Source organism: Arthrobacter sp. AFG20 (assembly GCF_002892795.1).
Lineage (GTDB): Bacteria > Actinomycetota > Actinomycetes > Actinomycetales > Micrococcaceae > Arthrobacter.
In genome coordinates this window covers 1-57671 of record NZ_PJMC01000011.1, presented here as the reverse complement: position 1 = coordinate 57671, position 57671 = coordinate 1, and the positions used below count along the sequence as shown (strand labels likewise).

The 57671-nt window shown below is 65.2% G+C and carries 48 protein-coding genes, 1 tRNA gene, 3 pseudogenes and 1 riboswitch (1 of these 53 running past the window's edge); of the genes and pseudogenes, 27 read left to right on the top strand and 25 right to left on the bottom strand.

Going from position 1 to position 57671, the window contains the following annotated elements; translation table 11 throughout:
• From CXZ05_RS14040 to CXZ05_RS14030, 3 genes are all read right to left on the bottom strand, one after another.
• On the bottom strand, positions 1-496 hold the 5' portion of the coding sequence (locus tag CXZ05_RS14040) for a threonine/serine exporter ThrE family protein (RefSeq protein WP_102973167.1). 1001 nt of this gene lie to the left of the window's left edge; only the first 496 of its 1497 coding nucleotides appear in the window; the start codon lies at positions 494-496; its stop codon lies beyond the left edge, outside the window.
• Positions 497-572: 76 nt separating this feature from the next.
• Complete coding sequence (locus tag CXZ05_RS14035; RefSeq protein ID WP_102973166.1) at positions 573-1646, bottom strand: peptidoglycan bridge formation glycyltransferase FemA/FemB family protein; 1074 nt, start codon at positions 1644-1646, stop codon at positions 573-575.
• A gap of 108 nt (positions 1647-1754) precedes the next feature.
• Entirely contained in the window at positions 1755-2585 is an 831-nt protein-coding gene (locus CXZ05_RS14030; protein WP_308411004.1) for a DNA/RNA non-specific endonuclease, read from the bottom strand.
• A 72-nt stretch (positions 2586-2657) separates the two neighbouring features.
• Between CXZ05_RS14030 and CXZ05_RS14025 the strand changes: the two genes are divergently transcribed.
• Positions 2658-3230: a TspO/MBR family protein gene (locus CXZ05_RS14025; protein WP_102973165.1), complete on the top strand. Its 573-nt coding sequence runs from the start codon at positions 2658-2660 to the stop codon at positions 3228-3230.
• 15 nt (positions 3231-3245) lie between these two features.
• Here CXZ05_RS14025 and CXZ05_RS14020 read toward each other — a convergent pair whose 3' ends face one another.
• From CXZ05_RS14020 to CXZ05_RS13995, 6 genes are all read right to left on the bottom strand, one after another.
• Positions 3246-4673, bottom strand: a complete 1428-nt coding sequence (locus CXZ05_RS14020; RefSeq protein ID WP_102973164.1) for an L-serine ammonia-lyase — start codon at positions 4671-4673, stop codon at positions 3246-3248.
• Between the two features lie 180 nt (positions 4674-4853).
• Complete coding sequence (gene glyA, locus CXZ05_RS14015) at positions 4854-6179, bottom strand: serine hydroxymethyltransferase (RefSeq protein ID WP_102973163.1); 1326 nt, start codon at positions 6177-6179, stop codon at positions 4854-4856.
• Positions 6176-6559, bottom strand: a complete 384-nt coding sequence (gene gcvH / locus CXZ05_RS14010; protein ID WP_102973162.1) for a glycine cleavage system protein GcvH — start codon at positions 6557-6559, stop codon at positions 6176-6178. The genes glyA and gcvH overlap by 4 nt, the downstream gene beginning before the upstream one ends.
• Before the next feature lie 341 nt (positions 6560-6900).
• Positions 6901-8049, bottom strand: a complete 1149-nt coding sequence (gcvT, locus tag CXZ05_RS14005) for a glycine cleavage system aminomethyltransferase GcvT (protein WP_102973161.1) — start codon at positions 8047-8049, stop codon at positions 6901-6903.
• 12 nt (positions 8050-8061) lie between these two features.
• On the bottom strand, positions 8062-10941 hold the full coding sequence (gcvP, locus tag CXZ05_RS14000) for an aminomethyl-transferring glycine dehydrogenase (RefSeq protein ID WP_374754661.1): 2880 nt from the start codon (positions 10939-10941) through the stop codon (positions 8062-8064).
• Positions 10942-11130: 189 nt separating this feature from the next.
• A riboswitch (glycine riboswitch) is annotated at positions 11131-11229 on the bottom strand.
• A gap of 123 nt (positions 11230-11352) precedes the next feature.
• Positions 11353-11892 carry a TetR/AcrR family transcriptional regulator gene (locus CXZ05_RS13995; protein WP_076803542.1) on the bottom strand — a complete coding sequence of 180 codons (540 nt, stop codon included), beginning with the start codon at positions 11890-11892 and terminating at the stop codon, positions 11353-11355.
• A 72-nt stretch (positions 11893-11964) separates the two neighbouring features.
• Here CXZ05_RS13995 and CXZ05_RS13990 point away from each other — a divergent pair, with 72 nt between their 5' ends.
• A complete protein-coding gene (locus tag CXZ05_RS13990; RefSeq protein WP_180987393.1) occupies positions 11965-13512 on the top strand; it encodes an MFS transporter in 1548 nt (515 codons plus the stop codon).
• A 112-nt stretch (positions 13513-13624) separates the two neighbouring features.
• On the opposite strand, the gene CXZ05_RS13985 is transcribed toward CXZ05_RS13990, so the two are convergent.
• Positions 13625-14104 carry a Dps family protein gene (locus tag CXZ05_RS13985; RefSeq protein WP_102973158.1) on the bottom strand — a complete coding sequence of 160 codons (480 nt, stop codon included), beginning with the start codon at positions 14102-14104 and terminating at the stop codon, positions 13625-13627.
• A gap of 229 nt (positions 14105-14333) precedes the next feature.
• Between CXZ05_RS13985 and CXZ05_RS13980 the strand changes: the two genes are divergently transcribed.
• From CXZ05_RS13980 to CXZ05_RS13970, 3 genes are read left to right on the top strand one after another with little or no spacing between them, the layout of a single operon-like run.
• Complete coding sequence (locus CXZ05_RS13980; RefSeq protein WP_102973157.1) at positions 14334-15404, top strand: nitrilase-related carbon-nitrogen hydrolase; 1071 nt, start codon at positions 14334-14336, stop codon at positions 15402-15404.
• Positions 15401-16426 (top strand): agmatine/peptidylarginine deiminase, encoded by a 1026-nt coding sequence (locus CXZ05_RS13975; RefSeq protein WP_102973156.1) that lies wholly within the window; start codon positions 15401-15403, stop codon positions 16424-16426. Before CXZ05_RS13980 ends, CXZ05_RS13975 begins: the two co-directional genes overlap by 4 nt.
• A gap of 12 nt (positions 16427-16438) precedes the next feature.
• The gene (locus tag CXZ05_RS13970) at positions 16439-17995 is read left to right on the top strand and encodes an APC family permease (RefSeq protein WP_102973155.1); all 1557 of its coding nucleotides are present in this window, start codon (positions 16439-16441) and stop codon (positions 17993-17995) included.
• Between the two features lie 136 nt (positions 17996-18131).
• On the opposite strand, the gene CXZ05_RS13965 is transcribed toward CXZ05_RS13970, so the two are convergent.
• The 3 genes from CXZ05_RS13965 to CXZ05_RS13955 form a co-directional block, all read right to left on the bottom strand.
• Positions 18132-18680: a hypothetical protein gene (locus CXZ05_RS13965; RefSeq protein ID WP_102973154.1), complete on the bottom strand. Its 549-nt coding sequence runs from the start codon at positions 18678-18680 to the stop codon at positions 18132-18134.
• Positions 18681-19010: 330 nt separating this feature from the next.
• Positions 19011-19313, bottom strand: coding sequence for a DUF4193 domain-containing protein (locus tag CXZ05_RS13960; protein WP_102973153.1), 303 nt, complete (start codon positions 19311-19313; stop codon positions 19011-19013).
• 61 nt (positions 19314-19374) lie between these two features.
• A complete protein-coding gene (locus tag CXZ05_RS13955; protein ID WP_102973152.1) occupies positions 19375-19644 on the bottom strand; it encodes a hypothetical protein in 270 nt (89 codons plus the stop codon).
• 181 nt (positions 19645-19825) lie between these two features.
• Here CXZ05_RS13955 and CXZ05_RS13950 point away from each other — a divergent pair, with 181 nt between their 5' ends.
• From CXZ05_RS13950 to CXZ05_RS13935, 4 genes and pseudogenes are all read left to right on the top strand, one after another.
• A complete protein-coding gene (locus tag CXZ05_RS13950) occupies positions 19826-20173 on the top strand; it encodes a hypothetical protein (RefSeq protein ID WP_102973151.1) in 348 nt (115 codons plus the stop codon).
• A gap of 421 nt (positions 20174-20594) precedes the next feature.
• Positions 20595-21656, top strand: coding sequence for an IS110 family transposase (locus CXZ05_RS13945; protein WP_102973150.1), 1062 nt, complete (start codon positions 20595-20597; stop codon positions 21654-21656).
• A 20-nt stretch (positions 21657-21676) separates the two neighbouring features.
• Positions 21677-22384 (top strand): annotated as a pseudogene (locus tag CXZ05_RS13940) (integrase core domain-containing protein).
• A 34-nt stretch (positions 22385-22418) separates the two neighbouring features.
• Positions 22419-22589 (top strand): annotated as a pseudogene (locus tag CXZ05_RS13935) (IS3 family transposase); the annotation flags it as partial.
• A gap of 174 nt (positions 22590-22763) precedes the next feature.
• Here the strand turns inward: CXZ05_RS13935 and CXZ05_RS13930 are convergent.
• Positions 22764-23825 carry a LacI family DNA-binding transcriptional regulator gene (locus CXZ05_RS13930; protein ID WP_374754660.1) on the bottom strand — a complete coding sequence of 354 codons (1062 nt, stop codon included), beginning with the start codon at positions 23823-23825 and terminating at the stop codon, positions 22764-22766.
• 20 nt (positions 23826-23845) lie between these two features.
• Positions 23846-25078, bottom strand: coding sequence for a Gfo/Idh/MocA family protein (locus CXZ05_RS13925; RefSeq protein WP_102973148.1), 1233 nt, complete (start codon positions 25076-25078; stop codon positions 23846-23848).
• A gap of 153 nt (positions 25079-25231) precedes the next feature.
• On the opposite strand from CXZ05_RS13925, the gene CXZ05_RS13920 reads away from it, so the two are divergent.
• The 8 genes and pseudogenes from CXZ05_RS13920 to galE all read left to right on the top strand — a co-directional run bounded on the left by CXZ05_RS13920 (position 25232) and on the right by galE (position 35405).
• Positions 25232-26185 carry a carbohydrate ABC transporter permease gene (locus tag CXZ05_RS13920; RefSeq protein WP_102973147.1) on the top strand — a complete coding sequence of 318 codons (954 nt, stop codon included), beginning with the start codon at positions 25232-25234 and terminating at the stop codon, positions 26183-26185.
• Between the two features lie 12 nt (positions 26186-26197).
• The gene (locus CXZ05_RS13915; RefSeq protein WP_102973146.1) at positions 26198-27097 is read left to right on the top strand and encodes a carbohydrate ABC transporter permease; all 900 of its coding nucleotides are present in this window, start codon (positions 26198-26200) and stop codon (positions 27095-27097) included.
• A 73-nt stretch (positions 27098-27170) separates the two neighbouring features.
• Positions 27171-28517 carry a sugar ABC transporter substrate-binding protein gene (locus CXZ05_RS13910; protein ID WP_102973145.1) on the top strand — a complete coding sequence of 449 codons (1347 nt, stop codon included), beginning with the start codon at positions 27171-27173 and terminating at the stop codon, positions 28515-28517.
• An 85-nt stretch (positions 28518-28602) separates the two neighbouring features.
• Positions 28603-28824: a hypothetical protein gene (locus CXZ05_RS13905; RefSeq protein ID WP_102973144.1), complete on the top strand. Its 222-nt coding sequence runs from the start codon at positions 28603-28605 to the stop codon at positions 28822-28824.
• A gap of 102 nt (positions 28825-28926) precedes the next feature.
• Complete coding sequence (locus CXZ05_RS13900; RefSeq protein ID WP_102973143.1) at positions 28927-30717, top strand: hypothetical protein; 1791 nt, start codon at positions 28927-28929, stop codon at positions 30715-30717.
• Positions 30718-30970: 253 nt separating this feature from the next.
• A complete protein-coding gene (gene mgrA, locus CXZ05_RS13895; protein WP_102973142.1) occupies positions 30971-32026 on the top strand; it encodes an L-glyceraldehyde 3-phosphate reductase in 1056 nt (351 codons plus the stop codon).
• Between the two features lie 88 nt (positions 32027-32114).
• Entirely contained in the window at positions 32115-34325 is a 2211-nt protein-coding gene (locus tag CXZ05_RS13890; protein ID WP_102973141.1) for an alpha-galactosidase, read from the top strand.
• An 83-nt stretch (positions 34326-34408) separates the two neighbouring features.
• Positions 34409-35405, top strand: a pseudogene (gene galE / locus CXZ05_RS13885) (UDP-glucose 4-epimerase GalE).
• Positions 35406-35953: 548 nt separating this feature from the next.
• On the opposite strand, the gene CXZ05_RS13880 reads toward galE, so the two are convergent.
• Together CXZ05_RS13880 and CXZ05_RS13875 are read right to left on the bottom strand one after the other, a co-directional pair.
• A complete protein-coding gene (locus CXZ05_RS13880; RefSeq protein WP_219726556.1) occupies positions 35954-36094 on the bottom strand; it encodes a hypothetical protein in 141 nt (46 codons plus the stop codon).
• A gap of 291 nt (positions 36095-36385) precedes the next feature.
• Entirely contained in the window at positions 36386-36985 is a 600-nt protein-coding gene (locus CXZ05_RS13875; RefSeq protein WP_102973140.1) for a TetR/AcrR family transcriptional regulator, read from the bottom strand.
• Between the two features lie 126 nt (positions 36986-37111).
• Here CXZ05_RS13875 and CXZ05_RS13870 point away from each other — a divergent pair, with 126 nt between their 5' ends.
• Positions 37112-37846: an SDR family NAD(P)-dependent oxidoreductase gene (locus tag CXZ05_RS13870; RefSeq protein WP_102973139.1), complete on the top strand. Its 735-nt coding sequence runs from the start codon at positions 37112-37114 to the stop codon at positions 37844-37846.
• Positions 37847-37957: 111 nt separating this feature from the next.
• The gene (locus CXZ05_RS13865) at positions 37958-38581 is read left to right on the top strand and encodes an NADPH-dependent F420 reductase (protein ID WP_102973138.1); all 624 of its coding nucleotides are present in this window, start codon (positions 37958-37960) and stop codon (positions 38579-38581) included.
• A gap of 792 nt (positions 38582-39373) precedes the next feature.
• On the opposite strand, the gene CXZ05_RS13860 is transcribed toward CXZ05_RS13865, so the two are convergent.
• The 3 genes from CXZ05_RS13860 to CXZ05_RS13850 are packed head-to-tail and all read right to left on the bottom strand — an operon-like array spanning position 39374 to position 42242.
• A complete protein-coding gene (locus tag CXZ05_RS13860) occupies positions 39374-40759 on the bottom strand; it encodes an MFS transporter (protein WP_102973137.1) in 1386 nt (461 codons plus the stop codon).
• Between the two features lie 57 nt (positions 40760-40816).
• Positions 40817-41287 carry an RpiB/LacA/LacB family sugar-phosphate isomerase gene (locus CXZ05_RS13855; protein ID WP_102973136.1) on the bottom strand — a complete coding sequence of 157 codons (471 nt, stop codon included), beginning with the start codon at positions 41285-41287 and terminating at the stop codon, positions 40817-40819.
• A gap of 7 nt (positions 41288-41294) precedes the next feature.
• Positions 41295-42242 carry a ribokinase gene (locus tag CXZ05_RS13850; protein WP_102973135.1) on the bottom strand — a complete coding sequence of 316 codons (948 nt, stop codon included), beginning with the start codon at positions 42240-42242 and terminating at the stop codon, positions 41295-41297.
• Positions 42243-42484: 242 nt separating this feature from the next.
• Here CXZ05_RS13850 and CXZ05_RS13845 point away from each other — a divergent pair, with 242 nt between their 5' ends.
• Entirely contained in the window at positions 42485-43534 is a 1050-nt protein-coding gene (locus CXZ05_RS13845; RefSeq protein ID WP_102973134.1) for a LacI family DNA-binding transcriptional regulator, read from the top strand.
• 345 nt (positions 43535-43879) lie between these two features.
• Here CXZ05_RS13845 and CXZ05_RS13840 read toward each other — a convergent pair.
• A tRNA-Thr gene (locus CXZ05_RS13840) sits at positions 43880-43953 on the bottom strand.
• Between the two features lie 159 nt (positions 43954-44112).
• Positions 44113-45003 (bottom strand): DsbA family protein, encoded by an 891-nt coding sequence (locus tag CXZ05_RS13835; RefSeq protein ID WP_102973133.1) that lies wholly within the window; start codon positions 45001-45003, stop codon positions 44113-44115.
• Between the two features lie 292 nt (positions 45004-45295).
• Here CXZ05_RS13835 and CXZ05_RS13830 point away from each other — a divergent pair, with 292 nt between their 5' ends.
• From CXZ05_RS13830 to CXZ05_RS13810, 5 genes are all read left to right on the top strand, one after another.
• Positions 45296-46708 (top strand): trehalose-6-phosphate synthase, encoded by a 1413-nt coding sequence (locus tag CXZ05_RS13830; protein ID WP_258006592.1) that lies wholly within the window; start codon positions 45296-45298, stop codon positions 46706-46708.
• Entirely contained in the window at positions 46698-47525 is an 828-nt protein-coding gene (gene otsB / locus CXZ05_RS13825) for a trehalose-phosphatase (RefSeq protein ID WP_102973131.1), read from the top strand. The genes CXZ05_RS13830 and otsB overlap by 11 nt, the downstream gene beginning before the upstream one ends.
• 231 nt (positions 47526-47756) lie before the next feature.
• Positions 47757-48839: an ABC transporter ATP-binding protein gene (locus CXZ05_RS13820; protein WP_102973130.1), complete on the top strand. Its 1083-nt coding sequence runs from the start codon at positions 47757-47759 to the stop codon at positions 48837-48839.
• 179 nt (positions 48840-49018) lie between these two features.
• Entirely contained in the window at positions 49019-50437 is a 1419-nt protein-coding gene (locus CXZ05_RS13815) for a DUF4032 domain-containing protein (protein ID WP_102973129.1), read from the top strand.
• 9 nt (positions 50438-50446) lie between these two features.
• Entirely contained in the window at positions 50447-51658 is a 1212-nt protein-coding gene (locus tag CXZ05_RS13810) for an amidohydrolase (RefSeq protein WP_102973128.1), read from the top strand.
• A 35-nt stretch (positions 51659-51693) separates the two neighbouring features.
• Here the strand turns inward: CXZ05_RS13810 and CXZ05_RS13805 are convergent, their stop codons facing one another.
• Entirely contained in the window at positions 51694-53064 is a 1371-nt protein-coding gene (locus tag CXZ05_RS13805; protein WP_102973127.1) for an FAD-binding oxidoreductase, read from the bottom strand.
• Between the two features lie 224 nt (positions 53065-53288).
• On the opposite strand from CXZ05_RS13805, the gene CXZ05_RS13800 reads away from it, so the two are divergent.
• Positions 53289-55040, top strand: coding sequence for a glycoside hydrolase family 13 protein (locus CXZ05_RS13800; protein ID WP_102973126.1), 1752 nt, complete (start codon positions 53289-53291; stop codon positions 55038-55040).
• A 3-nt stretch (positions 55041-55043) separates the two neighbouring features.
• Positions 55044-56057, top strand: a complete 1014-nt coding sequence (locus tag CXZ05_RS13795; RefSeq protein WP_102973125.1) for a LacI family DNA-binding transcriptional regulator — start codon at positions 55044-55046, stop codon at positions 56055-56057.
• 7 nt (positions 56058-56064) lie between these two features.
• Here CXZ05_RS13795 and CXZ05_RS13790 read toward each other — a convergent pair whose 3' ends face one another.
• Positions 56065-56553, bottom strand: coding sequence for a hypothetical protein (locus tag CXZ05_RS13790; RefSeq protein WP_102973124.1), 489 nt, complete (start codon positions 56551-56553; stop codon positions 56065-56067).
• Between the two features lie 242 nt (positions 56554-56795).
• Entirely contained in the window at positions 56796-57437 is a 642-nt protein-coding gene (locus CXZ05_RS13785; protein ID WP_102973123.1) for a LysE family translocator, read from the bottom strand.
• Positions 57438-57671: the final 234 nt, after the last annotated feature.

Genomic DNA, 57671 nt, shown 5'->3' with positions numbered 1-57671 from the left:
CGGCAACGATATCGGTGACCAGCTGGTGGACCTGGGCAAGCCCCGCATAGTTGTTCGTCCAGGAACGGACCACCCGCAGGAGGGTGATGGGCGTCTGGTCCTTGGCCGCGTAATTGATGCCCACCGACTGGTTGGTGATGTCCACCTCGATGTTTTTCAACCCCAGCGCAGCCGTCACGGCAATGATGCTTGTTTCGACCTCGAGGGCGCCGGCACCGTACCGGAACATGGACTCGGCAAGGTGCAGCGCAAAGTCCATCGTCTTGCGGGCGGACTCATCGATCCCGCTCACCTGGATCATGGGGTTGGCGTAGGGGCTCCCGGCGAGCCGGTCCACGATGCTCAGTGGCGCCGTCGGCGGATTTTCCCCCTGCACCAGGCGTCGCAGCATGCGCTTGGCCGCCGCGTTCTGGTGCAGCTGCGAGGCGGTGAGCGGCTCCGTCTTGGGCAGCCCTTCGGTGGGCGGCCGGTTGGAGCCACGGGGTGGTTTGGTCATCAGGGCTCCCCCTTCTGTCAGTGCCTTAGGAATTCAGTGCCTTGGCCTTGGCCTTGGCCTTGGCCTTGGCCTTGGCTCAGTAAAACTGCTGCCCGGTGCGGCGTGTGTACAGCTGCCGGGCGACGCGTTCGCCGGCGGCAATCCACGCCTTGTACTTCAGCGGGCTGATGACCTGGTCATAGCAACCCACAAAGTCCGTGACCGTCTTGCTGAAGCTCGTCTTGAAAAGCCCCAGCCCGTGGAAGGGGTTCGACGTGTCCTTTAGCTTGTCGCTGGGCGGGGTTCCGCAGAAGTCGTATTCCGTGCAGCCCAGCTCCTTGAGCTGGTTGATCGCGGTCCACTGCACCAGGTGCGAATCGCCGTACTGGCCGCGCTTCTGCAGGGATCCGCCGTCCTTGTAGGTGCCCTTCCGGCCGTAGTTGATGACAAAGGCCCCCACGGAGGGAACGCCGTTCTCGTACACAAACATGAGCCGGCCCTGTCCGCGCTTGATGAAGTTCGTCCAGAACTGGCGGTAGTAGTCGTATTCGCGGACGCGGACCTGCGACTTCGCCTGGACCGTGTCGGTCATCAGCGCGTACATGGACTTGAAGTTTTCCTCGCTGGGCTCCACGTTGTGCACCTCGACGCCCTCGCGGATGGCGCGGCGGACGGCGTTCCGTCCCCGCGAGTGGAGGTTGCGCAGCAGCTGGTTCTCTTCGGGGGAAATATCCAGCAGGGCCGTGGAATCGTTGGGTTGCAGGTTGTGCGTCTTGACCAGCCCCGCCCCCTCGATGACTTCGCGGGCGGCGTCGCTAAGGATGATGTCGGGCTCGATCTTGATGGCGAAGACGCCCAGCCGTGCGCGCTTGACGAACTCTGCGTTTGCCGCGGCAATCCCCGGGATGTCCTCGACGCCAGCCACATCCGGCCCCTTGATGAGGTACCAGAGCTTGCCCAGCAGCGGGAAGCTCTTTTCCAGCACCAGGTTGTAGCTCGTATAGTCGGCTGTTTCGTAGACGAGGTGCAGAGGCTTCCAGCCAAAGTGCTGCTTGACCTCGGCGAAGGCTTCCGACTGCAGCAGGTTTCCGCCGTTCGGATTCGCGGTGACGTGGGAGTCCCAGTTGGCGACCTCTTCGGAGGTGGCAAAGCGGGCAGTGAATTCTCGCAAGTGTGCCGTATCCAATCTTCGCTTACGTTTCGTGCAGGTGCCGGAGAAGCAGCCTCAAGTCTATCCGTCCGGCCTCCCGCGCCGCTTGCCGCGGGGACGTGATCCTGGTCAGAGCCGCACCTGCCGAAGGTCAGTGAGGGCTATCGCTGCCGCGCCAGGCCCGCCTTCCGGAGTGTCGGCGGTGAACCGGTCGGCGCCGGCCAGGCGTGTCAGCGCCATGCCGGTCAGGGCAGCAATCTGCGGGATGGGGACCTGGAAGGTCCGGTAGGGCCCCAGCGGCGGCGGCTCGTCTGCCAGCAGGCGTTCCCGGACAACCCGGGCCAGTTCCTCCGGGCCCAGCAGCGGGGATTGGTCCAGCAGGAAGCCGGCTGCGGCGAGCCGTCCATCCATGGTCCAGGCCGCGATCTTCCAGAATTTACGGGGTATCTGGATTCCCCGGTACGGCAGGTCGCTGGCGTCGAGGACGGGCCCGGTGAAGACGCTGATCCTGGCGTCGTATTGGGTGGCATGGGTCAGCACGTGGTCCTCCAGACCGGCCCAGAGTTCCTTGCCCTGGTTGAAGGCAGCTGCCTGCGGTGCCGCATTCGGGTATGCGAAGGTGTCCTGGTTTGCGGTCAGCGCGGTGCTGTCATCACCCCAGACGGGGTCCAGGCGGCGGACGAGGTGGCCACGGTCGAGGTCGTTGTGCTGGTAGACATCCGGTCCGGCCTGGAGCCCCCGCGGCACCCGGGGGTCGTAGTGCCAGGTTCCCTCGCGCCCAAGGGGCACCAGTGCTTGTCCGTTGATGTTGACGCCGGTCACGGCCGCGAGCCGGCGGGCCGGCACCAGCCGCACAGAGAAGTGGGTGTAGTCGAGGAGAATGGTGGGCGCGTCCGGGCCCGGCAGGTCAAGGGCCTCGCGCAGGAAGCCGGGATCGTAGCCTTCGCCCATGGTTCCCATGGTGGCACGCCGGCCCTGACAATTCGGCGTGCCCGCCTTGACTCCGGCTGCGCCCTTGGCAACTGTAGAGCAATGGAAAGCAGGGAGCGCGCGCCGGTCGCGGGAGCCGGAAGAGGAGCCAGCACCAGCGGTGGCGGCGCCCGGCCCGAGCCGCGGCGCACCGCCGTCGAACTGGCCGTACTCCTGGTTTTCCTGGCGGCCAGCGCCCTGGTGGCCTGGCTGGGTTCGCAGGCAACCATCAGCAACGTCACAGGCTGGTACGCGGCGGCCGACAAGGCGCCGTGGTCTCCGCCCAACTGGGTGTTCGGGCCGGTCTGGACCGTGCTGTACACGGCCATGGCGGTGGCGGCCTGGCTCGTTTGGCGGAGCCGCAGCCCGAACCGCCGGGCGGCGCTCACCGTCTACGGCGTGCAGCTGGCCCTGAACCTGGCGTGGACGCCCGTGTTCTTCGGGCTGTATCCGGCGTGGGGTGCGGCCGCGCTCTGGCTGGCGCTGGGCATCATCGTTGCGCTGGCGCTGGCTGTCGCCGCCACCGTGCTCGTGTTCGGGCCGATCCGCCGCGCCGCCGGCCTGCTCATGCTGCCGTACCTGTCATGGGTCGTCTTCGCGTCGAGCCTGAACCTCTGGGCGGCCGCCAACAACTGAGTCCGGGGCGCCGGCTCAGCACTCTACGACGTTGACCGCCAGTCCACCCATGGCGGTTTCCTTGTATTTGGAGCTCATGTCCTTGCCGGTTTCGCGCATGGTGACGATGACCTCGTCCAGCGAGACCCGGTGCGAGCCGTCGCCCCACAACGCCATCTTGGCCGCGTTGATCGCCTTCGCCGCGGCAATGGCATTGCGTTCGATGCAGGGCACCTGCACCAGCCCGCCGATGGGGTCGCAGGTCAGGCCCAGGTTGTGTTCCATCGCGATTTCGGCGGCGTTCTCCACCTGCGCGGGTGTGCCGCCCATGACCTCGGCAAGGCCGGCGGCGGCCATCGACGACGCCGAACCCACCTCACCCTGGCACCCCACCTCCGCGCCGGAGATGGACGCCTGTTCCTTGTACAGCACCCCGACGGCACCGGCGGTCAGCAGGAACTTCACCACGACGTCGTCGCGGTCTTCCTGGGTCGCCTGGTCCATCCCGGGAGCGAAGTGCAGCGCGTAGTAGAGGACGGCGGGAATGATGCCGGCGGCGCCGTTCGTCGGCGCGGTCACCACGCGCCCACCGGAGGCGTTCTCCTCGTTGACCGCCAGGGCGATCAGGTTCACCCATTCCTGCCAGTACTTCGGGTCCCGGTAGTCGGGATCATGGTCCCTGCTCTCCTTCAGGAGGCGTTCATGCCAGTCCGGAGCACGACGCCGGACCTTCAGCCCGCCGGGCAGCAGGCCCTCGCGCTTCAGGCTGGTTTCCACGCAGCCCTCCATCACCGAGTAGATGTGCAGCAGGCCCTCGCGGATCTCCTCCTCGGACCGGGAGGCACGTTCGTTGACGAACATGACTTCGCCGATGGACAGGCCCTTGGACTGGCAGCGTCCCAGGAGTTCGGCTGCAGTCCGGAACGGCAGCGGCAGCTCCTTCTTGGACTCATCGAGCTCCTGCTGGGCCGCATCCTCCTCGCCCTCGCGGACAATGAACCCGCCGCCCACAGAGAAGAAGGTGGCACTGTGCAGGACCTCGCCCGCGGCGTCCGAGACCGTGAAGGTCATGCCGTTGGTGTGCCGCGGCAGGATCGTCAACGGGCGCAGGACCATGTCCTTCACGCCGTAGGGCAGGGGCACACCGTTCCCATCGCCAGCACCGGCGAGCTGCAGCGTTCCGGTTTCGGCGATGGCGGCAAGCCGCTCCTCCACCTCGTCAGGCAGGATCAGCTCGGGGTGGAAGCCCTCCAGGCCGAGCAGGATGGCCGTCATGGTGCCGTGGCCGTGCCCGGTCGCCGCCAGCGAGCCGTACAGGTCCACCCGCAGCGACGCCACGTCCTGCAACTTGCCGGACGCCTTAAGCTCCTCGGCAAACACCGCGGCGGCACGCATCGGCCCAACGGTGTGTGAACTAGACGGTCCTATTCCGATGGAAAAAAGGTCAAAGACTCCAACGGCCATAAATCAATCCTAACTAGACAAGTGATCGTGCGGGGCGGGAGCCGGACAGGAAAGCAGCGGGGGCCCCTTCGGGTGCGGACTCCGGCAGCATGCGTCTAAGGGAGCGTCACGTCCGCCCAGCGGGCGTCTTCGCGACCGAGCATGCAGAGGAGTCCACACCCGACGGGCCGATGGCGTCGATCAGCTGAGCGGTGCGACTGCCGGGTAGAGCGGGTGGGCGGCGGCGAGTGCCTCCACGCGGGTGCGCAGTCCGGACAGGTCCGCTCCGGTGTCGGCGGTCAGTGCCTCGGCGATGATGTCAGCAACCTCGGCGAAGGCGGCTTCGCCAAAGCCGCGGGTGGCCAGGGCCGGGGTACCGATGCGCAGCCCGGAGGTGACCATCGGCGGACGTGGATCGAACGGCACGGCGTTGCGGTTGACGGTGATGTCGATCGCCGCCAGCCGGTCCTCGGCCTGCTGCCCGTCGAGCTCGCAGTTCCGCAGGTCCACCAGCACCAAGTGCACGTCGGTGCCGCCTGACACCACGGAGATGCCCTTGGCCGTGACGTCGGGCTGGACCAGGCGCTCGGCGAGGATCCGGGCGCCGGCGAGCACGCGCTCCTGGCGCTCCTTGAACTCCTCGGACGCGGCGATCTTGAAGGCCACGGCCTTGCCGGCGATCACATGCTCCAACGGACCGCCCTGCTGGCCGGGGAACACCGCCGAGTTGACCTTCTTGGCGACGTCGGCGTCGTTGGTCAGGATGATGCCGCCGCGCGGACCGGCGAGGGTCTTGTGCGTCGTCGACGTCGTAACGTGGGCGTGCGGAACCGGTGACGGGTGCAGCCCGGCGGCAACCAGCCCGGCGAAGTGCGCCATGTCCACCATCAGGTAGGCGCCGACGGAGTCGGCGATCCGGCGGAACTCGGCAAAGTCCAGCTGCCGGGCGTAGGCGGACCAGCCGGCGACGATCAGCTGCGGCTTGTGTTCCTGGGCCAGGCGCTCCACCTCGGCCATGTCGATCCGGTGGTCTTCTTCGCGGACCTGGTACGGGACCACGTTGTAAAGGCGGCCGGAAAAGTTGATCCGCATGCCGTGGGTAAGGTGGCCGCCGTGGGCCAGGTTCAGACCCATGATGGTGTCACCCGGTTTGATCAGCGCGTGCATCACCGAGGCGTTCGCCTGGGCGCCGGAGTGCGGCTGGACGTTCGCGTACTCGGCGCCGAACAGTGCCTTGACCCGGTCGATCGCCAGCTGCTCGATCACGTCAACGTGCTCGCAGCCACCGTAGTAGCGCTTGCCCGGGTAGCCCTCGGCGTACTTGTTGGTCAGCACCGACCCCTGCGCCTGCATCACGGCCGCGGCGGTGTGGTTCTCCGACGCGATCATCTCCAGGCCCTCGCGCTGGCGGACGAGCTCGTCGTCGATCTTCACCGCGATCTCGGGGTCCAGGTCCGCGAGGTCCGCGTTCAGGCTCGGGGACACTACCTGCTCGAAAGCCGCTGTTGCGGCCTGTGCGGCGCTCACAGCTCGCCCCCGTTCTTGGAAGCGTATTCCTCGGCGGACAACAGCGGCCCCTCGGAATCAGCGGCCACCTTGAACAGCCAACCAGCGCCGTACGGATCGCTGTTGATCAGGGCCGGGTCCTCGACGACGACCGGGTTGATCTCGGTGACCTCGCCCGTCACCGGCGAGTACAGGTCCGAGACGGACTTGGTGGACTCCACCTCGCCGCAGGTCTCCCCCGCGGTCACGGCAGAGCCGACCTCGGGCAGGTCCACGTAGACAATGTCGCCGAGGGCGTCAGTGGCCACGGCGGAAATGCCAATGGACACAACGTTCCCGTCCTCGCGGGAAACCCACTCGTGCTCGTCGGAGTACTGCAGTTCAGCGGCAACTTTTGCCATTTGTTTTTCCTAACTTTTGAAATCATGTGGTTCCGTACAGCGGTGCGTGGTCGGCAAGCTCGACCCCCAATGATCGAGCTTGATGAGGCCCTGTTTCGACAGGCCCAACCAGCGGCTTGCGGCCCCTCCCCCAGCACCTTTGGCTTACGAAGGCGCTGGTCCGGAGGACGGTTGTGCCCTGACTACCGGCCAAAGGTGAGCGGCCCTCGAGGGGTGGCTGGTCGCGGTTTTCGAAAGCGTGCGTCAAAGCGACGAAGGAGCAGCACGCGTGAAAACTGGGGCCAGCCGGCCCCGGAGCCGGGAAGGTTTCGCCGCCGGTTTCGACAGGCTCTACCAGCGGCCTACTTAGAGCGCTTGTAGAAAGGCAGTGCGACGACTTCGAACGGCTCCGCCTTGCCCCGCAGGTCGATGTCCAGCGCCGTGCCGGGTTCGGCGTAGTCGACGTCGACATAGGCCATGGCGACCGGGTAGCCGAGCGTGGGGCTGGGCTGGCCGGAGGTGACTTCGCCGACGACGTCGCCGTCTTTGAGGACCGGGTAGTGCCCGCGGCCGGCACGGCGGCCCAGGCCTTTGAGGCCCACGAGCTTGCGGCCCGTGGTGGAACCGGCTCCGGCTTCCTTCTTGGCGGCCAGCGCAGCCTTGCCCACGAAGTCGCCTTCCTTGGACAGTGCGACGACGGGGCCCAGTCCGGCGGCGAACGGATCGCCCTCGAGCGACAGCTCGTTCCCGTACAGCGGCATGCCGGCCTCGAGGCGGAGCGAATCGCGGGAGGCAAGGCCGGACGGCGTCAGCTCCCCCTCGTCCGCGATGGCGACGATGGACTGCCAGAGGGCGGCGGCGTCGTCGTTCTCCACGAAAATCTCGAAGCCGTCCTCACCGGTGTACCCGGTGCGGGCCAGCAGCAGGTTCTGGCTGGTCCCGCCCACCAAGAAGGAAACCTCGACGGCGGCGTAGTATTTCAGCCCGGTCACCAGCTCGTGCTGGGCTGCCGGGACGAGGCGCAGGAGGATCCCTTCGGCCTTGGGTCCTTGCACGGCGATCAGCGACGTCTCGGCGGAGGCGTCCTCGACGGCGACATCGAAGTTCGCTGCCCGCTGCACCAGGGCATCGGCCACCACCTTGGCGTTGCCGGCGTTCGGCACCACCAGGAACCGGTCGGTGCCGGTCCCCTCTGAGGGGCGGCGGTACACGATGAGGTCGTCGATGATGCCGCCGTCCTCGTTGCATATCAGGGAGTACTTGGCCTTACCGACCGCCATGGCGGAGATTTTGCCGGCCAGGGCGTAGTCGAGGAACGCGGCAGCGTCCGGGCCGGTGACCCAGACCTCGCCCATGTGGGAGAGATCGAAGATGCCGGCCGAGTTGCGGACGGCGTGGTGCTCGGCAAGCTCGGAGCCGTACTTGAGCGGCATCTGCCAGCCGCCGAAGTCGGTGAACGAGGCGCCGAGCTTCTTGTGCTCCTCGTAAAGGGCTGTGTAGTTCTCAGTCATGGAGCGGAATCCTCAGTTCTCGAAGGCTACTGTGTTGTCCTCGAACGCTTCGAGAGGCGGGCAGGAGCAGACCAGGTTGCGGTCGCCGGCTGCACCGTCGATGCGGCCTACCGGCGGGAAGTACTTGTCCTGCTTGAGCGTGTGGACGGGGAAGACCGCCTGCTCGCGCGGGTAGGCGCGGTCCCAGTCGGAGCTGATGGCAGCAGCCGCGGTGTGCGGTGCGTTGCGCAGCGGGCTGTTCTCCACGGTGAAGTCGCCGTTTGCCACCTGGTCAATCTCGCCGCGGATGGCGATCATGGCCTTGATGAACCGGTCGATCTCGCCCAGGTCCTCGGACTCGGTGGGCTCCACCATCAGCGTGCCGGCGACCGGGAACGCCAGCGTGGGCGCGTGGAAGCCGTAGTCGATCAGGCGCTTGGCCACGTCCTCGGCGGTCACACCAGTCTTGGCGGTGAGTTCGCGCAGGTCAAGGATGCACTCGTGTGCCACGAGGCCGCCCTCGCCCGTGTAGAGCACGGGGAAGAAGTCGTTGAGGCTGGCTGCAACGTAGTTCGCGGCGAGCAGCGCGGACTTGGTGGCCTCGGTCAGGCCGTCGCCCCCCATCAGCTTCACGTAGGCCCAGGAGATTGGCAGCACACCGGCGGAGCCGAAGCGCGAGGCGGAGATCGGGACGTCGTTGCCTTCGGTCCAGGTGGCGGCATCTCCCGGCATGAACGGTGCCAGGTGGGCCTTGGCCGCAACCGGGCCGACGCCGGGTCCGCCGCCGCCGTGCGGGATGCAGAAGGTCTTGTGCAGGTTCAGGTGCGACACGTCACCGCCGAACTTGCCCGGCTGGGCCAGGCCTACGAGCGCATTGAGGTTGGCGCCGTCGATGTAGACCTGGCCGCCGGCCCCGTGCACGGCGTCGCAGACCTCGCGGACGTCGGCGTCGTACACGCCGTGCGTGGACGGGTAGGTGATCATGATGCAGGACAGGGCGTCCTTGTTGGCCTCAATTTTCGCGTACAGGTCGGTGTGGTCGATGGTGCCGTCGGCAGCGGTGGCCACGACGACGACCTTCATGCCGGCCAGCACGGCCGAGGCCGCGTTGGTGCCGTGCGCTGAAGCCGGAATGAGGCAGATGTTGCGCTGGTCATCGCCGCGGGACAGGTGGTAGCCGCGGATCGCCAGCAGCCCTGCGAGCTCGCCCTGGGAGCCCGCGTTGGGCTGGATGGAGACCTGGTCGTACCCGGTGATCTCGGCGAGGTCCGCCTCCAGGCCATCAATGAGTTCCCGCCAGCCCTCGGTCTGGGAATCCGGGGCGAACGGGTGGATCGAGGCGAACTCCGGCCAGGAGATGGCTTCCATCTCCGCCGTGGCGTTCAGCTTCATGGTGCAGGAGCCCAGCGGGATCATGGTCCGGTCCAGCGCCAGGTCGCGGTCGGAGAGCTTGCGGATGTAGCGCAGCAGCTGGGTTTCGGAACGGTGGGTGTTGAACACCGGGTGCTGCAGGTACGCGGAGGAACGCTCGACGGCGGCATCCAGGGCGAAACTGCCCGTGGACCCCACTGACTTGGCACCAAAGACAGCAAGAACGTCAGCGACGATGGCCGGCGTTGTGGTTTCATCGGTGGAGATGCCGACGGAGTCGGCGTCGATCCCGCGGAGGTTGATGCCCTTCTCTTCGGCGGCGGCGATGATGCCGGCGGCCTTGCCCGGGACGGAAACCGTCACGGTGTCGAAGAAGCTGGTGTGCAGGACGTCCAGCCCGGCGGCCTTGAACGACGCGGCCAGGGTCTTGGCGTGGCCGTGTGCGGTCTCTGCGATCGCCTTCAGGCCTTCCGGTCCGTGGTAGACGGCGTAGAAGGAGGACACGATGGCCAGCAGCGCCTGGGCGGTGCAGATGTTGGACGTGGCCTTCTCGCGGCGGATGTGCTGCTCGCGGGTCTGCAGCGCGAGGCGGTAGGCGGGAGTGCCGGCGTTGTCCTTGGAGACGCCCACGAGGCGGCCGGGAAGGGAGCGTTCAAGGCCCTTCTGCACGGCCATGTACGCGGCGTGCGGTCCGCCGTAGAACAGCGGGACGCCCAGGCGCTGGGCGGAGCCGACGGCAATGTCCGCGCCCTGCTCGCCCGGAGGTGTGATGAGCGTCAGCGCCAGCAGGTCAGCGGCCACCGTGACCAGGGCGCCGCGTTCCTTGGCGGCGGCGATGACCCCGGTGTGGTCGAAGACGCGGCCGGAAACGCCGGGCTGCTGGAGCACGACGCCGTTGATGTTGCCGTCGGGAAGTCCCTTGGACAGGTCGGCAACCTCGACCTCGAAGCCAAGCGCCTCGGCGCGGCCCCTGACGATCGCAATGGTTTGCGGAAGGGAGTCCGCATCCAGGACAGTCTTGCCGTCCTTCGCGTCTTTGTTCTTGTTGGCCCTGCGCATCAGCAGCACAGCCTCAGCCACCGCCGTCGCTTCATCCAGCAGCGACGCGTTGGCGATCGGCAGGCCGACCAGGTCCTGGACCATGGTCTGGAAGTTCAGCAGGGCCTCCAGGCGGCCCTGGGAAATCTCCGGCTGGTACGGGGTGTACGCGGTGTACCAGGCGGGGGCTTCAAGGATGTTGCGGCGGATCACCGGCGGCGTGACGGTGTCGTAATAGCCCTGGCCGATCATCTGGACGGCGGTCTTGTTCTTGGCCGCGAGCTTCCGGAGCTCGGCGAGGGTTTCGACTTCACTCAGGGCCGGGGAGAGCTCCAGCGGGGAGTCCTGCCGGATGTCTTTCGGCACTGCCGTGTCAACCAGTGCATCGACAGTCTCGTAGCCGACGGCCTTGAGCATGGCTTCGACGTCGGCCTGTCGGCGGGCACCAATATGCCGGTCGACAAAGGAGGCGGAGGCTGAATCTACGGTCAAAAGGAACTCCATAACTAAGGCGGCGCAGGGTACGCCACAGTGATTCGGGTTCCTCCCCGCTCTGTATTGGACCTGAGAGTTTCCGCGTTGCTGTGCCTACGCACAGCTCCGCTTGCACCGTCGGTGAGCACAGCATGCCCTGAACCGTCCGCGCGGTGGCGGAACATTCAATGCGGGCAGCCTGCTGCTTTCCAGAGTTGCCTTGCCGCGGCGGTACATGGGCCTGAGAGATTCCTGGGGAGGTTTTGCTCCTACGGCGCCTGCTTGTACCTACTTGCAGGACTCTCCCGCCGCAGATCAAAGGCATATTCAGTTGAGCGGTGACAGCTGTCACAAAGGCCATTGTCCTACGCCGGGTTCGCGTCTGCAAACTGTGGCGGCGTGGGCTGGCACACCCCCGGCGACGGGCGGCCCGGGCCGCGCCTACCCCCGCAATCGGTCAAGGGCGGCAAGGAGGCTTTCGACGTCGGCAGCGGTCTCCGACGGCGTCGCGGCCGGGCCGATGGACAGCATGGCGTTGAAGTAGAGCCCGTCACCCATGTACAGGACTGCCTTCGCGAGGCCCGGCCCGACGTCGCGGGCGATCTCGTCGAGCCACCGCTGCTGGATGTGGGCGAACCGGCGCCGGGTCTCCTCGTGCGCCACCTCGGCGAGCCTCGTCGCGGCCACGATGGCACGGTCCAGCGGGGTGTCCGCCCAGACGGACGATTTGATGAAGTAGGCGGCAGCACCCTCGGGAGCCGCTGCCATGGCCTGGGCGTCCGCCTCCGCGAACTCGTCCAGCCGGTCCAGCAGGACGCCGATCAGCGCTTCCTTGTTCGGAAAGTGGTACAGCAGCCCGCCCTTGGACACACCTGCGCGGGCAGCCACGGCGTCAAGGGTGGCGGCCCGCTCCCCCACCTCGATCAGCAGGGATTCAAACGCATCGAGCACTGCGCCGCGGGCGACCGGTTTTCTGGGCATGGCTTCCATCATGCCCGTTTCGGCGGGAGGTTTATAACTATACCGTCTGGACGGTATAGTTAAGTGATGCCCATGAACTCAGCCCTTTCCCGGGAGCGCACACCTGCCAACCAGGCTTCCAGCGCGCGCGACTGGCTGGCCCTGGCCCTGCTCATGTTCCCGGTCCTCCTGGTGGCCGTGGACAACACCGCGCTGACGTTTGCCCTTCCCGCGGTCGCCCGCAGCCTGGACCCGTCGGGCGTGCAGCTGCTGTGGATAGTGGATGCCTATGCCCTGGTGCTCGCCGGACTCCTGGTGGCCATGGGCAGCCTTGGCGACAGGATCGGGCGGCGCCGGCTGCTGCTGGTTGGCATTTCGGGTTTTGCGGCGGTCTCAGCGGCGTCGGCCTTCGCCCCGACCGCTGAGTGGCTCATCGCAGGCCGCGCGGCCATGGGATTCTTCGGCGCCATGCTCATGCCGTCCACGCTGTCCCTGATCCGCAACATCTTCCGGGAGCCCGGCAGACGGAGGCTGGCGGTGGCTATCTGGGCTGCCGGGTTCTCCGGCGGCGCCGCGCTGGGGCCGATCTTTGGCGGCTGGCTGGTGGAGCACTTCTGGTGGGGCGCCGTCCTGCTCGTGGCCGTACCGATCATGTTGCCGCCGCTGGTCTTCGGCCGCTTCCTCATTCCTGAGTCCAAGGACCCCAGCCCGGGACGGGTGGACGGGGCCAGCATTGCGCTGTCGATGCTGACCATGGTGCCGGTGGTCTACGGCATCAAGGAACTGGCCACCCACGGCCCCGGCGTGCAATCCCTCGGAGTTCTCGCCTTTGGCCTGGCCATGGGCCTCGTGTTCGTCCGCCGCCAGCAGGCCCTCGCATCCCCGCTGCTGGACTTGTCACTGTTCAGGAACCGCGTGTTCAGCACCGCGATCACGGCCAATGTCCTGGCGCTGTTCTCTTACAACGGCTTCATCCTGTTCCTGGCGCAGCACCTGCAGTTGCTTGAAGGCATGTCGCCGTCGGAATCCGGCAGGGCAATGCTGCCTGCCCTGGCCGCCATGGTGGTGGCAGGACTGCTGGTGGTTCCGCTGGTCCGGAAGGTGCGGCCAGGATTCGTGGTTGCCGCGGGACTGGCGCTGAGCGCCGCCGGTTACGCCCTGGTGGCGTTCGGGGATCACGACGCCGGCCCCTCCACTCTGCTGGCTGCCCTCCTCATTCTGGCGCTGGGTGTGGGTTCCGCCGAGACCATCTCGAACGACCTCATCCTGGGAGCGGTGCCCCCGGAAAAATCCGGAGCGGCCGCGGCCATCTCGGAGACGGGCTACGAAGTGGGCTCACTCCTGGGGACAGCCATCCTGGGGTCGATCCTGACCGCGTCCTACCAGCAGCACCTCTCCCTGCCCGAGTCTGCTGCCCAAACCATCCCTGCGGCGTCCGCAGACCAGGCCAGGGAAACGCTGGCCGGCGCCATGGAGCTGGCCGGGTCGCTGCCGGCCCCGGTGGCCGAGGGACTTACGGCGGCCGCCCGGGCAGCGTTTGATTCGGGCGTCCACATCACCGCGGCGATTGCACTGGTACTGATGGCAGGAGCCTCGGTGCTCGCCGCCGTCGTACTTCGCCGCGTCCCGCGCGCGAAGTAGCCGGGCGCAGTAACCGGCGCCGCGCGCACGGCAGCCGGCACGGAAACGGGCAGCCCCGGAGAGATCTCTCCGGGGCTGCCCGTTGGCCAGACGGCGGCGCGTGGCCCGCCGGCTACTTGGTGTCGGGGTGCGTGACGCTGGCCGAGGCCTTCATGTTCTCAGCGCCTACCATCCACGCATACTGCTCGAGCTTTTCGATGAAGGTGTGCAGCAGGTCTGCGGTGGTGGGGTCTTCCTCATCCACCTCGTCGTGGACCTTGCGCATGGTGCCCACGGCCGCTTCGAGGGCAGCGACTATGCGGTCAATCGCATCCTTGGTGTTGATGAGCCCGTCGGGGAACTGCGGAAGGTGGGTCGCCTTCGCCACGGTGGCGCTGCGCCCGTCCGGCAGGGCATGCAGGGCGCGCATGCGCTCCGCCATGTCGTCGGCAAAGGCCCGGGCAGCGTCGACAATCTCGTCCAACTGAAGGTGCAGATCCCTGAAGTTGGTTCCAACGATGTTCCAGTGCGCCTGCTTGCCCTGGATGTGCAGTTCGATCAGGTCCGCCAGGACGGCCTGCATGTTGTTGGTCAGTGTCGGTGAAGCCTTCATGAATCCTCCTCGAATGGTCCAGTGGTTCCGACGCTACCGCAGGCACTTCGGCGCCGGGAGCGCCGGAGCCCAAATTTCACGATCAGCTTACTTACTACTTTCCGGACCCCGCGTGAGGGGTCATAAATGTGCGGCATTCAATATGCCCTTGCCACGCCCCCGCCACCGGTGCATACTAAATGAACGTCATTCATTTAGTGACGGTCGTCTCACTGGAGAAATCATCATCATGATCGAAATAACCTGCCTCAGCGCGCCTGCTTCGCTCGCCCCGACAGCGCCGTCCGGACGTCCCGCCTTGAGGGTGGGCGTCGTGCAGCACCGCTGGCACAGCAGCGCCGCCGCACTCCGCGCGGAACTCAACGACGGCATCGACCGTGCCGCCCGGCTGGGCGCCACCGTGGTGTTCCTGCCCGAGCTCACCCTCTCCCGCTACCCCGCAGACCAGGTTCCGGAGAATGACTTCGGGCGGCAGGGCCAGGACCGGCCGCGCCCTTCCGACGCCGCCGAAGACCTGCTCACTGGCCCCACCTTCCGCTTCGCCTCCGAGGCAGCCCGCCGGAACGGCATCACCGTCCACGCCTCGCTCTACCAGCACGCCGGCAACCCGGACGGCTCGGATGACGGCCTGGGCCTGAACACCTCCATCCTCGTGTCCCCGTCCGGCGAGCTCCTGGCCCGCACCCACAAGCTCCACATCCCGGTGACCGCCGGTTACTACGAGGACAAGTTCTTCCGCCAGGGCCCCGCCGCGGAGGACGCCTACCAGGTCCACGCCCCGGCTGAACTCGGCGGCGCCCGGCTGGGCATGCCCACCTGCTGGGACGAGTGGTTCCCCGAACTGGCCCGCATGTATTCCCTCGGCGGCGCCGAACTGCTGGTGTACCCGACGGCGATCGGTTCCGAGCCGCTGTTCCCGGACTTTGACACCCAGCCGCTCTGGCAGCAGGTCATCGTGGGCAACGGCATCGCCAACGGCCTGTTCATGGTGGTCCCGAACCGCTGGGGCCAGGAGGGCAGCCTGGACTTCTACGGCTCCTCGTTCATCTCCGACCCCTACGGCCGCATCCTGGTCCAGGCGCCGCGCGACGAGTCGGCGGTCCTGGTGGCCGATCTCGACCTGGACCAGCGCAAGGACTGGCTGACGCTGTTCCCGTTCCTGGCCACCCGCCGCCCGGACACCTACGCCCGGCTCACCGAGCCGGTCCGCCCGGAGGAGCCGTTCGGCACGCCGGAGGCGCTCGTTTCGGCGGGCTCAACCGGCGTGGCCCCAAGCTCAGCCGCCGGGGTAAGCGCGTGAGCACGTGGCGCATGCCGGCCGAGACGGCGCCTCAGGAGCGACTCTGGATGGCCTTCCCCACCGGCGGCTACACCCTCGGGGACACCGCGGAAGCGGCGCACGCCGCCCGGTCCGTCTGGGCCGCCGTCGCGAACGCCGCCGTCGAGTTTGAACCGGTCACCATGGTGGTGGACCCGTCCGACGTCGGGACCGCCGCCCGCTACCTGTCCCCCGCCGTCGAGGTGCTGACGGCGGAACTCAACGACGCCTGGATGCGCGACATTGGCCCGACCTTTGTCTTGGACGGAAACGGCGCCCTGGGCGCCGTGGACTGGGTCTTCAACGGCTGGGGCGCCCAGGACTGGGCGCAGTGGGACAAGGACTCGCTGGTCGCCGCCGAGGTGGCCGGCAGGTCCAGCGCCCGGCACCTCGTGTCCGAGCTGGTCAACGAGGGCGGCGGAATCCAGGTGGACGGCGAGGGCACGGTGCTGGTCACCGAAACGGTGCAGCTTGATCCGGGCCGCAACGCCGGACTCGGCAAGGCCGACGTCGAGGCCGAACTGGCCAGGACCATCGGCGCCAAAAAGGTGATCTGGCTGCCGCGCGGGCTCACCCGTGACTCACAGCGGTTCGGAACGCGCGGGCACGTGGACATCGTTGCCGCCATCCCGTCCCCGGGCACCCTGCTGGTCCATTCCCAGCAGAACCCCGCCCACCCGGACTACGAGGTGAGCCGCGAGATCATCAGCTTCCTGTCCTCCACTACGGATGCTGCGGGCCGGGAATGGTCGGTCATCGAAGTCCCGGCGCCCGTTGCCCTGACGGATCCGGAGGGCTTCGTGGACTACAGCTACATCAACCATGTGGTGGTCAACGGCGGAGTCATCGCCTGCACGTTCTCCGACCCCAACGACGAGAAGGCACTCCGCATCCTCGCTGATGCGTATCCCGGGCGCAAAGTCGTGGGCATCGATGCCCGCGAACTCTTCGCCCGCGGCGGGGGCATTCACTGCATCACCCAGCAGCAGCCCGCTGCCATCTAGAAAGGGCCAGTCATGAGCCAAACCACGAGCATCCAGCCCGGCGGGAATTCCCCGGCCGGCGAGGCAACCCACGGCATCACCGCAAAGGGCCTGAAGGGCGGGCAGCTGGGGCTTCTGGCCGTCGTCGTCCTGGGTATTTCCTCGGTGGCTCCGGCCTACAGCCTCACCAGTTCACTGGGACCCGCAGTCGGTACGGTGGGCGTGCAGCTGCCGGCGATCTTTATCGTCGCGTTCATCCCGATGATCCTGGTGGCGTTCGCCTACCGGGAGCTCAACGCCGACTCCCCGGACAGCGGAACCACATTCACTTGGACGACAAAGGCGTTCGGCCCGTTCGTCGGCTGGATGGGCGGCTGGGGTCTGCTCGCCGCCAACATCATTGTCTTGTCCAACCTGGCCGGCGTCGCGGTGGACTTCTTCTACCTCTTCCTGGCCCAGGTGTTCAATAACCCCGAACTCGCGGACCTGACCTCCAACACGGCACTCAATATTGCCACCTGCCTCACGTTCGTGGCTCTCGCCGTCTGGGTCAGCTACCGCGGCCTGCACGCCACCAAGCTCGTGCAGTACAGCCTGGTCGGTTTCCAGGTCCTGGTCCTGGGCGTCTTCATCATCATGGCGCTCACGCACGCAGCATCCGGTGACGCCGGTCCGTCCCTCGCGTTCAGTTGGGACTGGTTCAACCCCGCCAGGATCGAGAGCTTCGAGCAGTTCACCGCCGGTATGTCACTCGCCGTTTTCGTCTACTGGGGCTGGGACGTGTGCCTGACCGTGAATGAGGAAACCAAGGGCGGCAAGGGCACCGCGGGCAAGGCAGGAACCACGACGGCGATCGCTGTCCTGGCCCTCTACCTCGCCGTCATCGTGGCCACCATGATGGTGGCAGGCACCGGCGCCGACGGCATTGGCCTGAACAACCCGGACAACCAGTCGAATGTCTTCGCCGCGCTGGCTTCGCCGGTCATGGGTCCGTTGGCCATCCTGATGTCGCTCGCAGTGCTCGCCGGCACCGCCTCGTCCCTGCAGTCCACCATGGCTTCCCCAGCACGCAGCCTGCTGGCCATGGGTCACTACGGGGCCCTGCCGCCGCGTTTCGCGTCGGTCAGCAAGCGCTTCGGGTCCCCCGGCTTCGCCACGCTGATCGCGGGCGGGATCTCCGGCGGCTTCTACGCCGTCATGAAGGTGGTCAGCGAGAACGTCCTCAACGACACCATCCTGGCGCTGGGCCTGATGATCTGCTTCTACTACGGCCTCACGGCCTTCGCCTGCACGTGGTACTTCCGGCACAGCCTGTTCTCCAGCGTCCGCAACTTCTTCATGCGGCTGTTGTTCCCCGTGCTGGGCGGATTGGTCCTCACCGTCGTCTTCATCCAGACGGCCGCGGACAGCTGGGCACCGGAGTTCGGCAGCGGTTCGGAGATCTTCGGCGTGGGGCTCGTGTTCGTGCTCGGCGTGGGGATTCTGGCCCTTGGGATCGTCTTCATGCTGGTGATGGCGCGGCTGCGGCCCGGCTATTTCCGCGGCGACACCATCCGCCAGGACACCCCCGCGCTGGTGGTTCCCGAATAGCGTTTCCGCTTGCACCAGCAGCGATGCCCCGCCTCCCGGTCCGGGAGGCGGGGCATCGCTGCTCTTGCTGGAGTCAGCCAGCGTCTCAGGGACCCCCTTGTCCCGTCAGCTGGCGTGTGCCCCTACCGCAGGCAACTCACCAGTAGTGGGCGACGTCGACGACGAGCCGGGAGCCGGATCCGGGGCCGTCCAGCGTGTACACCTTGAACGGCAGCCGGGCACGGACGCCGAGGCCAAGTGTGGTGTAGCCCTCGAAGCTGCCGCCCCACGCCACCTGCCGGAACGTGTGGTACCCGGACACGTTGGTCACCTCGGACCGGTTGGCGGGGATGAAGGTGGCCTTGCCGGTGGCATTGTCATAGGCCGGCGAGTTGATGGTGAGTTGCAGGAATGCCTTGCCACGGAGATTGAGCGGCTGGCCGGAGCCTTCCTGGGCCACCTTGGACACGTAGCGGACGTTGTAGCCCTTGGCTTTGCCCTTGAGGTCGATCACGAGGCGGTCGAAGCAGTAGTGCTGCCCTGTGCGGACGTTGGTGACGGCTGCGGTGCTCGTGGTCTGGTTTGCCTTCGCCAGCGAGCCCCACACCTGCCCGCAGTAGGAAGCTGCCGAGGCGGAGCCCGGAGCCAGCAGGCCCAGTCCAACAGCCATGAGGATGACTGTGAGCCAGGCGGGGAGTTTTTTCATGTGGCCACCCCTTTCGGGTGAGTGTTTGGATACTTCCAGAGTAGGAGCGCCAAACGCCCTATACGAGGGTTGTGGCCGGTTCGGGGCGCAACCGTTAGCCTTGCGAATTACGGGTCACGAGGCCGTAATTCCCGGCGTCCTTTTCAGGGCATCGAGAGACGTTCGTGGCCCTTTCTCCACGTTTCCGTTACCAGGGATAACGGCGTTTATTGGGGAAAAAGCGAGGCGCCGGCCTCCCCGTGGGGAGCCGGCGCCTCGCGTGGCTTTGCTCTGGCGGCTGCCTGGCTATGAAGGCTGCCTGGCTGCAAAGCAGGTCTGCGTATGGCAGTTTTAGCCTTCGCAGTCGTGGCAGTACTTCAGGCCGTTCTTTTCCTTGGCTACCTGGGACCGGTGACGGACCAGGAAGCAGGAGCCACAGGTGAACTCATCGGACTGCTCGGGAACGACGATGACCGTCAGTTCCTCGTTGGAAAGATCGGCGCCCGGAAGGTCGATGCCCTCGGCGGTGTCGTTCTCGTCGAGGTCGATGACGGCGGTCTGGGCGCCGCCGCCGCGGGACGCCTGGAGGGCCTCCAGAGACTCGGAGGGAGTCTCTTCTTCTGTCTTGCGTGGGGCGTCGTAGTCGGTAGCCATAGCGTTGTTCACTTTCGTTGCTGCACAGCGCCATTCAGGCACCTCAGTGAAGCAGTTTAGGTCATAAATCGGCCACGTCAAGAATAGTGTGGCCAAGGCGACACTTATTGGTCTTTTCGGCCTGTTCCACGGCCTTGCCGGCGTCATTTGGGTGGCTTCTGGGCGCGTGGTCTGCCGCGACGGCAACCCCGCTGAGCGGAGGCAGCCAGGCCCAGCGCGTGACCTCCTGAAGGGCATCGTTGGCCTGCTGGGCAGTGGCAGGAACCGGAGGAAAGAGCAGGGATTCCGCGAGCGCCGCCCGCATCCGGGTGAGCATCTGTGTCATGGTCATGGCGCCAAGCTATGCGGCCCGTGTTGTGGGCACGTTTCCGCGCAGTCTCCTGGCCGTTAAGTCTCCGGGCTAAGTCTCCCGGCAGATGCGCCGCACAGCAGAGCGGACTGGCGGGGCGCCGTCGTCGGTCCTAGCCTTGAGCTGTTCCTGGATCTGACCACCCAGCAGGCGGAGGCACCACATGGCGACGAAACTGAACCGCAAGGCACTGGAGCACGCACGCAGCCTCGTGAAGAAGGGGAAGGTGGAGCGGGATGTCCGTGATGACTGGAGTGAACACGCGCCGTCAGCGGACGACGAGAACTCCTTTATCGACAAGCACGGCTTCGACGAGTTCTCGAAGTGGCATCTCGGCATTGATAAGGAGAAATCCGAGGGCACCAAGGGCAGCGTGAGCTTTCCTATCGGGGACCTTAATAAGGTCCACCGCTGCGCCATTATTTCGCTGGAGAGCCGGGCGGCGCAGTACGACCACGACGACATCCGCAAGGCCGCAAAGGACTTGCTGGAGGAGATTGACGCGGACTAGCTGTAATACCCACGGACGTTAGGAACGGTCGGCGTGGATAGGTGACAAGAAGAAGACCTCCGAGTGGAGTGGGGCTTGTCTAGAGTCCGATCCACAAGGAGGTCTTCACTATTGGTGTGTGAGGGTCAAGAAGTTCTGGCCTGACTAACGGCATGGCAGCCGGCCTGGCATGCGGGAGAGGAGAAGAATGCTCCCGGGGTTGCCGGTCTGGCCCAGAGGTCTTCTGACGCGCCCTTCCGTCTCGACGGGTGGGAGTTGTCCTCGACATGACCTGCCGATCGGCCAGCCTCACAAGAGGCGTGGCCGGGCAGGCTGCCATGTCCTGATAGGAGTCTGACAAGCGTCCCAATAGTGAACTGACTGGCATACCCGCCCGGCCGCGCACCCCCCATTGAAAACGGAAAGGTGCGCTAGAACCATCATGCAACGCAAAAGCCCCAACGTGTATGTGGGGATAGATACCCACGCGGAAACCCACTACGTGGCCGTTACCGACGAGCACGGTCGTCAACTGACGGACCAGGAGTTTCCAGCGACCGCCGGTGGATACCGGAAGATTATCGAGTTCATCCGCGCCAACGGCAACGCTCTTGGCATCGGAGTTGAATGCACGGGCAGCTACGGCGCAGAAATTACCCGGCAACTGGCGACAGCAAAATTCGAGGTTGTTGAGGTGAACAGCCCGAGCCGTGATCAACGCCGGCGGCGAGGAAAGACGGATCAGCTCGATGCCTACAGCGCCGCCGAAGCGGTCATGAGCGGCAGGGCCAGTTCCGCACCGAAGGGCCGCAACGGGCTCGTCGAAGCCCTGCGAAGCCTGCGGACGGTCCGCGAGTCTGCGCTGCGCGACCGCACCGCAACCATCAACCAGATCAAAGCCATGCTCGTCAGTGCCCCTGAGAACGTGCGCTCACCATACCGGTCGTTGACAACACCGCGGCTCGTCGCGGCGTTGGCTGCCACCCGTCCCCAGCGGCAGCCTGTCACCTCGGAAGAATGCACCCGCTACGCGCTTCGTCTGCTGGCGAAGCGCTACCAGGAACTTGATGAGCAGGTCCGGGATCTCACGGCTCAAATCGATCGTCTCCTGAAAGCCCACGCACCCGGCCTCATGAACGTCTTCGGATCCGGCCCTGATACCGGAAGCCAACTGCTCATCACCGCCGGCGACAACACGGCACGCCTAAGAAGCGAGAACCAATTCGCAGCCCTGACCGGCACTTGCCCACGGCCTGCTTCATCAGGGAAGACAGAACGGAACCGTCTAAACCGGGGTGGTGATCGTAAAGCCAACTCGGCTCTTCACCACATCGTGCTGGTCAGGATGAGATACCACCAGCCAACCAAAGACTACGTCGCCAGACGAACGGCCGAAGGTCTCGGCAAGAAGGAAATCATGCGCTGCCTCAAGCGCTACATCGCACGCCAAGTCTTCCCTGTCCTCGTGCAAACACTCCGCATAAACGAACCGGGCATTACTTGAAAAATGTCTATAGGAGTGTCATGTCCCATGCTAATGCGATCCTCACGCCCAAGGGCAGGCTCAGGCTGGCCCAGTGCGTCGTCGAGGAGGGATGGCCGCTGCGCCGGGCCGCTGAACGGTTCCAGGAATCGGTAACGACCGCGTCACGCTGGGCTGGCCGCTACCGGGACCACGGTGAGGGACATCAAGAAACTGGAGCGGATCCCGGACGGCGGCGGCCACCGCAGTCTGGGTAGGGCTACGGGTAAACGGAACAAGACCGGCACGGCACCGAACCGGTGACCGGGCTACGCCTTCCTGCACAACGCCGTCGACGACCACTCCCGGCTCGCCTACACCGAGATCCTTTCCGATGAGAAGAAGGAAACCGCCGCCGGTTTCTGGACGCGCGCCAACGCCTATTTTGAGTCCTGCGGCTTCACCGTCAAACGAGTGCTGACCGACAACGGCTCCTGCTACCGCTCCTACGCGTTCAAGGACGCCCTGGCCCAGACATCAAGCACAAACGCACCCGCCCGTACAGGCCACAGACCAACGGCAAAGTCGAGCGCTACAACCGCACCATGCTCGATGGATGGGCCTACGCCAAGCCCTATGCATCAGAGGCCGAGCGTGTTGCCGCTTTTGCCGACTGGCTCCATCACTACAATCATCACCGAGGCCACACCTCACTCAAAGGTCAGCCACCAGCCAGCCGCGTCACTAACCTCTCAGGTCAATACACCTAGCTCTAGACCACATGACAGCTCCTGGACGCCAGAGCAAAAGAACGTCCTGGACCGTCAGTGGTGGCTCACCAGACAGGAACTGCGCCTCGCCATCACGACCTGGATCGAGCGGACCTACCACCGCCGGCGACGGCAAAGACGGCTGGGAAAACTCACGCCCATCGAATATGAAACAATCAACCGGACCGCGCTCGTGGCGGCCTAAGACAGTCGGTGGGGTTCGCCGGGGCAGGAAGCAGCTGCGGCGGTTTCCGGGTGACTTCCGTGCAGCAGGAAACGCACCCGCCGCCGGGGTACGGTCGCGGACGTCCTGCCCGGAGAGCGGGCACTCCATCCGCAGGTGATCGCTTTTAGCGCCGCCGAGAAGGCTGTGTTTGCGTCAGTGGCAGCCGCAGGATGTGCGCAGTACGAGTTCGGTGGGGAAGATTTTCGTTTGGCTTTCCCCTCCCGGGTTGGGGGCCAGGAGGGCTTCCAGGGCGGTTTGTGCGAGGTCTTTGACGGGTTGGGCGACTGTGCTGAGCCGGGGCCAGGTGTACTCGGATTCGGGTGAGCCGTCGAAGGCAAAGACCGCGAGGTCCTCCGGTACCCGCAGGCCGGCTTCGTGGAGGGCGCAGAGCAGGCCCACTGCCTGCTGGTCGGAGCTGACGAAGACGGCGGTGGGCCGCTCGGCGCGGGCGAGCAGTTCCTGTCCGGCGCGGTGCCCGCCTTCGCGGGTGAACGGTGCCCTGACGATCGGGCCCGGGGTGAGGCCGGCGTTCTGGATGCCCTGGTGCCATCCGACTTCGCGTGCGTCGAGGTCGCCGCCGGCGTTGCCGCCCATGACCAGCCCGATGTGTTGGTGGCCGTGGCTGATGAGGTGCTCCACCGCCATGCGCGCTCCGTCCTGGAAGGCCACTCCAACGGAGTTGGAGCCGTGGTCTCCTGCGCCGTGTTTCATGACGGCGGGACTGCCCGCCGTGGCGAGGTCGGTGCTGTGGTTCAGGAGCACGACGGGAATGTCTGCTTGTTCGAGGTCCATCAGGTCGGGCTCGAACAGCATGCTGCAGAGGAACAGCCCGTCCACCCTTCTGGCGGCGAAGTTCTTGATGAGGCGGCGCTCGGTGCGCAGCGAGGCCTGGGAGTCCGCCAGCAGGAGGGTGTAGCCCCGCTCGGCCGCGGCGTTTTCGACGGCGCGGGCGAGCGAGGCGAAGAACGGGTTCATGGCGTCGGAGACGATCATGCCGAGCATTTCGCTGGAGCCCAGGGCAAGTGCCCTGGCTGCCGCGTTGGGCCGGTAGCCCAGTGCCTTGATTGCCTGCCGCACCTTGGCCTCGTTCGCCTGGGAAACGGCCCTGGGCCCGCCGTTGACCACGTAGCTGACGACGGCGGGGCTGACCCCTGCCAACCTGGCGACGTCGTCGCGTGTGACGGCGGCCTTGGCGTGTGAGGTGGGGTGCGGCATGGCAACCATGCTAACGGGGTTTATTTGGCGGATTCGCGAAGGGCCGGGCGGGGCAGCTCTGCCGGGGCGTCGCCGAAGTCGGGCACCGGCAGGCGTTCGCCTCCGCGCAGGGCGGACTGGTGGGCAACGATGCCGGGCAGCGTGTAGCGGGCCGCTTCCCAAGCGTTGACTGGAGGCAGGGTGCCGGTGTTGATCGCGGTAACGAAGTCGTCCACGAGGAAGTGGTGGCTGCCCTCGTGCCCGTTGGGCAGGCCGCGGAACTCCGCCGGCAGGCGATCGGTGTCGTGCACGGACGCCATACCGGAAACAAAGGCATCACGCAAGGCAGGAGCCACATTGGCCAACATGGGGTCATCCATGTCCATGGTGGCCTGAGTCTCAAGGTCACCACTGATGTCTGTCACAGTGTGCTTGTCCTGCCAGACGCTGACCAGGGCGAGCTGCTCCATGCTTGCCTCGGTGCCGAAGTAGCGGAACCGGGATTCGCGGATGTGGGAGGGGTAGCCCACGCGGCGCATCTCGTTGATCCGCATGGCGCCGCCGTCGTTCATTTCGAAGAGTGCGGTGGCGTTGGAGAAGTCGTTTTCGAACATGCTGACGTCCTTGTCGAAAACGCCGTCCTGACGCTGATCCTTAACGCCGACGCAGCTCACGCTCACGGCGTGGGAGCCGGTCGCTCCGAGGACACCGCCCACGGAATGGGTCGGGTAGAGCATGGGCGGATAGCTCGCAGTGCGCTTCCAGTTTTCTCCGCCGCTGTACTGGTAGGCGTCGTAGAAACCGAGATCCATATCGTGGACGTAGTCGCCCTCGGCGTAGAAGATCCGGCCGAAAGCGCCCTCGGCCCGCTTCTTGCGGGCAAACACGGTTGCCGGGTTGTAGTAGCTGGTCTCACCCATCATGTACGTCAGGCCGGTCTCCCGGACCGCTTCGATGATTGCTTCGATCTCCGTTTCGGAGATCGCCATCGGCACAGCAGAGTAGACGTGCTTGCCGGCCCGCAGGGCCTGCACCACCAGGGGCCCGTGGGTCCAGCGCTGGGTGAAGATTGCTACGGCGTCGACGTCGCTTTCAAGCATTGCCTCAAAGCTGTCGAACGTCCCTGTCGCGCCGAGGATGCTGCTTTGTTCCTCTGCACGCTCAGTGATGAGGTCGGTGAAGTAGATGTCTGAGATTCCGGGGTGGGCAGCGAAGAGCTTGGCGAATACGCCTGCGAACTGTCCTGCACCAACGATTCCAATTGAAGAAGTCATGGAAAAAGCATGCGGTAAAAATCTACGCGCGTCAACACGCTTTTAGATTGACCCGATAAACCTTCGATTTAGAGGGAAACGGTTGCATTAGCTCCTGCAACGCGCGTAGAGTAGCGGCCAAGTGTTACCTACCTCACAGGAGAGGGATCAAAGATGACCACCATTACCAAACATCGGGGCAAAGCCGGTCCGGCCCCGCGGCCCATGGCCGGTAAAGCTCCCAAGCAGAGCCTGGTCCGCCGGCTTGGCGACCTGAAAGTCGCGCTGCTGTTCGTTCTCCCGGCATTGATCGGGCTCGTGGCCTTTTGCTTGGTCCCTACCGTCCGCGGCGTCTACCTGAGCTTCACCGAGTACAGCATCCTCGGTGAGCCGGAATGGATCGGCGTCGACAACTACACGGCGATCTTCAAGGATGAGCTCTTCTGGAACGGGATGGCCGTGACCCTCCAATACGTGGGTCTCAACATGGTCCTGCAGTTCGCCATCGCCCTGGGCCTGGCGCTGTTGATGCACGGCGTGGCGAAATCAACTTTTGTCCGCGGCGCGCTGCTGCTGCCGTTCTTTGTCGCGAATGTGGTCGTGGCCCTACTCTGGTTCTGGATGCTGGACTACCAGCTGGGCATCGTCAACGAGATCATCAGCTGGATGGGGCTTCCCCGCGTCGCCTTCTTCGGCAGCGAACAGTGGGCCATCCCAACTATCGCCGTCGTCAACGTCTGGAAGCACATGGGCTACACCGCCCTGCTGATCTTCGCCGGCCTCCAGGCCATTCCCCACCATGTCTACGAAGTGGCATCCCTGGACGGCGCGTCGCCAACGAGGACGTTTTGGAGCATCACCCTGCCGCTGCTGCGCCCGGTCCTGGCACTGGTCCTGGTAGTCAGCGTCATCGGTTCCTTCCAGGTCTTCGATACCGTCGCGATCACCACCAACGGCGGCCCGGTCAACGCCACCCGGGTCATCCAGATGTACATCTACCAAAAGGCCTTCGCCGAATCGGACTTCGGCTACGCCTCGGCCCTGTCCGTCGTTCTCTTCGTGATCCTCGCCCTGGTGGCCTTCATCCAGATGAAGTTCCTCAAGGGCAATGAATCGGATCTGGACTAAGGAATCCCAGCCATGACTACCCAAACCCTTACCCGCAAACCAACCAACTGGCGCCGTATCGGTGCCTGGGCGCTAGTGGTCCTTGCACTCATCGCCACCATCCTCCCGTTCCTCTGGATGATTCGTACTGCGTTCTCCACCAATGGATCGCTGGCCTCCAACTCCACGAACCTGCTGCCGGCAGACTTCTCCTGGGGCGCGTTCAAGCGTGTCTTTGGAATGCAGTCCACCGAGGAAGCCCTCGCCGAAGGCGGTTCCGGTGCAGCCATCGACTTCTGGGTGTACCTGCGCAACTCGATCCTCTTTTCCACCGTAACAACAGCGTCCCAGGTCTTCTTCAGCGCCCTGGCCGCCTACGCCTTCGCCCGGCTCCGCTGGCCCGGACGGGACAAAGTCTTCGCCCTATTCCTGGCCACCATGATGATTCCGGGCATCTTCACCGCTCTGCCCAACTTCCTCCTCATCAAGAATTTGGGCCTGCTGAACACGTTCGCCGGCCTAACGCTGCCCTTTCTGTTCATGTCCATTTTCGCCATCTTCTTCCTGCGGCAGTTCCTCCTCAGCATGTCCCGCGAAGTGGAGGAAGCAGCAATGCTCGACGGCGCCAAGCACTGGCGCATCTTCTTCCAGATCGTGCTTCCGAATGCAGCCGCCCCGCTGGCCACCCTCACGCTGCTGACGTTCGTGGGGCAATGGAACGAGTACTTCTGGCCACTGCTGGTCGCCAATGATGAGAACTCCCGGGTCCTCACCGTGGGCCTGGGTGTCTTCAAATCACAGTCCCCGCAGGGCGCCCCGGACTGGTCCGGACTGATGGCAGCCACCATCGTTGCCGCACTGCCGGTCATCATCCTGTTCATCGCCTTCGGCAAGAAGGTGGTCAACTCCATCGGCTTCTCCGGCATCAAATAAGCCGCAGACTCCAACCACTTCTCCCCTCACACACCCCACCCGGGCAAGCTCAGCCCTCCTCGAAAGGTCAATCATGAAGAAAACCCTAGGCGCCGTTGCTGCCGCCGCGGCCATCGCCGTTTCCCTCTCCGCCTGCGGCGGCGGATCCACCTCCACCACCGCCAGTGAGGCCAAGGGCGAAATCAACTACTGGCTCTGGGACGCCAACCAGCTCCCCGCGTACAAACAGTGCGCGGAAGACTTCCACAAGGCCAACCCCGACATCAAAGTCAAGATCACCCAGCGCGGCTATGGCGACTACTGGACCACCCTGACCAACGGATTCGTCGCCGGAAACGCACCGGACGTCTTCACGAACCACCTCACCAAATACCCGGAACTGATCAAGACCAAGCAGCTGCTGCCCCTCGATGACGCCGTCAAGAACGACAAGATTGACCTCTCGATCTACAACGAGGGCCTCGCGGACCTTTGGGTGGGCCAGGACGGCAAGCGCTACGGCCTGCCCAAGGACTGGGACACCGTAGGCCTGTTCTACAACACGGCCATGACGGACTCCGCGGGCCTGACCGCCGAGCAGATGGCCAACCTGGACTGGAACCCGCAGGACGGCGGCAGCTACGAAAAGGCCATCGCCCACCTCACCGTGGACAAGAACGGCAAACGCGGCGACGAAGCCGGCTTCGACAAGAACAACGTCGCCGTCTACGGCATGGGCCTCGCCGGCGGGGGCTCCGGCCAGGGCCAGGCCGAATGGAGCTACCTCACCGGCACCACCGGCTGGACCCACACCGACAAAAACCCCTGGGGCACCAAGTTCAACTACGACGACCCCAAGTTCCAGGAAACCATCTCCTGGTGGGCCGGCCTGGTCGACAAGGGCTACATGCCCAAGCTTGAAACCACCGTCGGCGCCAGCATGTCAGACGTCTTCGGGGCGGGGAAGGCCGCCATCAACGTCAACGGCTCCTGGATGATCGGCCAGTACACCAGCTACAAGGGCATCAAAGCCGGCATCGCCCCGACACCCAAGGGACCCAACGGCAAGCGCGCGTCCATGTTCAACGGCCTGGCCGACTCGATCTGGGCCGGCACCAAGAACCCGGCTGCTTCCGTCAAGTGGGTCGAATACCTCGCCTCCACCGATTGCCAGGACGTCGTAGCCTCCAAGGGTGTAGTTTTCCCCGCCGTCAAGAGCTCTTCCGAAAAGGCCGCCGCGGCCTTCGAGGCCAAGGGCGTCAACGTCAACGCCTTCACCACCCACGTCAAGGACGGCACGACCTTCCTCTTCACCATCACCGAAAACGCGACAAAGGTCGATGGCCTCATGGCGCCGGCAATGGACGCTGTGCTGTCAGGCAAGAAGGACGCCAGCAGCCTGACCGAGATCAACGAAAAGGTCAACGCCCTCTTCAAGTAACCATCCGACGCTGATGGAGGGGCGGGGCCTTTTCGGTTCCGCCTCTTCCACCCGCGCGACAACGATCCACCCCTACAGGACCACCATGTACACCAATGCATCAAATGAAGACCTCCTCCACGTTCGGGTCCAGAAACGCAGCCAATTAGAGGAACAACTGGACAACGCGGTGAATATCCTCGCCGAACGGGCCCCGCTCTGCGGCGGCAAAGGGATCCTCGTTGCCCGGCACTCCGCCCGGGACTTCACCGTCCAGCTCCGCCCCGATATCCCGTACGGAACCATCCAGGAAAGGCAGGAATGGTAACCCGCACCGGGAACAGCCTCCCCTGCAAACCATGACCAGGAAACACCCATCCCACGGGATGAAACGCCGCCGGAAAACCCAACCCAACCCACGGAGAACCCCTTGACCCTGGACCTGCATGCGAACAGCACACGTCCCTTCCTGGCCGCCGGGATGGAGATCTCGATCGACCCTGCGCGTCAGGTCCTCACCCTGGCCACCCCCGACGGCGCATCCCTGGCGCGCCTTCGCCTGCTTGCCAGCATCAACACGACCGCCGGCAATGACGAAATCCGTGTCACAGACGTCAACGTCAACGCCCCCGACAGGAACCTCACCCAGGTCGAAATCACGGCAACGAGCTCACTGTGGCAGCACCACCACACCCAGCTGCGCGCCGAAGGCGACGCCCTCGAACTGACCACCACCGTCCAGGGCACAGGCCGCATCACATCCATCCGCCAGCTCGGCGCCCACGTGGCCGGCTCCGGTCTGCTGCCCAGTGACCTGCTGCACAGCACCGTCTTCTCCCCCAACCCGGACCGGCCATGGCAGGTCCTCCGCCCCGCGGGGGAATCCGCAGCCCTGGGCGTAGTAGGAGACGGTGGCCAGCCCGGCGTCGGAAGATGGCTCTTCACCCCACCCCCGCTGTGCCTGGCCCTCTCCCCCGCGGACCCCGCCGCGTCCCTGGCATCGGGCGGGCCCTGCCTGATGATCGGTGTCGCAGCCACGCGGCGCCCCTTCACCCAACTCACCTACGACGCCCTCACCCCGGGCTTCTCCCTCCGTTACGACTACGACGGACACACCTCAGTCGAGGGCCACTTCAGCACACCCACACTCCTGCTGTTCCTCGCCGATGACCCCTACGACGGGCTCAAACGCTACCGCGAGCTGCTCGACGCCCGAGGTCTGCTGCCCGCCCGCACCCAGGCCCCGCCCTCACCAGAGTGGCTCGAGCCGATGTTCTGCGGCTGGGGCGCCCAAAACGCCGACGCAATGGCCTCAATCGGCGGTCAGCGCACCGCAGTGGATAGGGCACGCCAGACAGACTACGACGGCTATCTCAACACGCTCGCCACGCACGGAATCGTGCCCGGGACCATCGTCATCGACGACAAATGGCAGCAGGACTATGCCACCTGCCGCCCCGACACCGAAAAATGGCCGGACATGGCCGGGTGGATCCGGGAACGGCATGACGCCGGCCAGCGGGTGCTGCTCTGGTACAAGGCCTGGGACACCGAGGGCGCACCACCGGAAGCCTGCGTCCGTGACCACACCGGTCAGCCGGTCGCCCTCGACCCCGAATCACCGGCCGGGCGCAAGCTGATCCAGCAAGCAGCACGGTCCATGATCGGCGAGCTCGGTGCCGACGGGATCAAAATAGACTTCACCGCCTCCACCCCCGCCGGATCTGCCCTCACCCATGCCGGGTCGTCATGGGGCATCGACCTGCTCCACGAACTGCTCGCAGTCCTTTACCAAGCCATCAAAGAGATCAACCCCGGCGCCCTGGTGGTCACCCACACACCAGACCCCGGCTTCCGCGACGTGTCAGACATGCTCCGCCTCAACGACGTGCTCATGCTCGACCAGCCAGGCGGCCATGTCGAACCACCCAACACCACCCCCGGCACCGGCGTCCTCGACACCATGACCCACCGGGCCCGCGTCGCCACCTCTGCATGCCCGGAACTGCTGATCGACACCGACGGCTGGGCCCTGCCCAGCCAGGCCGCCTACCAAAACTGGACCTCGGCACAAGCCGGTCTCGGGGTTCCCAGCCTCTACTACACCGACCGCCTCGATGTACCCGACCCCCGCGAACAACCCATCCCGCCCGCGTCCCTGCACGCCACAGCGCAGCACTGGGCAGCCTACCGGGCCACGCTAACCGTCGAGGCTGAATAACGTACGAAAAAACGGGGGTGTGCAGCGTCGGATGGCGGGAGGCTGCACACCCGCCGCGAAACGCAGCCTGAGCTTCGCTCGAAGCATCCCAGTACTGTCCGCACCACAGCGTCAGTGCCACCCTGGCTTTGTTGCGGCCCTCAGGTACCTGCTGACGTCCTGGTTTGACCCTTTCCGGCCGGTTCATTCCTGCTTTAACCTCCCGCACCATGCGCCGGCCCGGCTTCTTGCCGCGGCAGGCAGAAAGGCACCGATGACTTATTCTGCTGCGAACACCCGCTATGAATCCATGCCCTACCGCCGCGTCGGACGCAGCGGTCTGAAACTTCCGGCCATCTCCCTGGGCCTGTGGCACAACTTCGGCGACGACAAGCGCTTCGATGAACAGCGCGCCATTCTCCGCCGCGCCTTCGACCTCGGCGTTACCCACTTTGACCTGGCCAACAACTACGGCCCGCCGGACGGCTCGGCCGAAACCAACTTCGGCCGCCACCTGCAGGACGACTTCAAGCCGTACCGGGACGAGCTGATCATCTCCAGCAAGGCCGGTTACGACATGTGGCCGGGCCCGTACGGCAACTTTGGTTCCCGCAAGTATCTGCTGGCCAGCCTGGACCAGTCGCTGGGCCGGATGGGCCTGGACTACGTGGACATCTTCTACAGCCACCGCCCGGACCCCGAAACCCCGATGGAAGAAACCATGGGCGCACTGGACCAGGCGGTGCGTTCCGGCAAGGCGCTCTACGCGGGCATCTCCTCCTACAGTCCGGAGCAGACTCTTGAGGCTGCCCGGATCCTGAAGGACCTCGGGACGCCGCTGCTGATCCACCAGCCCAGCTACTCCATGCTCAACCGGTGGCCCGAAAACGGAACGCCGAACCTTTACGAGGCGCTGGACCAGGTGGGGGCGGGGTCCATCGCCTTCTCGCCGCTGGCACAGGGCATGCTCACGGACCGCTACCTGGTCGGCATCCCGGCCGATTCGCGCGCCGCCAAGGCCAGGTTCCTGTCCAAATCGGCCCTGACCGAGGACAAACTGGACCGTGTCCGCGGGCTCAACAGGATCGCCGCCGGCCGCGGGCAATCACTCGCGCAGATGGCCATCGCCTGGATCCTGCGCGATCAGCCCAAGGGATCATCCGTCACCTCGGCCCTGGTGGGTGCATCCAGCGTCCAGCAACTGGAAGACACGCTATCCGCCATAAACAACCTCGCATTTACCGGCGAGGAACTCGCGGCCATCGACGAATTCGCAGCTGAATCAGACATCGCTCATGCCAAGGAACAGATCAACGCCCTCTCCAACTAGCGACCCCCATACCTACTGCGCCGCGGGCATCGAGTATCCCGCAGCCTGCAGCCCCAGCCCGCTACTCCCACACAGAAGGACAACATCAATGAAACCCCTCCACCTCCGTTCCGCCGGCACCAGCCTGGTGATCAGCTTCGACAGCGGGGAGGCCGAGGTCATCCACTGGGGCACGGACCTTGGCAGCACCCTGCCGGACCTCGCTATCCTCAAGGCGGCCATCCCGCCGTCGTCCGCCGACGCCACCGTTCCCGCGGGCCTGCTGCCGCAGGCCTCATCCAGCTGGCGGGGCCGGCCCGCTCTGCGCGGTCACCGCATTGCCGACGGCGTTCCCGGCTACGACTTCTCCGTCCGGCTCCGCGTGGCTGAGGTGGCATCGGACGGCGCTGGTGCCGTCGTCATCATCCAGGCAGACGCCGACGCCGGGATCCGCGTATCGTCCGCCCTGACCCTGCATGACGGCGGCCTGCTGGAACTATGCCACACCGTCACAAACACCGGAACCACGCCTTACCAGCTCGACGAGTTGGCCACTGTGCTCCCGGTGGCACCCGCCGCCGTCGAACTCCTTGACCTGACCGGACGCTGGTGCCGGGAACGCCACCCGCAGCGGCGCCCCATCCAGCAGGGCACCTGGGTCCGCACCGGCCGACACGGCCGCACCGGGCACGACTCCTCACTGCTCTTCGCAGCCGGGACCGCCGGTTTCGGCAACCGCCACGGAAAGGTCTGGGCCACGCACCTGGCCTGGAGCGGCAACCACGAACAGTTTGCCGACAGCATCGGCGATGGCCGCACCATGATCGGCGGCTCCGAGCTCCTCGGCCCCGCCGAAGTCATCCTCCAGCCGGGTGCCAGCTACACCACCCCTGCGCTGTTCGCCGCCTACTCCGGCCGCGGCCTGGACGGCATCAGCGAGGCCTTCTACAGCTGGTTCCGCAACCGCCCGCACCACGTGCTGCCCGCTGCCGCTACCGGCCTGCCCGCCGGAAAGCCGCGCCCGGTGGTGCTGAACACATGGGAAGCCGTCTACTTCGACCACAACATCGACACGCTGATCGAACTGGCCGAGTCCGCCTCGGATCTTGGCGTCGAGCGTTTTGTGCTCGACGACGGCTGGTTCCGCGGCCGCCGCGACGACCACGCCGGCCTCGGCGACTGGTACGTCGACGAAACCCTCTGGCCCAACGGGCTCACACCGCTCATCGACGCCGTCACCTCCCGCGGGATGGAATTCGGGCTCTGGGTGGAACCCGAAATGGTCAACCTGGACTCCGACATTGTCCGCGCGCACCCCGACTGGATCGTTGGTCCTTCCGTCCAGAGCTACAAGGACGGCGGCCGCCTGCCGATCGAATGGCGGAACCAGCAGGTGATCGACCTTGTGAACCCGGACGCGTGGCAGTACATTTTCGACCGCGTCGACGCCCTGCTGCGCGAGAACAACATCAGCTACCTGAAGTGGGACCAGAACAGGGACCAGCTGGAGCACGGCCATGCCGGCCGCTCCTCGGTCCACGAACAAACCCTGGCCGCCTACCGGCTCTTTGACGAGCTCAAGAAGGCCCATCCCGGCGTCGAGATTGAAAGCTGCTCCTCCGGCGGGGCCCGTGTGGACCTGGGCATCCTGGAACGCACGGACCGCATCTGGGCCTCGGACTGCAACGATGCCCTGGAACGGCAGACCATCCAGCGCTGGACCGGGCTGGTGGTCCCGCCCGAACTCGTGGGCGGGCACGTCGGCCCCACCACCTCGCACACCACGGCCCGCACGCACGACCTATCGTTCCGTGCCATCACGGCTTTGTTTGGCCACTTCGGCATGGAATGGGACGTCCGCGGGGTCCAGGGCGCCGAGCGTGAGGAACTCAAACGCTTCATCGCCCTCTACAAGGAACACCGCGGCCTGATTCACTCCGGGCGCATGGTCCGCTCGGACGTGCCCGGCGATTCCCTGATGCTGCACGGCGTCGTGGCCCCCAGCGATGCCTCCCAGGCCACCGTTTCTCCGGGCTCCACTGCGGCACTGTTCGCCCTGGTCCGCACACGCACCGCCCCCTCGGAACAACCGGGACGGATCTCCATCCCCGGATTGGAGCCGGACCGGGAGTACCGTGTGGAGCCCATCTTCCCGGCCCCGGGCGACGCCGACTATTCGCACACATTCGCGCAGGTCAAACCCCCGGCCTGGATGGCGGACGGCGCCATTGCCGGCGGTCATATCCTGGCCGAGGTGGGACTGCCCATGCCCGTCCTCAACCCCGAGCACGCACTCCTGCTTAAAATCACCGCCCTGTAGCAATTGGAAAGCCTGCCTCGACGTTGCCCGCTGTCCGGAACCGGCGGAACGGCGGGCAGGCTTTGATCAAATTCAGGATGCACATGAAAATTTTGGTCACAGGTGGCACCGGTACATCGGTTCTCACACAGTCTTGTCCCTGCAGGAAGCCGGCCATCATGTGGTGGTGATTGATAACCTCCTGAACTCCAGCGAAGAATCACTGCGCCGGGTTGCCGAGCTCAGCGGCAGGACCGCGGATTGCACAACGTGGACCTGGTGGACGAAGCCGCAGTGGAAGGCGTCTTTGCCGCCCATACGATCGACGCCGTGATCCACTTCGCCGGGCTCAAGGCCGTGGGTGAGTCAGTGCGCGAACCGCTCAAGTACTACTACAACAACCTCGTGGGGACCCTGAACCTGATCCGAGTCATGGACTGCCATGACGTCCGTTCAATCGTATTAGCTCCTCCGCCACCGTGTACGGCGAACACAACCCCATCCCTTACGTGGAGAGGATGGAGATCGGCGCCAACAACCCCTACGGCCGTGGCAAGGAGCAGATCGAGGACATCCTGGCGGACCTTGGCGCGGCGGACAGCCGCTGGCACATCGCCCTGCTGCGCTATTTCAACCCGGTGGGGGTGCACCCGTCCGGCCGCATCGGTGAGGACCCCCAGGGCATCCCCAACAACCTGGTGCCTTTCATCGCCCAAGTGGCCGTGGGACGCCGCGAGAAGCTCATGGTGTTCGGCGGCGACTACGACACCCCTGATGGCACCTGCCTGCGTGACTACATCCACGTCGTCGACCTTGCCGAAGGCCACGTGGCCGCCCTGAACCACGTCGCGGACCGCACCGGCGTCTTCCGCTGGAACCTCGGCTCCGGCAAAGGTTCCTCCGTATTGGAAGTCCTTCGCTCATTCGGAAAAGGCAGTCGGCCTGCCCATCCCCTACGAGATCACCGGACGCCGCGCCGGAGGCCTCCCCGCGTTCTGGGCGGATGCCACCTCGGCACTGGTGGACCTCAGCTGGTTCGCCACCAAGACCGTGGACCAGATGTGCGAGGACCGGCCCAGACGTGAGTTCGCATATCGATAGATTCCGGGCGCTCCAAGTCAGCGGAAAGCGCGGCGAACTCACGGGGCGATTCTTGCCAGTTCCAACTATCTGCCGGGCGGGTGTTCACCCGGTTAAGCGAGCCTTAGCCGGCAGAGTTGGCTGTCCATCCGATGAGCGGCAGGAGGTCGGCAGCGATGTCCTGGACGCTGCGGTCGTCCGTGCGACATCGATGGACCCATCGTGGTGTGAGCAGCTCAAGTTCCCGTGCGGTGGCATTGCTGCGGTCAAGATGTTCCTGAAAGTCCTGCCCTGGATGCGCCCCCGCAGACGGGCGGCGGATGTCTCATCGGCTGCGGTGAGCAGAACAGCAGTAATTCTGGGGTCATCTCCCATGGCGGCCGCTAGTTCCTGAGAGAACCGGACGCTCACCGTGTTCGTGTAGATCATCCGCCGGTAGCCAAGATCGCGATAATTTGCCCAGATCGCTGCCAGATTACGCTCGGCCAAATGGTGCTCCCAAGGATGAGGGAAGGCCAGATCGAGGCTATCCCCTTCGACCACGCGCCATCGCGCACCGTGCCGTCGCGCTACAGGTCGTGGTTGCGCAGAACTCCGTCCTGCTTGGCGCCCAGCCGGGCAACAGCCGCGAGACGCTGGTTGTGCCAGTGGGTTCTCAATTCCACCGCGATGTAGCCCAGGGATTCGAAGCCGTGGATGAGCTGGAGCAACTGGGCCGACGAAGCACCAAGTAGGAGCGTTCCACAGGCGTCTTCAGAGACTGTCCAAGTGGGGCACATCCGACCTGACGCGAGGAAGCCCAGCCAGCGCCGTCAGATGAGATTCGTAGCGATAAATGGCCGGCTTTTTCACAGCGCTACATGTGACCCGAATGCGCGTAAGCCAATTCATTGGGTCCTTGGTGGTTGCACCATTGAGCGAGCCAAGCGTGTTGTGGCGGAGTTGTCAGCGGCGTATCGGCATGAGTTGGCGCAGCGGTTCTGGGCGGCGTTGCAGGCTCGTCAGTTCGCAAGCGAAGCGGCGGCCACTGCCGTTTCTGCGGGGATGGCGTTGTCTACGAGGACGGCGGCGATGGCGGCGGCGGTGGCGAAGGTGTCGGTGTTGAGGACCCGGCTGCGGGCTGAGGCGCCGTCCAGGAGCAGCGCCAGTTGCTCGCCGAGCTGTTCGGGGTCAGTGGCGCCCGCCTCGCGGGCGGTGTCGGTGAGCCGTGCGGCGAAGTCTTTTTTGTAGTCGCTGGCGTAGGCGCGCGCCGGGTGGGCAGGATTGGGGATTTCGACCGCCGCTGCAATGAATGGGCAGAGGGGTGCGTGAATCTCGAAGATGGCGAGGAGTCGTTCGCGGGGTGTGAGATCGGTGCGGTCGAAAACCTCGGGCAGGATGTCCGGATCGAATTGGCGGAGGCATTCGGCAATCAGCTCGTCCTTGCCGGGGAAGTGCTGGTACAACGTCCGCTTGGACACCTCAGCCGAAGCGCAGAGCTGGTCCATCCCGGTGCTGTTGATGCCTTGATCGCGGAACAGTTGCTGTGACGCGGTGAGGATCCGCTCCCGTGCACCCCTGCCGCGCCGCACGCCTTGCGGCCCCTTCTTCAACTCCGTCATATGTCCAGTTTAGCGCAAAGGGTACTGATCGGTGTACATAACTTGCGCCCCGCATCACTGCTCGGTTACGTTAAGTACTCAGATCGGTGTACTTAGCATCGGCAGGGCATATGAAATGGAGCAATCATGGGAAAGCTTGATGGCAAGGTCGCAGTGATCACCGGCGGATCCACCGGTATGGCATTGGCGGGCGCCAAACTGTTCGTCAAGGAAGGAGCGCACGTCTTCATCCAGGCCCGGCGGCAGGAAGCTCTGGATGAAGCCGTCAAGCTGATCGGCCGGAACGTCACCGCCGTGCAAGGTGACGCGGCCGACCTGGACGACCTGGACCGCTTGTACGACACCGTCAAGCGGGAGAAGGGCTCGATCGATGTGCTGTGGGCCAGTGCCGGGATAGGGGAACCCGCCGTCCTCGGCGACATCACTGACGAGCAGTTCCACCGCGCCTTCTCGCTGAACGCGCGGGGCACCCTGTTCACGGTGCAGAAGGCCCTGCCGCTGATCAATGACAACGGCTCGATCTTCATGACCGGATCCAACGCCTCCCTGGGCGCATTCCCTGGCTGGAGCCTTTACGCGGGAAGCAAAGCGGTCCAGCAGGCCTGGGCCCGTGTCTGGCTCAACGAATTGCGCGACCGCAAGATCCGGGTCAACGTCCTGACACCCGGCCAGGTCGGCACCGCCAAACAGGAAGAACTGTTCGACGAGGAAACCAAGGTCGCATTCGAGTCCCTGATCCCCCGCGGAACGATGGGCCGGCCCGAAGAAATCGCCTCCGTCGCCCTCTTCCTGGCTTCCGAGGACTCCAGCTACGTCAACGGCCTGGAGCTGGTCGCCGACGGCGGCACCACCGCCATCTGACCCCACAGCAGGAATCCTTGCGGGCACGCCCTGCAACATCCCAGTCGCTACAACGAATTGGTCTCGAACGAGACAGAGCGACACCTCGAGAACAAGAAACGAGCACATCTCATGAGCAGCATCACCATCATCGGTACGGGAAACATGGCCCGAACAATCGGCACGCTCGCGGTGGCAGGCGGCAATACCGTCGAGGTCATGGGACGCGGTCAGTCCAAGGTCGATCGCCTGGCCAAGGCTCTGGGCGGCGGCACGACGACGGGCACGTGGGGCGCCGTCCCGGCCGGGAACATCGTCATCACCGCCCTGTTGTACGACGGCGTCGTTCCGGTCGTCACGGAGTACGGAGACGCCCTCGCCGGCAAGGTCATCATCGACATCAGCAACCCCTTCAACGCCACCTTCGACGGCCTGGCCCACAGCGAGGAAACCTCGATCGCGCAGGAAGTCGCCAAGACGGCCCCGGCCAGCGCCAGCGTGGTGAAGGCATTCAACACCATCTTCCGCAACGTCCTGGAGAAGGGCCGGCCAAACGTCTTCATGGCAGGTGACGATGCGCAGGCCAAAGCGGACGTGGCGGCATTCATCGGGAGCCTCGGGCTCCGCCCGCTGGATGTCGGGGGCCTGAAAATGGCGCACTGGCTGGAAGGAATAGGTCTGGTCACGGTAGGCCTGGCCGGCAACGGGGTCGGCCACTGGGACTTCGCCCTCGGCGCCAACGAATTCACCGACTGAGCCCGGGCCCCGAGGGCAGAAGAGCGGTAACCATGAGTTTCCTTAGAGCATGCGGCGTACCCCGCCGCATGGGGATCACTCAGGACGAGCGTTCAATTTCCCTGTGTGCGGCTACTCGCGCCCAGCGCAGCCGCATGCTCAAACTCGGAAACTTCGCTCGCCTCGTTTCATTCGTTTGGATTACACCCAAACCTGACGTCAAAACCGCCTGACAAGGGAGGACCGGCATGGCCGGAGCTCCTACTCGTTGTCCCGCAGACGACTCCCGTCACGACATGTGACATAGCCCCCACTGTCCCAACTGATGCCCGTGCTGGTCGCCGAGCATGCCCTGGGCCCCGACGCTTCTATCGTGGTTCAAATGCAGCTCGAAACCGTATAACCGCAGGCAACATCCGCGGCGGTTTCGACGGTGTATTCTCCGGGCCCGATTCGGGTCACTCTGATGCCGTGATTTATTGCAAGGGCGTCAGGGATGAGGCTTTCAACTGTTGAACTCAGTAAATCGTCAATCTCGGCGGCGTCTGTCGTCGCTACATGGAGGATGGTGCGAATCGCGTGAAGTATTGCTCTTCCTCAAAGTGAAATGCGCGTAGGGCGGGTGCTGCCTATAGCTCCTTCAACAGGGGCCGGCGGGGCTATTAGTTCTGCTTGGACACCCGTGCATGCAGTAAAGGGCGGGAGAAGGAGCTACTCGCTGCTTCTTCATATCCCGCAGGCTGCGCTGGGGAGCCAGCGGACTGACCTCGTCCTGTCGTCCGCTGGCTCTCACCTTATTGGCTAACTGACGCCCTAGCTGTGGTTGGTGTGGAATTGTTCTACGTTCTGGTTGGAAGCCTCTGTTGCTTCGTTATTGGCGGGGCCTGCGATGATCAAGTCCACTTCAGCTTTTTCTTTGGAGCCCCATGTTTCGCGCGTGGTCAGTACGCCGAGCAGCCCGATGACACCCACGAGGACGTACAGGGAGGCGCCGCCGGCCCATCCGAAGTTTGCTGCCAGGAGTACTGCGAGGAAGGGGGCAAGCCCTGAGATTGAGGCTGCTACCTGGTAGCCGATGGAGGCGCCGGAGGTCCGTGTGTTGGTCCGGAAGAGTTCTGCGAACCAGGCTCCCTGCGTTCCAGTGAAGGTGGCGTGGATAAGGCCGATACCTATGACGAAGGCGAGCACTATGAGAACGGGGTTGCCGGTGTTGCTGAGCATGAACATCGGGAAGCCGAAGATGATCACGGCGATTGCGCCGCCCAGGTAGAGCTTGCGGCGGCCGATGTGGTCGGTCAGATTGCCTGCGAGCAGGGTTACGGGGATCGCGATGAGGCTGGCGAGCACGATGCCGGTCAGGCCTACGGCGCGGTCAGCTGGGTTGTTTTGGGTGATGTAGGAAAGCAGGAACGTTGCGGTGACGTAGTAGGCGCAGCTCTCAACGATGCGCAGTGAGATCACGCGCAGGATGTTGCGCCAGTCGTTCTTGAAGACTGTTGCCAAGGGATTCTTCACGATCGCGCCGTGGTGCTTGGCGTTGACGAATTCCGGGGATTCTTCGAGTTTCATCCGTACGACGAGCCCGACGACGATGAGGACGGCACTTGCCAGGAAGGGCAGCCGCCACGCCCAGTCGGTTTGCAGGGATGCGGAGAGCAGGAAGGCTGCATTGGCCAACGTGATGCCGAGCGGATTTCCGGCTTGAGGGATCGCGGCGAAGCGCCCCCTTTTCTTCCAAGGCGCGTGCTCGAACGTCATCATGACTGCTCCGCCCCACTCGGCGCCGAAGGCAAGCCCCTGGATCATTCGAATGATGATGAGCAGGATGGGAGCGAGAACGCCGACTTGGTCGTAGGTGGGAAGGCAGCCAATGAGCACGGTGGCGATGCCCATAGCCAGGAGCGCTCCTACGAGCACGGGTTTGCGTCCGTGCTTGTCACCGAGGTAGCCGCCGATGGCGCCGCCCACGGGTCGCATGAAGAAGCCCACTGCGAGAGTGGCGAAGGCGAGCAGTGTCCCCACGACAGGGTCGGTATTGGGGAAGAAGACCTTGCCGAAGTACAGTGCGGCAGCGGTGCCGTACGCGACGAAGTCGTAGTTCTCGACGCAGGTGCCGGCGCCTGAAGCAAAGGCCGTCTTGAATTTACCTGGGGACCCATGCGCGGCTTGCCGGGAGCGGTCGAAAAGTTGTGCCGTCATCGTGATATCTCCTTTGATATTTCCATTGTGTCTTCTAGTTTTGGGTTGCGGAGGGGGTTAGATTTCGTCTGCCAGGTTCCTGGCTCCCAGGAGTTCGAGTTCCCGGAGTTTCGCTACTCGCCGTTTGGTGTCTTCGTCGTCGTCGAACTTCGCGACGAGGAAGGCCTCGAGGACTTCTTTGGCTGTGGCGCGGCCGATGAGCCAGGCCCCCATGGCGATGACGTTCGCGTCGTCGTGCTCCACGGACTGATGCGCAGAGTAGACGTCGTGTCCCAACGCGCAACGTATGCCCGGGATCTTGTTGGCTGCCATGACTGCCCCCACGCCGGTTCCGCAAACCAGGACGGCTTTGTCGGCTTCGCCGGTCAGGACAAGTTCGCAGGTGGCGCGTGTGATGTCAGGAAAGTCGACGGGCAACTCGTCGGGTGCGCCGCGGTCAAGGACGTCGTGGCCGAGGCCTTCCAGGACTGAGCGAACAAAGTCCTTCAGTGGGAAGCCGGCGTGGTCATTTCCGAGAGCGATTTTCATGTGACTCCTAAGGGTGGGAAAGAAAAAGGGCTGCGGATTGGGTGTCGTGGTCTTGCAGGGTTGGTAGTTCATGGCGCCAGGGAATGGATTCCACGGCCCCGGGGCGGGTCACGGCGATCGACGCCGCGCGGCCGGCAATGGCCATCGCGGCAGGGAGTTCGCGATCAGCAGCCAGCGATGCGGCGAGATAACCGACGAACGTGTCGCCCGCGGCGGTCGTGTCCGCGACGGATACTTCAGGTGCCGATATATGGACAGGCCTACGGCCAAGGAAAGTGACGGCGCCTTGTGCTCCCGCTGTGCACAGCACTGCCGGGCCGAGAACGGACGGGAGGGTCTCCGTCAGCTCGGCGAGGTCGCCCGATGCATTGGCCAGACGGGCGAGGTCCTGGATCTCCTGCTCATTGACTACGAGCAGGTCAATGTCATCGAACAGCCCTTCAATCTCCAGTGGAGAGGGGGCAGCGTTGAGAATGACAAAGGCGCCGCAAAGCTTGGCGGCACGCGCGGCGTGCCGAACGATGTCCCGGGGAATTTCCAGTTGGAGAACCAGCACATCATTGGGGGTCAAAGTTGCCAGCCCCGCGTCTACATCGGCGAATGACAGTGCCGCGTTCGCACCGGGGCTGAGGATGATCTGGTTTTCACCCTGGTCATCTACGGCGATGACTGCAGTGCCAGTGGAAGCCGAATCTGTCAGTTTCACGTGGCTGCTGTCGATGTTGGACTCGGCCAGCACCTGCAGGATGGCCGCCCCGTGGGCATCCTGACCAACACGTCCCACCAGCCTTACGGCGGCCCCCGCCCGGGAGGCCGCCACCGCCTGGTTGGCTCCCTTGCCGCCCGGGCTGAACGTTGCGTCCGATCCTCGGATTGTTTCACCGGCCCGCGGAAAGGACGGGACCCGGATGGTCTGGTCGATGTTCAGGCTTCCGACCACGAAGACCGTGTTCATAGCTTTGCTCCTTGGTGGCTTCAGGCGATTTACGACCAACAGCCTTGGAGGATGGTAGTCGCTGATGGAAACCTTCTATGGAAAGGTTTCCATGGAAAGGTTTCCACGAGTATGCAAGACACCTGTTCTGAATGTCAACGGTGCCGTCTTGCCTGCAACTGTTTTGACACGGCCAACTCCCTCTCGGCTCCTTGCCTTGGTTACCGCGTTCCCAGTAGGGTTGAAACGTTTCCACAGGAGGGGTGAGCCAGGTAGCTACCATCAAAGACGTCGCAGAGCGCGCAGGTGTTGCCTTGGGCACGGCTTCGCGTGTGTTGAGCGGCAGTAGCCAGACTTCGCAGGATTCCCGCACGCGGGTCCTGGCAGCAGCTGCTGAACTCAAGTACATAGCTAATGGGCCGGCCAGGTCCTTGCGTCGTTCGAAGACGGACGTTATCGGCCTTCTTGTGTCCGACATTCGCAATCCGTTTTTCTCTGAGCTTGCCCATGCCGCTGAGCAGGAGGCGCGGAAGCGTGGCTACACAGTGCTTCTCGCAAATGCCAATGAAGATGCTGCCCAAGCCGACGAGTACCTTCGAATCTTTGCCGCTCAACGCATTGACGGGCTTCTCTTGGCCCCGCAGGGAGGTCGGTCCGGGCAGCTGGATGTCCTCTTAGCCTCTGGTCTTCCGGTTGTTCTGCTCAACCGAGAAATGGAGGGCGTGGACGCGCCGCTTTTTGCCACAGACAATGCCGGAGGCGTTGCTAGCGTCTTGAATTGGCTCCAAGCCAGGGGGCATCGTGACGTGGCATTCGTTGGTGGGCCGCAGGGGTTCTCGACCGGCGCCGAACGAAGGGCCGCGTATCTGGCTGGCCGTGAGGCGCATGGCATCAGCTTGGATGACCGATTGCTTGATGCCGGCGACTTCCTTGCTGATGGCTCTGAGGCGGCCATGTATCGAATTCTGGATCGGGGTGTCCGCCCGACAGCAGTTTTCGGGACGAACGGACCCACAACACTTGGCGCGATGCGGGCGCTGAGGCGGAGGCTCGGGCCAGAACAGGCATCACATATTGACATCGTCTCTTTTGACGATCTTGATTGGTTCGAGTTTGCCGTTCCCGCCGTCAGCGGGGTCCGCAACGATGCTGCCGCGATCGGGAGGCTAGGGGTCCAGGGACTTCTGGACCTGCTGGCCGGGCGTACCGTTGCTTCCCAGCGAGTAGCTACTTCGTTCGTTGACAGGGCAGGACCCCTCACCGGGCCGTTCGAACCCGGACAAGCGCGATCCAGCACGCTACCCGCGCGCTAACACCAAACCGGCATGCCGAAGCACTCCGTCAGCGCCCTTCCCGTAATTCGACGGTTTTAGAAATAGCTCAAGAACTTGCCGCCTGCCGCCTACCTGGAGAACTATTTCGGCTCCGAGTGAACCACACCCCAACCTGACGTCAGGTAGGCCAGCAAAGCTTGTCAGAATAGGGTGAGTAACGTTGAAATTGGCTCCCGTAGGCTGGGCACCGGGAACAAAACCGCACGTCAGAGCTTCATCTGCATCCATGGCGGACCTCCAACCGACGAACCGCCCCGAAATCACGGAGAAAAAGGCTTTAGAGGCACCGACAGCACTAAACGTGCAAGTGAAAGCCAAAATAAGAGCCCCCTGTCGGATTCGAACCGACGACCCCCGCTTTACAAGAGCGGTGCTCTGGCCAACTGAGCTAAGGAGGCACGCCCATCAGGGCAGGCGCCGTGACGGCGCTAGATAAGGTTAGCCCAAGGACCGCCCGCCCGTAAAAACGGGCGCCCGTAAAACAAACGCCAGGTTAAACGAACAGTGGCCCGGCCACCGGAAAATCCGGAGCCGGGCCACCGCCCCACAAAGAGCGCTTAGGCCTTGGCCTTGATGGCCGCGTCGACGAATGCAGGGAATTCGGTCTGGGCACTGTCGCCCTTGCCCCACTGCTTGCCGTCCACGAGGACCGTCGGCGTACCGCTCACGCCAATGGCTGCGGCCTCCTGGGTGGTGTACTTGACCCAGGGACGGTACGTCTTGTTCTCGACGCAGGAGTCGATGCTCTTGGCGCCCACGTCCGTGGCCATCTTCTTCAGTTCGTCGTCGGAAAGCCCGGCGCTGCCTTCGGCCGGCTGGTTGGCGAACAGGGTGTCCACAAACGCCGAGTACTTCTCCGGGGATTCGTTCACCACGCAGGCAGCGGCGTTGGCCGCACGCGACGAGTAGTTGGTGGTGGAGCGGCTGTCCAGGAAGCCCAGGGCGCGGTACTCCACGGTAATCTTGCCTTCGTCGCGGAGCTTCGTCAGGGTCTCGTTGTACGTCGCCTCGAAGTTCTTGCAGACGGGGCAGATGAAGTCGATGTAAAGGACGACCTTCACCGGCTTGCCCTTTTCGGCTTCCGCGCCCGGCGCCGTGACCGTTGCAGGTGCCGAGGCGGCAGGCGCCGGAATGTCTGCAACGTTCACGGACGCAGCGTCGGACTTTGCCACTTCGGTGCCCTTGAGCAGCGTGATGCCGCCATGGACATTGCCGTTGGCCGGGGTGGGGCCCTGGTCCGCCACCGGGGCGTTGTTCTTAAGGCTGGTGGTTACCACAAGTGCGACGACGGCAAGGATGGCCACGACGGCGACCACGATGCCCCAGCCAATGAGCAGTTTGTTCCGCTTGTCCTTCTTAAGCTGCGCTTCCCGGATTTCGCGGGCCTTCTCGCGGGCCTCGGCCGTGCGTTCTGCTTTGGACTGGCGGGGTTCATTTGCGGGGCTCATTAGTTCCTCGTGTCGTACGGACAAGTGCGGGCCACCAGGGGCAACTCCCCCAGTTTAGGGGAGAACCCGGAGCTTGCGCTTTCAAGTATTCGTTTCAGGCTGACCAACGGACGAATGGCCCGGAAGATTCCGGGCCGATAGGGTTGATAAGAGTCACAAGCAACCTCAGGGAGCCCCAATGCACGGAGCTGTAAGCGACAAATCCGACACAAAAACGGAAAGCGCGGCCGTGCCCGGCAGCAGCTCGGACGCCACCTCGGACGGGCCGGAGGATGCCACCAAGTACGACTTCATGGTGGTCTCCAACCGCCTGCCTGTGGACCGCTGCGCGCCCGGCGAGCCGGGAGATGACGGCTCCGGCTGGCGGCGCTCCCCCGGCGGCCTGGTCACTGCCCTTGCTCCGATGATGACCAGGACGGACGGAGCCTGGGTGGGCTGGCACGGTGCCGCAGACGAAACAGTGGAGCCATTCAGCCATGGCGGCATGGACCTCGTCCCGGTACAGCTCAGCAGCGATGACGTTGAGCTGTATTACGAAGGCTTTTCCAACGCCACGCTGTGGCCCCTGTACCACGATGTCATCGCGCCGCCGGAGTTCCACAGAACCTGGTGGGACGCCTACCGCACGGTGAACAGAAGGTTCGCCGACGCCGTCGTCCGTACTGCCGACGAGGGCGCAACTGTCTGGGTGCAGGACTATCAGCTCCAACTGGTGCCGCGGATGCTGCGCCAAGCGCGGCCGGACCTGAAGATCGGGTTCTTCAACCACATCCCGTTCCCGCCGCCGGAGATCTTCGCCCAGCTCCCCTGGCGCCAGGCCATCATCGACGGGCTGCTGGGGGCTGACCTGGTGGGCTTCCAGCGCAGTAGCGACGCCGGCAACTTCATGCGTTCGGCCCGGCGGTTCCTTGGCGCCAGCGTCAAGCAGCAGCAGGTCCATGTCAAGGACACCGACGGCGATCTCACCCATATCGCCCGCGCCCAGGCCTTCCCCATTTCCATCGATGTCCAGCACATCACTGAACTGGCCCAGAAGCCCGAGATCATCGAACGCGCCCGCCAGATCCGGCAGGACCTCGGCAACCCCAAGACCATCCTGCTGGGCGTGGACCGGCTGGACTACACGAAGGGCATCGGCCACCGGCTCAAGGCCTACGAGGAGCTCCTGGACGAGGGCAAGCTCAAGGTTGGCGACGCGACGCTGATCCAGGTTGCCAGCCCCAGCCGCGAGCGCGTGGAGCAGTACCGGCTCCTGCGTGAAGAGGTCGAAGGCACCGTGGGCCACATCAACGGCACCTACGACACGATCGAGAACACGGCGGTACGCTACCTGCACCACAGCTATCCGGTGGAAGAGATGGTGGCGCTCTACCTGGCGGCGGACGTCATGCTGGTCACCGCCCTGCGCGACGGCATGAACCTCGTCGCCAAGGAGTACGTCACGGCCCGCACCAACAACGACGGCGCCCTGGTGCTGAGCGAATTCGCCGGCGCCGCGGACCAGCTCAAGCAGGCCCTGCTGATGAACCCGCACGACATCGACGGCCTCAAGGACGCGGTGATGAGGGCGGTCAAGATGTCCTCCCGGGAATCGGCCCGCCGCATGCGCGCCATGCGCAAGCAGATCCTGGACCACGACGTCGACCGCTGGTCGGCCGGCTTCCTGAACGCCCTCAACGAGAAGGTAATCCGCGATGACTCCTGAGGCAGAGCACCCCGAAGAGGCAGGCCGCACCCGGCTGACGCTGTCCCCCGAACTGCTGGAGGCGGTGCGCCGCATCGCCGGCACGGAGCACCTGCTGGTGGCCATGGACTTCGACGGCACCATCTCCCCCATCGTGGACCACGCCGGGGACGCACGCCCGCTCCCCCGCTCGGCTGCCGCCTTCGCGGAGCTGACCGCTTTACCGCGGACGACGACGGCACTCATCTCCGGGAGGGCACTGGACAGTCTGCGGGCGGTCGCCTCCCCGCCGGAGGAGACCCTGCTGATCGGCAGCCACGGCGCCGAGGCGTGGCTGGGCCCGGGCTCCGCACCGCTGACCCTCGACCCCGCACAGCTGTCGCTCCTCGAGGAGGTCCGGGGCATCCTGACGGAAATCGTGGACCTGGCCCCCGGGACTGTCCTGGAGGAAAAACCCGCCGGCGTTGTCCTGCACACCCGGCTGGCGGCCGACGACGTCGCCGAGGATGCCGTCGCCGCTGCCCGCGCCGCACTCCAGGAGCGTCCGGGCGTCTACCTCAAGAACGGCAAGCGCGTCCTCGAAACGTCCGTGGTGCACGCGTCCAAGGGTGAGGGCGTTGACTTCCTGCGGCAGGCCACGGGCGCCTCGGGCGTACTCTTCGCTGGCGACGACACCACCGACGAGGACGCCCTGGCCCGTCTCGGGCAGCACGACGTCGGTGTGAAGGTGGGCTTCGACTTCACCCAGGCACAGTTCCGGGTTGAGGCGCCGGCGCACGTCGCCGAACTCCTCGAGGCGCTGCTGCGGGAACGCCGGAAGGCCGTCACTGCGGGATAGCGCGGCGGATGCCCTGTGACGCATGTCATCTGTGACGTCCGTAACATTTTGTCCGATTTGCGATAAATCTGACATACTCTTCTTTGTGATGTGGCGCACAGGAACCGTGCGGCGTCACTGGATGCTCCTCGGCCCCGGCCGGGGAGTCATCATGTAGGGCATAACTGAATTACATGAACCATTCACTACGGATCGTCCGGCACGTACCTGCCGGTGAAGGGATTGATAACTGTGGCAACAGTTACTTTTGACAACGCTACGCGTCTGTACCCGGGCACTGAAAAGCCCGCTGTTGACAAGCTCAACATCGAAATCGCCGACGGCGAATTCCTGGTCCTCGTTGGACCCTCCGGTTGCGGTAAGTCCACCTCCCTGCGCATGCTCGCAGGTCTCGAGGACGTCAACGCCGGCCGGATCCTCATTGGCGACCGCGATGTCACCGACGTTCCGCCGAAGGACCGCGACATCGCGATGGTTTTCCAGAACTACGCCCTGTACCCGCACATGACCGTGGCGGACAACATGGGCTTCGCCCTCAAGATCGCCGGTGTCAGCAAGGAAGAGCGCGCCGAGCGGGTCCGCGAAGCTGCAAAGCTCCTGGACCTTGAGCAGTACCTCGACCGCAAGCCGAAGGCACTCTCCGGCGGTCAGCGCCAGCGTGTTGCCATGGGCCGCGCCATTGTGCGTAACCCGCAGGTCTTCCTCATGGACGAGCCGCTCTCCAACCTGGACGCCAAGCTCCGCGTCCAGACCCGCACCCAGATCGCTTCCCTCACCCGCCGCCTGGGCGTCACCACCGTTTACGTGACCCACGACCAGGTCGAGGCCATGACCATGGGCGACCGTGTTGCGGTGCTCAAGGACGGCCTCCTTATGCAGGTGGACACCCCGCGCAACCTGTACGACCGCCCCAAGAACGTCTTCGTGGCCGGCTTCATCGGCTCTCCCGCCATGAACCTGCTGGAACTTCCCGTGGTCGACGGCGGCGTCCAGTTCGGCGGCACCGTTTACCCCGTGCCGCGCAACATCCTTGAAGAGGCACACGGCCAGACCGTCACCCTGGGCAGCCGGCCTGAAGACCTCGAGACCGCAGCCCAGGGCGAAGGCATCCAGGTTGAGGTCGACGTCGTCGAAGAACTCGGCGCCGACGCTTACGTCTACGGCCACACCACGCTGGACGGCAAGACCCACGACATCGTGGCCCGCGTCGACGGCCGCCGTCCCCCGATGAAGGGCGAGTCCATCTGGGTCCGTCCGCAGTCCGGCCACGTGCACCTGTTCGACACCAAGACCGGCGAGCGCCTGGGCGACTAGTCCCCACCGGCTCCCTAACCTCGCTCCGCTTCGGCCAGGGAATCCTGCCGGCGTGGGCCCACCCACCGGCACCCTAACCAAAACCTTGGCGGCGGTCCTCCCCATCCGGAGGGCCGCCGTCGGGCTTTAACCGCTGTCCCCTTTTAGGCACCCCCCGCAAAATACGGAAGAATTGACCCATGACCGAGGAACACAACGCGCAGTGGCACGACGAACCCACCGACTACGGGCAGATCGGCAAACTGCCGCGGTTCGAAGCCGCCAGCGCCAATGACGACAAGGCAGCCTCGGTCGCAAGCAACCTCAACATCACGGCCGCTGCCGCCGACCCCGAACTCCTCGATCTGCCCTGGCACATAGCGCTCGAGGACTGGCCGGCGGAAAACCTGGCCGCGCTCCCCCGCGGTATCTCCCGGCACATCGTGCGGTTCGCCCACCTCGGCGGCTCCGTCATCGCCATCAAGGAAACGTCCGAGCACGTGGCCCGCCACGAGTACCACATGCTCCGTAAGCTCGCGCGCCTCGATGTGCCCTGCGTGGAGCCTGTCGCCGTCATCACCGGCCGCACCACCCCCGACGGCCGTCCCCTGAACCCGGTCCTCGTGACCCGGCACCTGAAGTTCTCCATGCCGTACCGCGCGCTCTTCTCGCAGATGCTGCGCAAGGACACGCTCACCCGGCTCATCGACGCCCAGGCGCTGCTGATGGTCCGCCTGCACCTCATCGGCTTCTACTGGGGAGACGTCTCGCTCTCCAACACCCTGTTCCGCCGGGACGCCGGCGCCTTCGCCGCCTACCTGGTGGACGCCGAAACCGGCGAACTGTACCCGGACCTGTCCACGGGCCAGCGCGAGTACGACCTGGAGATCGCCCGCGTCAACATCGCCGGGGAACTCATGGACCTCCTCGACGGCGGGCTGATCGAGGAGAAGGTGGACCCCGTGGCCACCAGCGAACTCATCATGGAAAGCTACCGGCGCCTGTGGACGGAGCTGACCGCCAAGGAATCCTTCGAACTGGGCGAGCGCTGGCGGGTCGGCGCCCGCATCCGCCGGCTCAACGAGCTCGGCTTCGACGTCGAAGAGTACGCGATCAAGACCACGCAGAACGGCTCCACCATCCAGCTGCAGCCGAAGGTGGTCGACGCCGGCCACCACATGCGCCGTCTGCTGCGCCTGACCGGCCTCGATGCCCAGGAGAACCAGGCCCGCCGCCTGCTCAACGACATGGACACCTTCCGGGCCGACAACAACCCGGAGATGGACGAGGAATACAGCGCGCACCTCTGGGTCAGCCAGATCTTCGAGCCGATCGTCCGTTCCATCCCCCGCGACCTCTCCGGAAAGCTCGAACCCGCCGAAGCCGTGCACGAGGTGCTGGAGCACCGCTGGTACATGTCCGAAAAGCAGGAACGGCACATCCCGCTGGCCGAGGCCGTCCAGTCCTACATCGACTCGATCCTGCGCCACCGCCGCGACGAGGCCGCCATCATGCTGAACCCGGACACGGAGCTGCTGAAGATCCTGGCCGTGGAGACCGAGGAATCCCGGTACGGGGCCGATGAGACCGAGGACGACTATCCCGACGCCGACGACTGAGGCCCTGCGTTGACCACCCTGATCCGCGCCGTCCGGCCGTGGGGACAGCCGCTGAGCGATGTCCTCATTACGGACGGCAAGATCTCGGCCGTCGAACCGCACCGCCCGGCGAGACCGGCTGTGGCGACGGTCGTCGAAGGCCGCGGCAGGCTGCTGGTGCCGTCCTTCTCCGACGTCCACGTCCATCTGGACTCCACCCGGATCGGGCTGCCGTTTCGCGAGCACACGGGCGGGCCTGGCGTGTGGACCATGATGATGAACGACCGGCTGAACTGGCGCAACGCAGAAGTCCCGCTGCAGGAACGCGTCAACAACACGCTCGGCCGAATGATCGCGCGGGGCACCACCCGGGTCCGTTCCTACGCCCAGGTAGACGTGGACTGCCGTCTGCAGCGTTTCGACGCCGTCGCGGCAGCCAAGGATCAGTTCAGGGACCGGGCCGACGTCGAGATCATCGCCTTCCCGCAGGCCGGCCTCCTGCGGGAGGAGGGCACCATCCCGCTGATGGAAGAGGCGCTGAAGGCTGGCGCAAACGTCATGGGCGGCATCGATCCGTGCGGTCTGGACCGCGACCCCGCCCGGCACCTCGACATCGTGTTCGGGCTGGCTGAGAAGTACCAGATCCCCATCGACATCCACCTGCACGAGCCCGGCGAACTGGGTGTCTTCAGCACCGACCTGGTGCTTGAACGCACCCGCGCCCTGGGCATGCAGGGCAAGGTGACCATGTCCCACGCCTACCAGCTGGGCAGCGTCTCCGAGGCCACCACCCGACGGCTGATCGATGAGTTCGCCGAACTGGATATCTCCATGGCGTCGGTGGCACCGTCAGCAGCCGGCCAGCTCCCCCTCCCGCTGCTCGCCGAGGCCGGTGTCCGGGTGGGCCTTGGCGAGGACGGCCAGCGCGACTACTGGTCCCCCTACGGGAACACGGACATGCTGGACCGCACCTGGCAGCTGGCCTTCACGCACGGCTTCCGCAGGGACGAACTGATCGGGCACTGCCTTGCCATCGCCACGGTCGGCGGCGCCAGCGTCCTGGACCCGTCGGCGACGCGGCTCAATGGCACGGCTCACCGCCCCGGCCTTGAGGCGGGCGATCCTGCCGAGCTCCTGCTGCTCGACGGCGAGACGGTGGCCTCCGCGGTCATGGACCGGGGCACTGACCGCACCGTAATCCACCAAGGCAGGGTCGTCGCCGACGGTCTGGAACTGGTCTAGGTCTGCCGGGGGCCTTAGCCGCCCTTCGTCTTGCCTTAGATCGCCTTGCCCGGGTTCAGGATGCCGGCGGGATCGAAGAGGTTCTTGACCCGGCGCTGCAGCTCGCGGAGCGGCTCCGGCTGCTCGAGGCCCAGCCAGCGCAGCTTGTACTGCCCCACGCCGTGCTCGCCCGTGATGGTCCCGCCCATTTCCAGCGCCGCCACGATCGACGCGTCGAGTGCCGTGTTCAGGCGAAGCAGGGCGCCGGCGTCCACCTCGTCGTTCACGCGGTCAATCCAGAACGTGGGGTGCAGGTTGCCGTCCCCGGCGTGGGCCACCACCTTCAGCCTGACGCCGTGAACCTCGGCCAGCGCTTCGAGCGCCGCCACGTAGTCCACCAGCCGGGAGCGTGGCACGGCAACGTCCTCGCCCACGCGGTACTGGTCGTCCACCTCGACGCCCCTGCTGTTGCGCCGCAGTTCCACCAGCTGCTCCGCCTCCGCGCTGGCCTCGGTGGTGACCACCGCGCCGCCGGCCGCCAGCACTTCACGCACGACGTCGGCCTCCGCCGCCGCCCCGAAGCCGTCCGTCTGGACCAGAAGCAGCGAAGCTCCGCGCGAGGCGAGGTCCGAGCCGTGCAGCTCGTCAAGCTGGGCCAGCGATCCGCCGTCGAGCAGTTCCATGATGGCCGGCTGCACGCGGGCCTTGCCCACGGCGAGCACGCCGGCCGCCGCCTGCCGGAAGTCGGGGTAGAACGCGGCGATGGTGTGCACCTCACGGGGCAGGTACTTCAGCCGGACGGTCGCGGCGACCACGATGCCCAGCGTGCCCTCCGATCCCACGAACAGCCCGGTCAGGTCGTAGCCGGCCACGCCCTTGAAGGTTTGGTGCCCGGTGTGCAGGAGCGTGCCGTCCGCGAGGACCACGTCCAGGGCCAGCACCGAATCCCGGGTCACGCCGTACTTGGCACACCGCAGGCCGCCGGCGTTGGTGGCCACGTTGCCGCCGACGGTGGAGATCCTGAAACTGGCGGGGTCCGGAGCAAACATCAGCCCGTGCGCCGCGGCGGCGTCGTTCAGGTCGGCGTTGATAACGCCCGGTTCGACGACGGCGGTCTCGTCGTCCGCGTTGAGCTTCAGGATGCGGTTCATCCGTTCCAGGCCAAGGACCACGCACCCATCGCTGGCATGGGCGCCTCCCGAGACCCCGGTGCCGGCGCCGCGGGGCACCAGAGGCACGTTCCGGGCGGCGCAGGCTTTGACGGTGGCCTGGACGTCGTCGACGGACTCCGCCAGAACCACGGCGGCTGGCAGCCGGTAGTCCACCACGGGGGCCTGGTCCACCGCGTACACAGCGAGTGCGGCCTCGTCCCGGAGGACCTTCCGCGGCCCCAGGATTGATGTCAGTTCGTCGGCGATGCTGCCCATGGGTCTCCCGTCAATCACTTTGCTCCAGTCTAGATGTCACGTGGGCCACGCCCCCTGCCCCTTCTGGCCCACTCGCAGGAGGGACTGTCCGGCCTGATGCTGGAAGCGTTTCCAATCTGGTCTCTTGGCGTGACCACGTCGCGCCGCTCCATGACCCCAATTGTCAAGCATGTGAAAGGTGTAAACGCTTTCATTGCGTCCCTTCCCGCCCTTAGGATGGGCCAATGTCTGTTGACTCGTTTCTGCACTCGGCCTCCCCGCTGGCCGGCTCCCTGACGCCCATCCACGCCCCGGACAACGCGCACGGCTGGTGGCGGTCAGCTGTCATCTACCAGGTGTACCCGCGCTCCTTCCGCGACATGAACGGCGACGGCGTCGGTGACCTTGCGGGGATCACCGCCGAGATGCCACAGCTTGCCGAGCTCAACGTGGACGCCGTCTGGCTTTCACCCTTCTACCGCTCACCGCAGCGCGACGCCGGATACGACGTCAGCGACTACTGCGACGTCGACCCGATCTTCGGCACGCTCGGGGACTTCGACGGCATGGTGGCTGAGGCGAACCGCCTGGGCCTGCGCGTCATCGTGGACCTGGTCCCGAACCACTGCTCCGACCAGCACCGCGATTTCCAGGCGGCGCTGGCGGCCGGCGCGGGCAGCCCCGAACGGGACATGTTCATCTTCCGCGACGGCCAGGGCGCCGAGGGCAACGAACCACCCAACAACTGGGAATCCCACTTCGGCGGCTCCGCCTGGACCCGCATCACCGAACCTGACGGCGCTCCGGGCCAGTGGTACCTGCACCTCTTTGATTCATCACAGCCCGACTTCAACTGGGACAACCAGTCCGTGCACGACGAGTTCGAGCGCATCCTGCGCTTCTGGCTGGACCGGGGCGTCTCCGGGTTCCGCGTGGACGTTGCACACGCCTTGGTCAAGGCCCCGGGCCTTCCCGCCTGGGGCGGGCGCGCGGACGGCAGCAGCTCCGACGGTTTCCCCGGACACGAGGCACCGATGTTCGGCCAGCCGGCCCTGCACGACATCTACCGTGCTTGGCGCGGGATTCTCGAGGAGTACGGTCCCGACCGCATTCTCTGCGCGGAAGCCAACGTGGACCCCCTGCCGCGGCTGGCCCACTGGGTCCGGCCCGACGAAATGCACCAGGCCTTCAACTTCCCCTACCTCCACGCGGGGCTGGACCTCCCCCGCCTGCGCCACATCGTGACCGAGTCCCTGACGTCCCTGGACGCCGTGGGTGCCCCCAGCACCTGGGTGCTTTCCAATCACGACGTCGTCCGGCACGCCACCCGCTTCGGGTACGACTGGTCCGGGCCGCGGAACGGCGACGGCGTCGGTCCTCAGGACCCTCAGCCGGACGAGGAACTGGGCAGGACCCGGGCCGCGGCGGCGTCCCTGTTCATGCTGGGGCTCCCCGGCGGCGCATACCTGTACCAGGGCGAAGAACTTGGGCTGCCTGACGGCATCGACATCCCGGACCGCCAGCGGCAGGACCCGACCTTTGCGCGCACCGGCGGTGCCCGGTTGGGACGCGATGGCTGCCGGGTCCCGCTGCCGTGGAAGGCATCCGAACGCCACAGCGGCTTCGGCGACGGCGACGCCCCCTGGCTGCCGCAGCCGGAAAGCTTCGCAAAACTGGCCCGGGACGCCCAGGCGGGGGACCCGTCGTCGCACTTGAACCTGTACCGCCGCATGCTCAATGTCCGGCGTGAACTGGACCTTGGGCGCGGCTCCCTCGCCTGGGCGGAGGAATGGTGCACCGCGTCGTCCCTGGCGTTCCTCAACGGGGACATCCTGGTAGTCATGAACACCGGTCCCGATCCCCTGGAACTGCCCGCCGGCGAAGTTGTGCTCCGCAGCTCGTCGGGCTTGGGCCCTAACGATGAGGACCAGCGGTTTGGCCTGGGCCCAGCGGAAACCGTCTGGCTGCGGATTCCTGCAGAGGCAACGGCGAGCTGAGACATGGCCGGCATCAAGGACGTTGCGGAACGGGCCGGGCTTTCCATAGCCACCGTTTCGCGCGCCTTGAGCGGCAAGGGGCATGTGTCGCCGGCCAGCCGTGAGCGTGCCCGGGGAGCCGCGGCCGAGCTCGGCTTCGTGCCCTCCTACCAGGCATCCAGCCTCGCCTCGGGCCGTACGCGCAACATCGGACTCGTGGTCCCCACCGTGCGCCGCTGGTACTTCGCTTCGGTGGTGGAGGGCGTATCAGCAGCTCTCCTCGACGCTGGTTATGACCTGACGCTCTACAACATCACGGAGGGTGCGGTCCGGCGCCGGAGCATTCTCCAGGACTTCCTGCTGCGGAAACGCGTGGATGCTGTTATCGCGGCGGCACTGGCGCTGACCGAGGACGAGATCGGCCAGATGATGGCCATCCAACGGCCGCTGGTGGGTATCGGCGGGCCGTTGCCCGGAGCCTCCACCATCCGGATAGACGACCACGGCCTGGCAGAGGCGGCCGTCAACCACCTGATCCGGCTCGGCCACAGCCGGATCGCGCACATCACGGGCGACTCGGTGTACGAGCAGGACTTCAAGATCCCGCGAACCCGGCGCGCAGGCTATGAGAAGGCGCTGACGGCCGCAGGACTAGCCGTGCGGCCGTCATGGGTGGTCAGGGCGGACTTCACCATCGAGGGTGCCTACGCCGTGGCACGGGACCTGCTGGGTGGAACCGCGGAACGGCCCACGGCCGTCTTTGCAGCCTCAGATGAGATGGCGATAGGAGCGATTTTGGCGGCCAGGGACTTTGGGCTCAGGGTTCCGGAAGACCTGTCAGTCATCGGCATGGACGGGCACGAACTGGGTGAACTCTTCGGCCTGACCACAGTCGATCAGGATCCGCGCGGCCAGGGAGCCTTGGCTGTGCGCCTGCTGCTCGAGGGGTTCGACGGCGGAACGGGCCGGCCCGTCGTCAACACCGAGTACCCGACGCGGTTTGTGGTCCGGCGGAGCACCGCGGTACCCCCGGCTTAGGTTGCCGCTACTCCCCAGCGCCGCCCATGAACCTTGCGTACCGGTCCAGCACTTCCGGCCAGTCCTTCTCCCACGCGGCCCGGGTGCCCGCCGGATCCTCGGCCCCTTCCCAGCCGTCATGGACGATTCGCAGCTCGGTGCCTTTCTCTACGCCCCGGAACACAACACGAAGCTCAGTGGACCACAAAGCGGTGCTGCCTGGGTACCACGACGCGTGGAAGGACAGCGGAGGCTGCCAATCGTCAATGGTGCCCCAAATGGTGCTGCGGCCGTCGTCGGCGGTCTCCAGGATCAGGTTCTCCTCGAACTCCACGTACGAGCCCGGACCATACACGCTGTTGGTCTCCATGGGCCACCAGAGATGGGTGTGGTCGGTGAACCCCATGAATGCGCGGGACACAGGCCCGGGGACAACAGCACTGCAGATGACCGGGTCAAGGCTGACTGCGGGCTCAGGCGCTTCGCCGCCGGCGGCGTGGCTGAAGAGATTTTCCATGGTTACCAACTCTACCGGCCCCCACCCGACGCCTCCTCACATCCCGTCGCCTCAGCCCGGACGCCTCCTCACATCCCGTCGCTTGGGCCCGAATGCTTCCTCACATCCCGTCGCTTGGGCCCGAATGCTTCCTCACATCCCGTCGCTTGGGCCCGAATGCTTCCTCACATCCCGTCGGTTCAAATGCGCTATCAGAACTGCCGCGCGCCCGAACTGCTCGAGGACCAGTGAATGTAGCGGGACTAGCTGCTTGCGCCGGAGGCGATAACGCCCGCACCCAGGGCAGCGATGACGCCGCTGCTGACGCGTTCGACGCCGGTGCTCACCTTTGGGCGTCGCAACCAGCCCATCGCTTTGTAAGCGATCAGCGCGACGACGGCCAGGTAGCCGAATGCAATGACTGCTTCCACTGAGCCCAGGACCATCGCGGTGCCCATGGTGTCGCCGCCCTGAGGGATGAACTGCGGGACGACCGCCAGGTAGAAGAGGCCAACTTTGGGGTTGAGCAGAGTGGACAGCGCCCCCGCGCCGAGGCCGGCCAGGGTGCTGTACCGAAGCGCGCCCCCTTCTTTACCGCCCTGCGTGCCGTCGTTGGCGGCCTTCCGCGTCTTCAGGAACGAGGAAATGCCGAGGTAAAGCAGATAGAGACCGCCCGCGATCTTGAGCCAGCGGAACACCTCGGCGGACTGCTCCAGGATCGCTGCCAGTCCCACGCCGACAAGGGCCGCCCACGCAATAGCGGCAACCGCTGAGCCCGCCGCAGCCGCAATCCCCGCGCTGGGCCGGTTCAACGCGATACGCAGCACCAGGAACGTGTCAGGACCGGGCGTAAGGGACAGAATGAGGCACAGTCCAGCGAAGGCAGCGAGCGAAGGGAGGGTCATGGTGACGATTATCCCCGATGAGGAAGCATCCGGGAAAAACCTGCAGGAGGTGAGGAAGGGTCCGGGAAAAACCTGCAGGAGGTGAGGGAGGGTTTTGGTGGTCCCGGGTTGGGCAGGGCACTTGTTGAACGCGCCCTGTTAAAATGCTCAGGCCCCGACGTTCTTCGTCGGGGCCTGAGCCGTAAATAGTGTCCGGCGGTGACCTACTCTCCCACACCCTCCCGGGTGCAGTAC

Coding starts and splice junctions, on each gene's coding strand:
- CXZ05_RS14030 (WP_308411004.1), bottom strand. CDS start 2,585: ATGGGAACCATGGGCGAAGGCTACGATCCCGGCTTCCTGCGCGAGGCC.
- CXZ05_RS14025 (WP_102973165.1), top strand. CDS start 2,658: ATGGAAAGCAGGGAGCGCGCGCCGGTCGCGGGAGCCGGAAGAGGAGCC.
- CXZ05_RS14020 (WP_102973164.1), bottom strand. CDS start 4,673: ATGGCCGTTGGAGTCTTTGACCTTTTTTCCATCGGAATAGGACCGTCT.
- gcvH (WP_102973162.1), bottom strand. CDS start 6,559: ATGGCAAAAGTTGCCGCTGAACTGCAGTACTCCGACGAGCACGAGTGG.
- gcvT (WP_102973161.1), bottom strand. CDS start 8,049: ATGACTGAGAACTACACAGCCCTTTACGAGGAGCACAAGAAGCTCGGC.
- gcvP (WP_374754661.1), bottom strand. CDS start 10,941: ATGGAGTTCCTTTTGACCGTAGATTCAGCCTCCGCCTCCTTTGTCGAC.
- CXZ05_RS13995 (WP_076803542.1), bottom strand. CDS start 11,892: ATGCCCAGAAAACCGGTCGCCCGCGGCGCAGTGCTCGATGCGTTTGAA.
- CXZ05_RS13990 (WP_180987393.1), top strand. CDS start 11,965: ATGAACTCAGCCCTTTCCCGGGAGCGCACACCTGCCAACCAGGCTTCC.
- CXZ05_RS13985 (WP_102973158.1), bottom strand. CDS start 14,104: ATGAAGGCTTCACCGACACTGACCAACAACATGCAGGCCGTCCTGGCG.
- CXZ05_RS13980 (WP_102973157.1), top strand. CDS start 14,334: ATGATCGAAATAACCTGCCTCAGCGCGCCTGCTTCGCTCGCCCCGACA.
- CXZ05_RS13970 (WP_102973155.1), top strand. CDS start 16,439: ATGAGCCAAACCACGAGCATCCAGCCCGGCGGGAATTCCCCGGCCGGC.
- CXZ05_RS13965 (WP_102973154.1), bottom strand. CDS start 18,680: ATGAAAAAACTCCCCGCCTGGCTCACAGTCATCCTCATGGCTGTTGGA.
- CXZ05_RS13960 (WP_102973153.1), bottom strand. CDS start 19,313: ATGGCTACCGACTACGACGCCCCACGCAAGACAGAAGAAGAGACTCCC.
- CXZ05_RS13955 (WP_102973152.1), bottom strand. CDS start 19,644: ATGACCATGACACAGATGCTCACCCGGATGCGGGCGGCGCTCGCGGAA.
- CXZ05_RS13950 (WP_102973151.1), top strand. CDS start 19,826: ATGGCGACGAAACTGAACCGCAAGGCACTGGAGCACGCACGCAGCCTC.
- CXZ05_RS13945 (WP_102973150.1), top strand. CDS start 20,595: ATGCAACGCAAAAGCCCCAACGTGTATGTGGGGATAGATACCCACGCG.
- CXZ05_RS13930 (WP_374754660.1), bottom strand. CDS start 23,825: ATGCCGCACCCCACCTCACACGCCAAGGCCGCCGTCACACGCGACGAC.
- CXZ05_RS13925 (WP_102973148.1), bottom strand. CDS start 25,078: ATGACTTCTTCAATTGGAATCGTTGGTGCAGGACAGTTCGCAGGCGTA.
- CXZ05_RS13920 (WP_102973147.1), top strand. CDS start 25,232: ATGACCACCATTACCAAACATCGGGGCAAAGCCGGTCCGGCCCCGCGG.
- CXZ05_RS13915 (WP_102973146.1), top strand. CDS start 26,198: ATGACTACCCAAACCCTTACCCGCAAACCAACCAACTGGCGCCGTATC.
- CXZ05_RS13910 (WP_102973145.1), top strand. CDS start 27,171: ATGAAGAAAACCCTAGGCGCCGTTGCTGCCGCCGCGGCCATCGCCGTT.
- CXZ05_RS13905 (WP_102973144.1), top strand. CDS start 28,603: ATGTACACCAATGCATCAAATGAAGACCTCCTCCACGTTCGGGTCCAG.
- mgrA (WP_102973142.1), top strand. CDS start 30,971: ATGACTTATTCTGCTGCGAACACCCGCTATGAATCCATGCCCTACCGC.
- CXZ05_RS13890 (WP_102973141.1), top strand. CDS start 32,115: ATGAAACCCCTCCACCTCCGTTCCGCCGGCACCAGCCTGGTGATCAGC.
- CXZ05_RS13875 (WP_102973140.1), bottom strand. CDS start 36,985: ATGACGGAGTTGAAGAAGGGGCCGCAAGGCGTGCGGCGCGGCAGGGGT.
- CXZ05_RS13870 (WP_102973139.1), top strand. CDS start 37,112: ATGGGAAAGCTTGATGGCAAGGTCGCAGTGATCACCGGCGGATCCACC.
- CXZ05_RS13865 (WP_102973138.1), top strand. CDS start 37,958: ATGAGCAGCATCACCATCATCGGTACGGGAAACATGGCCCGAACAATC.
- CXZ05_RS13860 (WP_102973137.1), bottom strand. CDS start 40,759: ATGACGGCACAACTTTTCGACCGCTCCCGGCAAGCCGCGCATGGGTCC.
- CXZ05_RS13855 (WP_102973136.1), bottom strand. CDS start 41,287: ATGAAAATCGCTCTCGGAAATGACCACGCCGGCTTCCCACTGAAGGAC.
- CXZ05_RS13850 (WP_102973135.1), bottom strand. CDS start 42,242: ATGAACACGGTCTTCGTGGTCGGAAGCCTGAACATCGACCAGACCATC.
- CXZ05_RS13835 (WP_102973133.1), bottom strand. CDS start 45,003: ATGAGCCCCGCAAATGAACCCCGCCAGTCCAAAGCAGAACGCACGGCC.
- CXZ05_RS13830 (WP_258006592.1), top strand. CDS start 45,296: ATGGTGGTCTCCAACCGCCTGCCTGTGGACCGCTGCGCGCCCGGCGAG.
- otsB (WP_102973131.1), top strand. CDS start 46,698: ATGACTCCTGAGGCAGAGCACCCCGAAGAGGCAGGCCGCACCCGGCTG.
- CXZ05_RS13815 (WP_102973129.1), top strand. CDS start 49,019: ATGACCGAGGAACACAACGCGCAGTGGCACGACGAACCCACCGACTAC.
- CXZ05_RS13805 (WP_102973127.1), bottom strand. CDS start 53,064: ATGGGCAGCATCGCCGACGAACTGACATCAATCCTGGGGCCGCGGAAG.
- CXZ05_RS13800 (WP_102973126.1), top strand. CDS start 53,289: ATGTCTGTTGACTCGTTTCTGCACTCGGCCTCCCCGCTGGCCGGCTCC.
- CXZ05_RS13795 (WP_102973125.1), top strand. CDS start 55,044: ATGGCCGGCATCAAGGACGTTGCGGAACGGGCCGGGCTTTCCATAGCC.
- CXZ05_RS13790 (WP_102973124.1), bottom strand. CDS start 56,553: ATGGAAAATCTCTTCAGCCACGCCGCCGGCGGCGAAGCGCCTGAGCCC.
- CXZ05_RS13785 (WP_102973123.1), bottom strand. CDS start 57,437: ATGACCCTCCCTTCGCTCGCTGCCTTCGCTGGACTGTGCCTCATTCTG.